Below are 55,923 nucleotides of genomic sequence, written 5' to 3'. Positions count from 1 at the left end.
CCGTTCACTTACTCGATCGCCAACGGCATCGCGTTCGGTTTCATCGCCTGGACGGCGATCAAACTGATGTCCGGTCGTGGTCGTGAATTGAACCCGGCGCTGGTGATTCTTTCCATTCTGTTCGTGATCAAGTTGGGTTGGTTCAACGCATGACATTCGATTCCCAGGCTTACGCCGTTCAGCTCGAAGACAAGGTCACGCGCCTGCGCGACCTGCTGAAACCGTTCGATGCACCTGAACCGGCGGTATTCGACTCACCGCTGGCCAACTTTCGCCTGCGCGCCGAATTCCGTCTGTGGCGTGAAGCCGGCGAGCGTCACTACGCAATGTTTTCCCAGGAAGACAAGCGCACGCCGATCCTGATCGAAGCATTCCCGATTGCCAGCCTGCGCATCAACCAACTGATGCCGCAGCTCAAGGCCGCCTGGCAGGCCAGCGCGGCCCTGAGCCACAAGCTGTTCCAGGTGGAGTTCCTGACCACCCTGGCCGGCGATGCGATGATTACCCTGTGCTATCACCGGCCACTGGACGAACACTGGCACGCGGCGGCGACCCAACTGGCCGCCGAGCTGAATGTCAGCGTGATCGGCCGCTCCAAGGGCAAGCGCGAGGTGATTGGCCAGGATTACGTGGTCGAGAAGCTGGAAGTCGGCGGTCGTACCTTCAGCTATCGCCAACCCGAAGGCGCGTTCACCCAGCCCAACGGTACGGTGAACCAGAAGATGCTCAACTGGGCCTACGACGCCCTGGGCGAGCGCAGCGATGATCTGCTGGAGCTGTATTGCGGCAACGGCAACTTCACCCTGCCCCTGGCGACCCGCGTGCGTAAAGTGCTGGCCACCGAAATCAGCAAGACCTCGGTGAATGCGGCCCTGAGCAACCTCAGCGAAAACGCTGTGGATAACGTCACCCTGGTGCGCCTGTCCGCCGAAGAGTTGACCGAAGCGCTGAACGAAGTGCGTCCGTTCCGTCGCCTGCAGGGTATCGACCTGAAGAGCTACGAATTCGGCAGCGTGTTCGTCGACCCGCCACGCGCTGGCATGGACCCGGACACTTGCGAACTGACCCGGCGTTTCGACAACATCCTGTATATCTCGTGCAACCCCGAAACGCTGGCAGCCAACATTGCCCAATTGCATGACACGCACCGCATCACCCGCTGCGCGATGTTCGATCAGTTCCCGTGGACTCACCACATGGAATCCGGGGTCATGCTGACCCGCCGCTGATGGTTCAAGCAGGTAACAAGACAGCCGTCGTGAAGACGGCTTTTTTGTGCGTGCCTAAAGAGGGTTGTCGACCTTGCGCGGACGCCCACCCTTGCGCCCATTGGCGCGAGCTGCCTGGGCCTTGGCGAGACTGCTCTGGCGGCCATTGCGGCTGGCAATAACCGAGGCCGCCAGGTCCATCAGCGGTTTACTGGCCTGGATCATCCCGGCGATGGACAGGTGCAGGTCCTTGCCTTCGTGACACAGCGCGGTACCGGCAAAACCAACCTGCAAATCCTCGAAATCCGCCTCGGCGAAATCGCCGAACTCCGGGTAATGCTTCAGTGGCAGCAGCACGGCACTGCCATCCTCGAATCCAATTGCCAGATGCTGCCCTTCGACGCTGACGCGACGGGCATTCACCCCACTGCGATTGGCCCGCCCCCGCTCGATGGCCGCGTCCAGCGCTGCCGCAGTCAACGGACGATCCACTGGATCCTTTGCTTGTATCGTCTTCATAAGCTGATCTCCACGCCTTGCGGTGCGCCCTCCAGATCCATCAGGGTTGAATTGCTCCAGATGTCATATCGAGCCGAGGCAATCCGGTAGATCGGCCTGTCATCCAGGTTGATCAGCACCACTTCGTTGATTTTCCCATCCCACAATTGATTGCCCAGACAGGTCGTTCGCAGCTTTGTCCACCAGATACGCCGTGCGCGGCGCAAGTGGACGGCCTGCCTGAGGATTTGCCGCAGCCCTTCGAGAACCGCCAGAGGCGGGCGACGCGACAGCGGGACGACATCCCAGAGTTCGACAGCGTTGTGCCAAAAGCTGAAAACGAATCGCGCGCCCCATGTGCCGGCATCGACATGTACATGGGGCGGGCAGTGCTCGTCACGCAACATGATCACCAGGGACAGTCCCTTGTAGCTGCATATTTTCATGCTAACCCATCCGTTAGGTTTTTGAGTGGAACTCCGACGACTGGCACCCCAACGCCAGCCGGCAATGCCTCGCTCAGGCTAGTCCCGGCTACCCGGCAGCAGCGGAAGAAACGGTAAGCAGTTTTTTCCCCGCGCACGGCCGTCCGATCATCGAACACTCTTTGCAGGCCCGCCTGGCATCTCGAAGGGCGACCCATTGAAAAAAGTAACCATTCGGTACATTTTGTTCTCACAGCCGATCCTCATTCGGCCCATACCAAGAACAACAATGGAGAACGCCCTCGATGGCCCCGATTATCCTGGTGCTGAACGGCCCCAACCTGAACCTGTTGGGCACCCGCGAGCCTGCCACCTATGGCCACGAAACCCTGGCCGACATCTCGGCACTCTGCGGCCAGGCTGGCGAGGAGTTCGGGCTCAAGGTCGAATTCCGCCAGACCAACCACGAAGGCGAGTTGCTGGACTGGATTCATGGTGCTCGGGGCCGCTGTGCCGGGATCATCATCAACCCGGCAGCCTGGACCCACACCTCGGTGGCGATCCGCGATGGGTTGGTTGCAAGCGAATTGCCAGTCATCGAGGTTCACCTGTCCAACGTCCATGCCCGTGAACCCTTCCGCCATCATTCCTTCGTTTCCGCCATCGCCACCGCGGTGCTGTGCGGGTTTGGCAGCCATGGATATCGCCTGGCGCTCGCCCACTTCAGCCAGCGCTTGCAGGGATGAACACCATGTCGCAGACCACAACAGTGCTCGCCGGCCTGATTGGCGCCGGCATCCAGGCCTCACGCACGCCAGCGCTGCATGAGCATGAAGGCGATGCCCAGGGCATGCGCTATCTCTACCGGTTGATCGACCTCGATCAGTTGCAGCTCGACAGCAGCGCCCTCGGCGATTTGCTCAAGGCCGCCGAGCGCACGAACTTCACCGGCCTGAACATCACCTTCCCGTGCAAGCAGGCCATCCTGCCGTTGCTCGATGAACTCTCGGCGGAAGCCCAAGGCATCGGCGCGGTGAACACCGTGGTGCTCAAGGACGGCAAACGCATCGGCCACAACACCGATTGCCTGGGGTTTGCCGAAGGCTTTCGGCGCGGTCTGGACGGCGTCGCCCGCGAACGTGTAGTGCAGATGGGCGCCGGCGGCGCGGGAGCGGCAGTGGCCCACGCACTCCTGGGCGAGGGCGTACAGACACTGAGTATTTTTGATGTGGACAACAGCCGCGCGCAAAGCCTGGCGGATAACCTCAATCAGCGTTTCGGCAGCGGCCGGGCCTGCGCCGGCCATGACCTGCAGGGCGCCATGGCGCGCGCCGACGGCCTGGTCAATACCACACCCATGGGCATGGCCAAGCTACCGGGCATGCCGGTGCCGGCCGAGTGGCTGCGCAGCGAATTGTGGGTGGCAGAAATCGTCTACTTTCCGCTGGAAACCGAACTGCTGCGCGTCGCCCGAAGCCTCGGCTGTCGCACCCTGGATGGCGGCAACATGGCGGTGTTCCAGGCGGTCAAGGCGTTCGAACTGTTCAGCGGCGTCGCGCCGGATGCGCGGCGCATGCTGGAGCACTTTCACCAGATGAATCAGTGAACTCGATCGTGGGGCGCGTGCGGTGCCCCACTCGCGCTCACGCTTGCAGATAACGCAGGACCGACTCGCAGATCATCTCGCGATGGCGTTGCTTGATCGCTTCATTGGGCAGATCGATCTGGAAGATCTCACCAATGGTGTGGCGGTTCGATACCCGGTAAAAACAGAACGAACTGATCAGCAAGTGCACGTCCAGCGCGATCAGGCCCTGGCGAAAAATCCCCTCCTCGGCCCCCCGCTGCAGGATTACGCCCAGTGAATCGAGGATGGTGTTGTTCATCGCCTTGATCGGCTGCGACTGCTTGACGAATTCGGCGTTGTGAATGTTCTCGATGCTGACGATGCGCACGAAATCCACATTGCGGTCGTGGTGATCGAACGTGAATTCCACCAGGCGCCGAATGGCCTCCTGCGGTGCCAACTCGGCAAGGTGCAGGCGGTTTTCGGTGCTGCGGATATCACCATAGAGTTTTTCCAGGACCTCGACGTACAACTGCTCCTTACTGCCGAAGTAGTAATAGATCATACGTTTGGAAGTATGGATTCGCTCAGCGATGGCATCCACACGCGCGCCGGACAAGCCCTGCTGGACAAACTCGACGATGGCTTCCTGAAGGATATTCTCGCGAGTCTTTTCCGGGTTGTTCTTGCGACTCTTGCGCGGCTCGAGCGCGGACGCCTCGGGCGCTACGGTAAGGTCTGTGGTCATTCTCATTCCGGGCTCAAGGCCATCACTGAACAGCTGGCGATTATGAGCCCGCGAGGGGCAGCGAAGGAAGTATCAGCCACCGCTTAGGCCCCTGAACTTACCAAATTCCTACAACTTGGGCTGACGCACCGCACCACTGCGCGACTTGGCCATCGCGGCCAGGCGCACGGCGACGTTCGCCGCGCCATAACCGGCATAGCCGCCCTTGCGCTGGATGATCTCGAAGAAGAACCGCCCTTCGAACGGCTCGGTATACACGTGGAACAGCTCTCCACCCTGGGCATCGCGGTCATACAACACGTTGTAGTAAGCCAGTTCACTGAGGAACTCATCGTCGAAATCAAACCGTGCGGCGAGATCGTCGTAATAGTTGAGCGGAATATCCAGCAGCGGCACCCCGGCCTCCTTGGCCCGACTGACCTCGGCAAAGATGTCATCGCAATCGAAGGCAATGTGGTGCACACCGGAGCCACGATAACTGGACAGGGCATGGGAGATGGCCGTATTGCGGTTCTCGGAAATGTTCAGCGGCAAGCGAATCGAGCTGCAGCGACTGCGCAGCGCACGGCTCTTCACCAGGCCATAAGGATCGGGGAGGACCACCTCATCATCGGCCTCGAAATCCAGCAGGCTTTTGTAGAACAACACCCAGCTGTCGAGACTGTCGGCTGGCAGTGCCATGGCCATGTGATCGATACGCTTGAGCCCCCCACCCGCATGGGATACGGGCGGCAGCACGAAGTCGGTGCCATAGACGTCGGCACGCTCATCCACCAGGTAGATCAAACTGCCATCCGGCGCCCGCACGGCGGCCAGTTCCAGTTCATTCGGGCCGACCAGCCCGCGATAGGGTTGTCCCTTGTAGGCCACTGCACGCGCCAGGGCACTGACGCTGTCCTTGACCCGCACGGCCGTTGCGCACAACGACGGGCCGTGGGCCTCGAAAAAGTTGTGGGCGAAGGAATAGGGCTCGGAGTTGAGGATCAGATTGATATCGCCCTGGCGCAGCAAGCTGACGTTCTTCGAGCGATGCTGCCCGGCCTTGACGAACCCCAGGCGCTCCAGCCAAAGCGCGAGCTTCGCACCCAGACTTTCATCGACGGCAAACTCCAGGAATTCGATGCCGTCGTAGGCGCTGGCCGCCGGCGTATCGAACAGAATCTCGGGCTGCGGTGCCGGGTTGGCTTGCTGCGCCAGACGCTCGCGGGTTTTTTCCTCGAGGTACAACAGCGAGCGCAGACCATCAGCGGCATTGGCCCTGGGCGGGGCAGCACGAAAGCCATCGTTGAAGATTTCCAGCGACAGGGGGCCGTTGTAGCCACTCTGGATAATCGGCGCGAGGAAGCCCGGCAAGTCGAATTCGCCCTGGCCGGGGAAGCAGCGGAAATGCCGGCTCCACTCCAGTACGTCCATGGCCAGGATCGGTGCGTCGGCCATCTGCACGAAGAAAATCTTGTCGCCCGGGATATCGGCGATCGCGCGCGGATCCCCCTTGAGCGACAGCGTATGGAAACTGTCGAGCAACACCCCCAGGGCGGGATGGTCGGCCTGGCGCACGATGTTCCACACTTGTTGATAAGTGTTCACATGACGGCCCCAGGCCAGCGCCTCGTAACCAATGCGCAGGCCCCTGGCGCCAGCACGCTCGGCAAGCAGGTGCAGGTCATCGACGAGAATCTGCTGATCGCCGGTGCTGTCGGCCGAGGCGTTGCTGCACACCAGCACCAGGTCGGTACCCAGTTCCTGCATCAGGTCGAACTTGCGCTCCGCGCGCTCCAGATTGCGCGGCAGGCGCTCGCGGCGACAGCCTTCAAAGTCACGAAACGGCTGGAACAGGGTGATGGCGATGCCCAGGTCAGCGCACAGCTGCCGGATTTCCCGTGGGCTGCCATCGTAGTACAGCAGGTCATTCTCAAAGATTTCCACCCCGTCGAAACCAGCGGCAGCGATGGCTTCGAGCTTCTCCGGCAGGGTACCGCTCAAGGAAACGGTGGCAATGGAACGCTGCATGTCTGAACTCCCGACGCTGGGCGGTTGTTATTGGAGGGATCGCGGGCTGGCGCGTTTGGCATGGCGTAAATTATTGGCCTGGCGCATCATTACAGCAATTCAAAGTGTACCAACCAGTTAGTTTACTGTGCGATTATCGAACAAAATGGCCGTTGGCGAATTGACGATTTTTTGCTCGCTGCGCACCATCGACAGCACATTGAAGCCGCGCCTAAACCATCGACCTCAATGGCCAAAGACCCAGAACACACCATAAAAATGTCAAAAATCGGGTACACGCTCATGCTTTCATTCAACGCCTTGCCCCGCACCGCCGCCCATCCGTATCAGCGCCCGGACACCCCTCGCCGACCCGGCTTCATTGACTGAACCCGGCCCACAACGCCGGCGAACACTCTCGACCGATCCCTCTGGCTGCGCGCCCACCTGCGCCTGCCGAAGATCGATCACGCGCCCTTGAAGCCCCGACAAGCCCTGCTTGTCAGTCATTGAACGGATGGCACACATGATTCCTTCACAAAGTTCGCGCATGGCTCCCAGCCTGAACGCCACACACGCCGGCATCGGCGACAAGATCCGCGGTGCCATGGCCGTGGGCAAAACCCGCTGGGGCATGCTCGCCCTGGTGTTTTTCGCCACCACCCTGAACTACATCGACCGCGCCGCACTGGGCGTCATGCAGCCAATCCTGGCCAAGGAAATGAGCTGGACGGCGATGGACTACGCCAACATCAACTTCTGGTTCCAGGTCGGCTATGCGATCGGTTTTGTCCTGCAGGGTCGATTGATCGACCGGGTGGGCGTCAAGCGCGTGTTCTTCTGCGCCGTGCTGCTCTGGAGCCTGGCCACCGGTGCCCACGGTCTTGCGACCTCGGCGGTAGGCTTCATGGTTTGCCGCTTCATCCTCGGCCTGACCGAGGCCGCCAACTACCCCGCCTGCGTGAAAACCACACGCTTGTGGTTTCCCGCCGGCGAACGGGCAGTGGCTACGGGCATCTTCAACGCCGGGACCAACGTCGGCGCGATGTTCACCCCGATGCTGCTGCCGTTGATCCTGCATGTCTGGGGCTGGCAGGCAGCCTTCCTGTGCATGTCGGCACTGGGTGGGATCTGGTTGCTGTTCTGGGGCCTGAAGTACTTCAACCCGGAAGATCACCCGAGCGTCAAACAATCGGAACTGGACTACATCCAGGACCAGGTCGAACCCGAGCAAACCCGTGTGCCGTTCTCGCGCATCTTGCGCATGCGTGGCACCTGGGCCTTCGCCCTCGCCTATTCGATGACCGCCCCGGTGTTCTGGTTCTACCTGTACTGGCTGCCGCCGTTCCTCAACCAGCAATACAACCTGGGGATCAACGTGACCCAGATGGGTATCCCGCTGATCATCATTTACCTGACCGCCGATTTCGGCAGCGTCGGCGGCGGCATCCTCTCGTCCTTCCTGATTGGCCGCGGCATCAACCCGATCAAGGCGCGGCTGATGTCGATGCTGCTGTTTGCCTGCTGCATCATCGGTGTGATCATTGCCGCCGGCTCGAGCAACCTGTGGGTAGCGGTGTTCGCCATCTCCCTGGCCATCGGTGCGCACCAGGCCTGGACGGCGAACATCTGGAGCCTGGTGATGGACTACACCCCCAAGCACATGATGAGCACGGTGTTCGGCTTCGGCGGCATGTGCGCGGCGATCGGCGGGATGTTCATGACCCAACTGGTGGGGCACATTCTTACGGTCACAAACAACAATTACACCGTGCTGTTCACCATGATTCCGGCGATGTACTTCATCGCGCTGACCTGGATGTACTTCATGGCCCCGCGCAAGATCCCCGACCTGCAAGACTGACCCGCCCTTCGCGCAGGCCCGCCCGGGCCTGCGCAACATGCCTGGTCAACGACGGCGCTGTTGCCAGGCCGCCGCCAGGCCACTCAAGCAGATAATGACGATGCCCAGAATGGTGGTCAGGCTCGGCGTGTGGGAAAACAACAACCAGCCCAGCAGACCGGCAAACACGATCTGACAGTAGCCAAAGGGCGCCAGCAGCGCAGGCGCCGCGTGACGGAACGCCTGGGTCAGAAACAGGTGCGCAGTCATGCCGCAGGTCCCGAGCGCCAGCATCATCAACCCGTGACCGATACTCGGCACCTGCCAGAACATCGGCACCAGCGCACTCATGATCAAGGTGTTGCACAAGCCCGCGAAAAAGTTGCTGGTGGTCGGGCTGTCGATCTCGGCGAGCTTGCGCGTCAGCAGTTGATAAAAGCAGAAGCACAAGGCCGAGCAGAATGGCAGCAAGACCGCCGGGGTGAACAGTTCACCGCCGGGGTGCACGATGATCAGCACCCCGACAAATCCGCAAATCACTGCCAGCCACTGCCCCCGCGTGACCCGCTCGCCGAGCAGCGGCACCGACAATGCCGTCACCAGCACCGGCGCAAGGAAGTTGACCGCCGTGGCTTCCGCCAGCGGGATGTACAACAGCCCGGTGGTGAATAGCAGGCTGGTACCCAACAGGCACAAGGCCCGCAGCAACTGCAGCAGCGGTCGTCGGGTACGCAGCACACGCAGCCCGGACTGGGGCAGGAATATCCCGGCCATCAGCAAGGTATGCACCAGATAGCGGGCCCACACGACCATTATCACCGGGTAAAAGCCCGAGAGGTATTTGGACAAGGCGTCGTGGGTGGAAAACAACAGGGTGGCGCCAATGACCAGCACGATGCCTTTGAAGGGTTGGTTGATACCAGACAGTGGCGTACTCACCGTGCACTCCTGTTGTGGGGCTGTCATAGCGCCCTACAATTTAGAACTCAATTCCACTTTTTAACATAGGCACGCCGATAAAGCGTTCGATCCGCGCACATATTTTCCCGACACTCAACGGCTGAACAACGCCGAAGCCTGACTGGCGGCTGACAGTTCCTCGGTGTACTGCAACAAGACCGCCGCCAATTCGTGCAGGCGCTCCTGCGGCAATCGTGCACTGGGGCCGGCGACACTGAGCACTCCGACCGCCCGTCCATCGAGAGGGTCGCGCACCACCGCGGCAATGGCCGAGGTGCCCACTGCCGAACTTTCCTCGACCCAGGCATACCCATGTTCACGGGCCAGGCGCAGGCGCTCGAGCAGTTCGATATTGGAGCGCGGTGCATTCGGCCCGATCTCCAGCGGCTCGTCGCTGGCCTGGCGCTCAACCAGTGCCAAGGCCTCGGCATCGCTCATGCAGGCCAGCCAGGCGTGGCCGGAGGCGGTGTAGAACAGCGGCGCCTCACGCCCCATGTCGGGGTCGTAGCGCAAGCCCGAACGCGCGCCCTGGGACTTGGCGATCCAGGTCTGGCGCTCACCTTCGATCACCCCCAGGCGCACCAGTTCACCGGTTTCCTGGGCCAACCGGTCGAGCACCGGCTGGACAATGTCTGCCCCGCTGCCGGACAGGTAGCGAAACCCCATGGCGACCAGTTTGGTCGACAGGTGATAGCGCAGGTTATCCGGGTTCTGTCGCACATAACCCAGGCGGATCAGCTCGGCGAGTAGCCGATGGGTGGCACTCTTGGGAATCTGCAGTTGCTCGGCCAGTACCTGCATCGGCAGACCTCGCGGGTCGCGGGTGAGGCTTTCCAGCACACTGAAAACGCGTTCGATTTGACTGCCGGCCATGGTGATTTTCCAGAGTGGGATGGCCAATTCTAAAAGATAAACAAGTCAGCGCAAAATCTGGAACCGAGCACGTGCGCGTTGACTTATTTACCGTCTCCAACGCCCTCGTAACTGTTATCCACATGTCAGGCAATGAAGCCGCTCACCGTACAAGGAAGATCAACATGTTATGGAAAAAAGCCCGTCCCAGTGACAACGTCAAGGACACTCGCCAAACCGGATTCAGCATCGGCCAGAAGGTCGGTATGTGGCTGGGTGCAGTCGCCGTGCCCGGCCTCTTTGTCGTCCTGGACAACTTGCCAGCGAACAAAGAGCAACCCCGGATCGATCCACAGGTGGAGTTCATCCGCGCCGTCCTGGGTGACACTGAAGACACCTGGAAGCCGTTGTTCAAGCCCTATGATCAAACCTACCCGGAGCCTGAACTGACCTTGTTCGACAATAGCGTCACGTCGGCATGCGGTTACGCGACGTCGGCCGTCGGGCCGTTCTACTGCCCGCAGAGCCAGTCGGTTTACCTGGACCTGGATTTCTTCCGCAAGATGGCGGAACGGGTTGCCGACTTCGGAGAGTTTGCCCAAGCCTATGTCATTGCTCACGAAATCGGCCATCACGTGCAGGCTCGGCTGGGTCTTTCGCGCCCCTTCGACGAGGCGCAGAACGCCGGCCAGCACACAGCCGGAGATGACGGCCTGCAGGTGCGCTCGGAACTCCAGGCCGACTGCCTGGCCGGTGTCTGGGCCCACCATGCACAACAACGCCTGGACTGGCTCGAGCCGGGAGACATGCAAGCCGCACTCAATGCTGCCTCGGCGTTCGGCGACGACTATCTACGTGGGAACTCGTCCGCCAAAGTGATGCCTGAGACCTTTACTCACGGCAGGTCTGCGCAACGTGTGCGCTGGTTCGGCCAGGGTTTCGAATACGGCCAAATCGAGCAGTGCGATACCTTTTCGGCAGACCCCTTGTAGTCCGGCAGCCCAGGCCGGCGACTGCCATACTCTCGACCGTCCGATAAAGTCAGACGGTCGGGCTGGCGCCTATCCCGCACAGCAGCAACACTCATCACCACGCGTAAGTAGAGGATTCCCACATGTTATGGAAAAAAGGTCGGCGCAGTGACAACGTGGTGGATGCCCGTGGTGAGGGTATGGGTGGCGGGGGCGGCATGCGCTTCGGCGGGGGCAAGGGCTTGAGCCTGACGGCGATTGTGCTGATTGTCGGCATTGGCTGGATCACCGGCCAGGACCCGATGCAGATACTCGGCCAACTGGCCGGCCAGATGGACCAGCAATCAGCCCCTGCCACCACCCAGGCTCGCAAGGCGCCGCCGGCCAATGATGAGCAGGCGGAGTTCGTCGCGCGGATCCTCGGCGACACCGAGGACACCTGGGGGCAGATCTTCCAACAGGCCGGTCGCCAATATGCAGCGCCCAAGCTGATGCTGTTCAGCGGCCGGGTCAATTCGGCGTGCGGCGGGGCGACGGCGGCCACCGGCCCGTTCTACTGCCCGGCCGATCAACGGGTGTACCTGGACATGAGCTTCTTCCAGGAAATGTCCCAACGCTTCGGCGCCGCCGGCGACTTCGCCCAGGCCTACGTCATCGCCCACGAAGTCGGCCACCACGTGCAGACCTTGCTCGGCGTTTCCGCGAAAATTCAGGCCGCGCGCCAACAAGGCCAGCGCATGGAAGGTGACGGTGGCCTGCTGGTGCGCCAGGAGTTGCAGGCCGACTGTCTGGCCGGTGTGTGGGCCAACAACGCGCAAAAGCGTTTGAACTGGCTGGAGCCGGGTGATATTGAAGAGGCACTGAATGCGGCCAACGCCATCGGCGATGACCGCTTGCAGCAACAGGGCCAGGGTCGCGTGGTACCGGACTCCTTCACTCACGGCACATCGGCACAGCGGGTACGCTGGTTCAAGGCCGGGTTTGCCCAGGGCCAGATCAGTCAATGCGATACCTTTGCCTCGAAGAGTCTCTAAATGGATATACGTTGGCTCGCTGTCTGTGTTCTGTTGATCGGTGGCCCCACCGCCCACGCCGCCGACCAGGGGGTGAAAGACATCAGCCCCGGACGCCTGGATCTGGGTGTCGGTGAGTTGGCCGTGGGCGTCAGCCAGACTTCACCGCAAATCCAGCGGGTGCTGATCATCCTCCACGGCCGCCTGCGCAACGCCGAGACCTACCGGCAAAGTGCCGAAAAAGCTGCGCGCCAGGCTGGCCAAAGCGCCACGACCCTGGTGATCGCACCACAGTTTCTCAATGAAACCGATGTGGCTCGCCACCAACTACCTGACAACGTACTGCGCTGGCGCGGCAACGAATGGATGGCCGGCGACCTGTCCACCGGCCCCGAAGCCCTGAGTTCCTATGCCGTACTCGATCGATTGCTGACCCGCTTGAGCAACCGCCTGGAATACCCGACGCTCAAGGAAGTGGTGATTGCCGGTCACTCCGGCGGCGCCCAGGTCGTGCAGCGTTTCGCCATGCTGGGAGAGGACCAACCCGCCTTGCGCCAGGCCGGGGTCAAGGTGCGATACGTGATTGCCAATCCGTCGTCCTACGCCTACTTCGACAAACAGCGACCCGTTGCGCTCAACTCGACGAAATGTCCCACCTTCAATGACTGGAAGTATGGTCTGAACCATCTACCGGACTATGCCAAAGGCGAGACGGCACAGACCCTGGAGAAGCGTTACATCGAGCGCGACATCACCTACCTGCTCGGGGAACTGGACACCGATGCCGCACAACCCGCCCTGGATAAAAGCTGCGCCGCCCTGGCCCAGGGACCGTCACGCCAGGTGCGCGGGCTCAACTACTTCAAGTACCTGACGCAGCGCCACCCGCAGGGCTTGAATCAGCATCTGGTGGCAGTGCCCGGGGTCGGCCACAGCGGCGACAAGATGTTCACCTCGCCCCAGGGACAGGACGCGCTGTTTCGCTGGTAAAGCGTTGCAGGCTCAAGCCTGCAGCAGCTGGTGCAACGCCTGGCAATCGGCTGCATGCCAGTCGGTCAGTTCGGGCCAGGGATTATCCGGCAGGTTCACCAGCACGGTGCGCGTGCCCGCGGCGCGGCCACAATCCAGATCGAAGCGATAATCGCCGACCATGACCATGTCCGCCGGCGCGACCTGCCAGGCGGCGGCCAGTTTCAGCAGGCCACCGGGATGAGGTTTGGGAGGCGCATCGTCACGCCCCAGTACGTCCTCGATCGCAAAACAGTCGGCCAGGCCGATGGCTTCGAGGGTGATATGCGCCAGTTCACCGGCATTGCGCGTGAGGATGCCCAGGCGATAGCCCCGCCCTGCCAGTTCGCGCACCAACTCCACCGCGCCGGGGGCCGGTGTCGAACCCAGCGCCAGATCGCGCTCGTGCTCCAGCAACCAGGCATGTTTGGCGGCAGCTTCCTCGGCAGGCAAGGCCTCGAGATGGGTCAGGATGTCGTGCTCGGCAGGAATGCACAGCGCCTGGCGGATCGCCGCAAAATCATGCACGGCGACGGTCAGCGTGCCGTCCATGTCGAACACCCAATGTCGAACCTGGGACAGGCTCATGCCCAATCCTTGCGATGGCGAATCAAGCCTTCCTGCGTGACCGAGGCCACCAGTTTGCCGGCGCGGTTGTACACGCTGCCCCGGGAGAAACCGCGCGAATTGCCGGCCCACGGGCTGTCCATGGCGTAGAGCAGCCAGTCATCGGCACGCAGGTCGGCGTGGAACCACAGCGCATGATCAAGGCTGGCGACCTGCATGTCTTTCTGCCAGACCGATTTGCCGTGGGGCAGCATCGAGGTGGTCAGCAAACCGAAGTCCGAGGCGTAGGCCAGCAGGTACTTATGCAGGGCGGGGATGTCTGCCAGGGCACCGTCGGCGCGAAACCAGACGTACTTGATCGGATCCCCGGGCTGCGGGTTGTAAGGGTCCTTCTCGGTGACCGGGCGCACTTCGATCGGCTTCGGGCACAGCAATTTCTCGCGCATGTGCTCCGGGATCAGATGGGCCAACTGCTGGGTAATTTCCAGTTCGGTCGGCAGGTTCTCCGGACCGACCACAACCGGCATTTCAGTCTGGTGAAAGAAGCCTTCTTCGTCGTACTGGAACGAGGCGCTGCAGGTGAAGATCGGGTTGCCCTTCTGGATCGCAGTCACCCGACGGGTGCTGAAACTGCCGCCATCGCGGACCCGGTCAACCTGGTAAACCACCGGCAAACCGGCGTCTCCCGGACGCAGGAAATAACCATGCATCGAATGCACATGCCGTGCTTCTTCGACGGTCTGGCTGGCAGCAGACAACGACTGGCCCAGTACCTGGCCGCCGAACAACTGGCGAAACCCGAGGTCCTGGCTGCGACCACGGAACAGGTTTTCTTCGATGGGTTCCAGGGTCAGCAAGTCGACCAGATCATCCAGCACATGACTCATTCAGACTCTCCTACAGAGCAATGCCGCGCAGTCGTGGCTGCGGCGGTCGATTCGAATGTTGGCCGGAGCCAACCAATACACGCATTGTAAACATCCAGGCCGGCTTAGCCATGCATGGTTTTCAACCATTGCTCGCGGGAAATGCGGTACAGCAGGTGGCGACTCAGCGGATGATCGGCTGGCAGTTTGGGGTGATCGAAATCCCCTGCCGGATCATGCTGCATGCCAATCGCCTGCATGACTTTCTCCGACGGCGAGTTATCCACCGCGGTAAATGCCACCACCTGATCCAGGGACAACCGATCAAAGCCGCAGCGCAGAGCGGTCCACGCTGCTTCGCTGGCGTAACCCAGCCCCCAGTGTTCACGCGCCAGGCGCCAGCCGATTTCGATGGCCGGGGTGAACGCCGCCTCGAACCCGACCAGACCCAGACCGGTAAAACCGATGAACGCGCCGCTGTCCTTGCGCTCCAGCGCCCACGCACCGAAACCATGCTCGGCGAAATGTCCACGGATTCGCCCGATCAATTCGGCACTTTCCAAGCGACTCAAGGGCGCTGGAAAGTAGCGCATGACCTGAGGGTCGGCGCACATCGCGGCAAACGCCGGCAAATCTTCATCACGCCACTGTCGCAGCAGCAGGCGCGCACTCTCCAGTTGCAGTATCGGCTCCATCGTTCCCCCTCCGTTGCCCTGCCAACCAGTCTATATCGCTGGTAGGATCCTTCACTCATTCACGCCACGTTATCCACATGTCCCTGCCACTGATCTACCACGAAGACTACAGCCCCGAGTTCCCCGCGGAGCATCGCTTCCCCATGGATAAATTCCGCCTGCTGCGCGATCACCTGGTGGACAGTGGCCTGACCCAGGACCAGTTCCTGCTGCGTCCGGACATCTGCCCGCCGGACGTTCTCGCCCTGGCCCACGATCGCGCCTATATCGACCGCTACATGAACGGTGAGTTGTCCCGTGAAGACCAGCGGCGCCTCGGCCTGCCCTGGAGCGAAGCCCTGGCCCGGCGCACCGTACGCGCTGTCGGCGGTTCGCTGCTGGCGGCCGAGCAGGCACTGCAGCACGGTATGGCCTGCCACCTGGCGGGCGGCACCCACCATGCCCACTATGATCATCCCGCCGGCTTCTGCATCTTCAACGACCTGGCGGTGATCAGCCACTACCTGCTGGAAAGTGGCCGGGTCGGGCGGGTGCTGATCTTCGACTGTGACGTGCATCAGGGTGATGGCACCGCCCGGATACTCGAACATACCCCGGACGCAGTGACGGTTTCCCTGCACTGCGAAAAGAATTTTCCTGCGCGCAAGGCCAAGAGTGACTGGGATATCCCCTTGCCCATGGGCATGGGCGACGCGGACTACCTGAAGGTGGTCGATGACGCGCTCAACTACCTGCTGCCGCTCTACCGACCCGACCTGGTGCTGTACGACGCCGGCGTCGATGTGCACAAGGACGACGCCCTCGGTTACCTGAAGCTGACAGACGCCGGTCTCGCTGCACGTGACGAAAGCGTCATGCGCCATTGCCTGGGTCGCGACATTCCCGTGGTTGGGGTGATTGGCGGCGGCTACAGCAAGGACCGCCAGGCCCTGGCACGGCGCCACGGCATCCTGCATCACAGCGCGCAACGAGTGTGGCAGTCATCAGGCTGTCATTGAACGGTGGATGCGTTACTCACAATGGCTGTGGAGTGGCCTGTGGATAACCTGAGCGAAAGGATCTGCAGGCCACGCTGCACATAGCTTGCCGAGCACTGATTGTTTTTTGATCAACCGAAATCAAACGCAGGACTCGTCCGATTCCGCGAGCTGGGTCACCTGCTGCTAGAATGCGCCGCTTATTCCGCCGAACCGCAGCGCACGCCATGACCCAGTCCTCCGCCCCCTCCCCTCGCCACGTTGCCATTATTGGCGGCGGCCCCGCCGGTCTGATGGCGGCCGAAGTGTTGAGCCAGGCCGGGATCAAGGTTGACCTCTACGACGGCATGCCCTCGGTCGGACGCAAGTTCCTGCTGGCCGGGGTGGGCGGCATGAACATCACCCATTCCGAAGCCTACCCGGCGTTTCTTTCGCGCTACGCCGAGCGTGCGCCGCATATTGCCCCGCTGCTGCGCGAATTCGGCGCGCAGGCGCTGTGCGAATGGATTCACGACCTGGGGATCGACACCTTTGTCGGCAGCTCCGGACGAGTGTTTCCTACCGACATGAAAGCAGCCCCGCTGCTGCGTGCCTGGCTCAAGCGTCTGCGCGACAGCGGTGTAGTTATCCACACCCGCCACCGCTGGCTGGGTTGGAACGCCGACGGCAGCGTACGCATCGCCAGCGCCGACGGTGAGAAAGCGCTCAAGCCCGACGCCTTGATGCTGGCCTTGGGCGGCGGCAGCTGGTCACGCCTGGGCTCCGACGGCGCCTGGATGCTGCCCCTGGAACAACAGGGAGTCGATCTTGCCCCACTAGCGCCGAGCAACTGCGGGTTTGAAGTGACGGCCTGGAGCGAATTGATGGTGAGCAAATTCGCCGGGGCGCCGCTGAAAAATATCGCCATCGGCTTGAATGACGACACGCCACGCCTGGGTGAGTGCGTGATCACTGCCACTGGCATTGAAGGCAGCCTGATCTACGCGCTATCGGCGCCGATTCGCGATGCCATTCAACTGCACGGCTCGGCAACGGTGCACATCGACCTGCTGCCCGGCCGCCCTGTGGATAAAATTCTCGCAGCCCTGAACAAACCTCGCGGTTCACGCTCCATGGCCAAGCACCTGCACAGCCAGCTGGGCCTGGACGGCGTCAAGGCCGCCCTGCTACGCGAACTGACCAGCGCCGCAACCTTTACCGACCCGCTTGGCCTGGCCCAGGCCATCAAGGCCCTGCCGCTGACACTGGTCAAGACCCGCCCCTTGGACGAAGCCATCAGCAGTGCCGGCGGGGTGAAGTTCGAGGCGATGAATCAGAACCTGATGCTCAACGCCCTTCCAGGCGTGTTTTGCGCAGGGGAAATGCTCGACTGGGAAGCACCCACTGGCGGCTATCTGCTGACGGCCTGTTTTGCCAGTGGGCGTGCGGCGGGATTGGGGGTCAGAGATTGGCTCAGCGGTAAGATGTAAGTTGTCAGCTGCAAGCCTCAAGCTGCAAGATTAAAGCGGTGCACGACCTGCTTCTAACTTGCAGCTTGAAGCTGCCCAACTTCCTACTTCTTCTTCCTCGGCCCGGTATTGAACACCGGCACTTTGCGCACCGGCTTCACCGGCACATCAGCCACGGTCTCGCCACTGTCGACCCACTTGCCCAGGTTGCGTTTGCCGCCGCCAGAGGCCTTGGGCTTCTTCGGCTTTTTCGGCTTTTTCGGCTTCTTGACCACCTGGCCACTGGCGTCGGTATCCGGCACCCGATGCTCGGGCTCGAAGTCCTGCTCCTGATGCCGGGTCAGGGTCTGACGGGTCAGCATCTCGATGGCTGACAGCAGATTCACCTCATCGGCGCACACCAGCGAAATCGCCTCGCCGGTCGAACCTGCACGTCCGGTACGGCCGATACGGTGGATGTAGTCCTCGGCCACGATCGGCAGGTCGAAGTTGACCACCAGCGGCAGGTCTTCGATATCCAGCCCACGAGCCGCCACGTCGGTGGCCACCAGAATCTGGATTTCGCTGGCCTTGAAGCGGTCCAGCGCACGCTGGCGAGTGGCCTGCGGTTTATCACCGTGGATACCGTCGGCGTTCACGCCCAGGCCCTGCAACTTGTCCACCAGCGCGTCGACGCCGTTGCGGGTCTTGGCAAACACCAGCACTTGCTTCCACTTGCCCTTGCGCATCAGGTGCACAAACAACTCCGGCTTGCGCTTCTTGTCGACCGTGTACAGCCATTGCTTGACGGTGTTGGCCGCGACATTGCGCGGGCTGACTTCGATGCTCAGCGGATCGTTGAGCATCTGCCCGGCCAGCAGGCGGATCTGCTCGGAGAACGTCGCGGAGAACAACAGCGTCTGGCGCTTTTTCGGCAGCGCCTTGTAGATGTTCGCCAGCTCTTCAGAAAAGCCCAGGTCGAGCATGCGGTCCGCTTCGTCGAGCACCAGGGTCTGCAGCTGATTGAACTTCAGCGCATTCTGGCGGAACAGGTCCAGCAGGCGACCGGGAGTGGCCACCAGCAGATCGACGCCCTTGCGCAGTTTCATCATCTGCGGGTTGATGCTGACGCCGCCGTACACCGCGTAAGTGCTCAGCGGCAAGTGCTCGGCGTACTGACGCACACTTTCATGCACCTGCTCGGCCAGCTCGCGGGTCGGCACCAGAATCAACGCTCGCACCGAGTTGCTGGTGACTTTCGGACCTTCCATGGCCAGCAGTTGCAGGAGCGGCACGGCAAAACCGGCAGTCTTGCCGGTACCGGTCTGGGCCGCGGCCATCAGGTCGCGACCGGCCAGCACTGCCGGAATGGCTTGCGCCTGCACCGGGGTCGGGGTCTGGTAGCCGAGCGTCTCGAGGGCGCGCAGCAAGGGTTCGATCAGGCCAAGAGTGGCGAAAGTCATGGGGGTACCGTAGGAAAGAGTCAGCGCATCTGTGCAATGCGCGGCAGTTTACCTCAATTCACACGGGTTTCTGCTTACGCCACTGCGGCAAGCCGATCAACACCACGGCACTGATGATCACCGTCATCGCCAGCGCCTCCTCGAGGCCGATGCTCTCGCCGGCAAAGACGATCCCCAGCAGCACCGCGACCGCTGGATTGACGTAGGCATAACTGGTGGCCGCCGCCGGGCGCACGTGCTTGAGCAGGTACATGTAGGCGTTGAACGCAACGATGGACCCGAACACCACCAAGTACATCAACGCGATCCAGCCTTCGATCGGCGGCAACGCCTGCAGATACTCACCGGACAACAGGCTGCCGATCATCAGCACCACGCCGCCGATCAGCATCTCGGCGGCACTGGCCATGGCCCCTTGGGGCAGCGGCAGATGTTTGCTCAATACCGAACCGAAGGCCCAGGCAGCCGCGGCAAAAATCAGCAGCGCCGCGCCGAACGGGCTCGATTGCAGGTTGGAACCCAGGTTGAGCATGGCGATGCCAATCAGGCCGAGGGCAATCCCCGCCCATTCCAGGCGCGTATTACGCGTTCCCCAGAAGTAGCCGAACAACAGAGTGAACAGCGGCACGGTCGCCACCGCCAATGCAGCCACACCCGAAGCCACCCCGGCATGCTCGGCCACGGTCACCGCGCCGTTGCCACACGTGAGCAGCAATACGCCAATCAGCGCTGCCGCCTTCCACTGCGGCCAGGTCGGTGCCGGCACTCCGCGCCAACGCAGGAAACCGTAAAGCAAGGCCCCAGCCAGGATAAACCGCACGCCGCCCAGCATCAGTGGCGGCCAGTATTCGACGCCGATGCGGATCACCAGGTAGGTCGACCCCCAGATCACGTACAGCGCAAAAAAAGCACTAATCAGCGGTAACGGAAAACGGCGAAGACCAGGCATGGGCGGCTCTGAGGCAGGGCAAGTGGAGCGTTATTCTAGAAACCCGACAGACGGAACTTAAGTTACAAAACCTTTTTATAAGGCCAGTACACTTTTCAAAACACGGAGTTCGCCGCTATAAACCGTGCTTTCGAAAGCCAGCTGTTTCTGGAGCCTGTTTATGGACAAGTACGACCGAATGCTGCTCAGCGCCCTGATGGAAAACGGCCGCGCTTCCTACGCCGAGCTGGCGCGCAAAGTGAACCTGTCGGCTCCGGCCGTCGCCGAGCGAGTCGCCAAGCTGGAGTCCAACGGGGTGATCACTGGCTACCAGGCGAATGTCGACTTGGCCAAGGTCGGCCTCCCCATCCAGTGCCTGATCGAGCTGCGCCTGACCCAGCATGGCAACCAGAAAGCCTACGACGAGTTGCTCAGCATCCCACAGCTCACCGAGTGCTATCGGGTGACGGGGGATGCCTGCGTGATCATGCGTGGCGCGGTGGCGTCGATGATCGAGCTTGAGGCTTTGATCAATCGAGTCGCCCGCTTCGGCTCCAGCAAGACCTCGATTGTGCTGTCCAGCGCCTTCGACAAACGTGTGCCGCTGGCGCAACTGGAAAGCCCGGGCAAGTGAGGTGCGTCAGAGTCCGCGATGGCGCTTGAGATGGTCGTTGATTTTCGCCGCCGGGACTTTCTGCAGGCGGCACAGAAAATCATGGGACAGCTCACCCAAGCCGTGGGTCTGCTGCAACTCCTGCATCAGGTGCGCGGTCAGGTTGGCCGCCATCTCGGCGTCGGCCATGGCCCGGTGCGCCTGGCCGGTATGGGGCAATTGAGCAAAGGAGGTGAGCGTGCCGAGCTTGTGGTTGGGTGCGGCCGGCATCAGGCGGCGAGCCAGGAGCAGCGAACAGGCAAAGTTCTGCAGGCGGGTACGCTTGATTCGCCCCAGTTCAAAGTCCCAGAACTTCTGGTCGAAGGCCGCATTGTGGGCCAGCAGTGGCGTGGTGCCGACGAACTCGTTGACCTCGTTCATCACCCGCTCGGCGCTCGGCGCGGTGCGCAACATGGCATTGCTGATGCCGGTCAGTTGTTCGATAAAGGCCGGCACTCGCACGCCCGCATTCATCAGGCTCTGGTAGCGGTCGACGATGCGCCCCTGCTCCAGCATGACCACGGCGATTTCCGTGGCCCGGCAACTGCTGCTGGGGGAGATTCCGGTGGTTTCAAAGTCGATGACAGCGATGCGTTCCAAACCTGTTCCTTGCGTTCAATAATCAGTTTTTAAGCAGCAGCGCGCCTTCGATCGGCACATAGCGGGTGGCTGCACGAATCAGCGAGTTGGCGGTCAAGCCGGGAACACCATACGCCACCGCCTCGACCCCATGCTTGGCGATGATGCGCTCCAGCAACATGTCGAAGTCGCCGTCACCGGAAGCCAGCACCACTTCGTCGACATGGTCGGCGGCGTCCATGATATCGAGGGTGATGCCCACGTCCCAATCGCCCTTGGCCGAGCCATCGCTGCGTTGAATGTAGGGTTTGAGCTTCACGGTGAAGCCGAGGTTGCGCAGGATCTGCTGGAACTGCTGCTGCTTGCTGTCACCGCGATCGATGGCGTAGGCGTAAGCCTCGACAATCTGCCCGCGCTGGCTGATGTCCGCCCACAGGGCGGCATAGTTGAAGTGGCAACCATAGGCCTGGCGTACGGTGTAATAGAGGTTCTGGACATCGGCGAACACTGCGATCTTCTTCACCGCACATCCTCTTGGCGCACGCAGGCGATTGCTCGGACTCAAGGCCCGAAAAGTCGCCCAGTATGCCAGTCATGGAGAAGATTCCGCGAATAAACAGTCCGGAACGCCACAGCGTCCCGGACGAATGGCGGGTCAGACGAAGGAATCGTCATCGCCAAACAGCGACGAGCTGTCGTCGCTGTAGTCGGTGTTGGCGAATCCGCCCTGGTCGTTGCCGTAGCTGTCGTTACCGGCCATGCGTGGCTCGTCGCCCCAGCCGTTGTCGTTGACCTGGGCGGGCTCTTCCTTGATGACCTCGACAATCTCTTGCGGATTCTGATTGCTGTGAAACAGGCTGCTGATGCCTTGTGCCAGCATCACGCCACCGGCGACGCCTGCCGCGGTTTTCAAAGCGCCACCGAGGAAGCCACTGCCAGCGGCGGGCGCCTGCTGTGGCGGTGCGGCATAGTTCTGAGGCGATCCACTGAAGCCTGGTCGCGAGGATTGCGCAATGCCAGCAGGACTTCCGGACTCACGCCAGCCATTGCTACTGAAGGCTGCCGGAGCCTGGGCGGCTGGCGGCGCCTCACGGTTACCACCAAAAATACTCGACAGGAATCCGCCGCTGCTGGCTGCCGCCGCGGGCGCCTGGGCCTTGGCTCGCTGCAGTTCATCCTGGGCTTGCTGCAACTGTTGCGCGAGTTGCTGGTTGTGTTCGTCGAGACGCTTGATCGCCGCCTCCTGCACCAGAATCGCCTGCGTCATGAAGTAACCCGCGGCAGGCTGGCGGCTCAGGTGCTCCTTGATTCGCGCCTCGGCCTGAGCGTCACGCGGCTCGGCCTGGGTTTCGGCCTGCTGCAGACGGGAAAACAGTCCATCGATCAGGGTTTGCTCTTCGCTGTTCATGACTACCTCGTGAATTACCGGAAATCGCTGCCCTCGTCCCTTATGGTCAAGGTGCCTGGCAGTAATGGGGCCGACACAGCCTGTTTCAATGAGCTTTACCGAACGTTTACCTTTGTTCAGGAAGCGCGCGCATCGGTTACAGTGTCGCCATACCTTGCTACCTGCGAAAGCGACCGATGAATCCGTTAGACGTACTCCGCGACTCCCTGTATTTCTTCAAGCGCAACCTGGGCGGCATCGTGCCACTGTGCCTGCCGCTGGTGGTGATCGAAGCCCTGCTGCAACAGCTGGTCGATCACACCCAGGGACCGGAAGCCTTTCCCGGGTACAGCGTGATTGTCGGTCTGCTGGTCTACCCGCTGTACACCGCGGCCTTGATCCTCTTTCTCGATGCCCGCAGCCGCGGCGAGTCGCCGCGCACCCGTGATCTGCTCGCGGCCTCGGCCAGCCTGTGGCCACGCTTCGCCCTGCTGACCGCGGTCAACACCCTGATGATTCTGGTGGGCCTGTCGCTGTACTTCCTGCCGGGCATCTGGCTGATGGTGATGCTGGCCTTTGCCGAATACCTGCTGGTGCTGCGCAACATGCAGCCACTGGCCGCCATCCGCGAAAGCATGCGCATGGCGCGGGGCAATTTCCTGCGTATTCTGGTGTGTATTCTCTGCGTGATGGCACCGCTCTGGTTGCTCAAGGGCGTGAGCGTGTCGGTGTATCCGGAGCCGAATCCAGTCCTTTCGGTGATCATCGAAAGTGGCCACAGCTTCCTGCAACTGTTCACCAGCGTAGTGCTGTTCCGCCTGTTCATGCTGATCAGCGATGCCGCTGACAACAACCCGGGCAATGCCTGACAGCGCCACCCTTGGGCTGCAACCTCGCTCTCGGTTATGCTCGGCCAAACCTTTTGTAACGCCATAAGCCGAGCCCATGACCCGACTACTGCGCTACACCCTGCTGGGCCTGCTGATCGTCGCAGGCCTGTTGCTGACCCTGACCTTCAGCCTGACCTGGCGCCCCGACGCCAAAGAAACCCTGGCGGTTCGCTGCAGCGCCGACGCCCCGCCCCTGGTGCCTGGCCAGGCGCTGAAAGTCATGACCTGGAACGTGCAATACCTCGCCGGCAAGCGCTATGTATTCTGGAACGACCTGGCCCAAGGCAGCGACGAAGCACCGACGCCGGAAGACATGGCCTTCAGCCTGGATGAAGTGGCACGGGTAATCCGCGACGAACAACCGGATGTGGTGCTGCTGCAGGAATTGGATGACGGGGCCAAGGCCAGTGATTATCAGGACCAGCTCAAGCTGCTGCGCGACCGCGTCGCGGATATCTACCCTTGCACCACCTCGGCCTTCGACTGGAAGGCCGACTTTGTCCCGGACCTGCACATTTTCGGCAGCGTCGGTCGGCAACTGGCGACCCTCAGCCGCTACAAGATCGAAAGCGCCGAACGCCTGCAATTGCCGGAACAACCGGGCAATGTCATCAGCCGCCAGTTCCTGCCGAAAAACGCGCTGCTGGTGAGTTATCTGGCGCAAAGCGATGGCGGGCAAATCGCCGTGCTCAACACCCATCTCGATCGGGCGGTGCAGCCGGACGACACCTTGCAGCACCAGGTCGCGGCCGTGGCCAAGGTGCTGGATAAATACGAAGCGCGCGGCACACCCTGGCTGATCGGCGGCGACTTCAACCTGCTGCCGCTGGGACAATTCCAGCGTCTGCCCGCCGAGCAGCGCACACCCTACTCCGCCGACAGCGCGCTGCATCTGCTGTGGGACAAGTACCCGATGATTCCCACCAACAACGAAGCCAGTGGGATCAATCGCGAGCGCTGGCTGACCCATTACCCCAACGACCCCGGCCTCAATGGCCCGGATCGCACCGTCGACTACCTGTTCTACAGCTCGCGAATCAAGCGCGTGGAAGCCGAAGTGCGGCAGGACGACACGCTGCGCATCTCCGATCACCTGCCAGTGATCGCGCGGTTTCTGTTGCCGGCAGCCCCCTAGATGCCGACCCGTTCAGGACTTGCGCGGCTTGGCCCGCGCCGTGGCTTCGGCCACCAGCGGGTCGTCCGGCCAGTAGTGCTTGGGATAGCGCCCCTTCAAGTCCTTCTTCACCTCGGCATAGGTACTGCGCCAGAAATTCGCCAGGTCCTGGGTGACCTGCACCGGGCGCCGCGCGGGTGATAGCAGGTGCAGCTTGACCACCTGCCGGCCGCCGGCGATGCGCGGGGTTTCGGCCAGGCCGAACAGTTCCTGCAGGCGCACCGCGAGAATCGGCGGCTGTTCGCTGTAGTCCAGCCGAATCGACGACCCTGATGGCACGCTCAAGGATTGCGGCGCCTGCTCATCGAGACGTTGCGGCAGGGGCCACGGCAGCAAGTTATGAACAATGCTCGACAGGTCCAGGCTGGCAAAGTGACTGAGCCGCGAGACTCGGCCCAGGTACGGCATCAACCAGTGTTCGAGACCTTTGAGCAAGGCTCCGTCGCTGACATCCGGCCAGTCGCTGGCACCGTGCTGGTCGAGATCAAGCTGGCGTAGCATTGCCACCCGCGCTTGCCATTGCCGCAGCGCCGGCGTCCAGGGCAACAACTCCATGCCCTTGCGTCGCACCAGATTGACCAACGCCTGGCTGCGAGCGCTTTCATCCAGCCCGGTCAAGGGCTCGCGGCTCAGCACCAACTCACCGACCTTGCGCTGGCGTTCGGCCCGCAGCACGCCTTCGCGCTCGTCCCAATCCAGCTGATCGACGCAACGCACCTGCTCGGCCAGCACCGAGTCAAACAGTGCCGGATCAAAATCCGCTGCCAGGTAAATCCGCTCTTCGCGCTGCCCTTGACGACTGCCCAAGTCAGCGACCACCAGCCACGGCTGTTTCATCAAACTGTCGGCTTCGGCGAACAACGCGGCGCGACCATTGGCCAGCCGATACTCGGCACCGCCAGCGCGCCGTTGCTGGGCCACCCGATCGGGATAGGCCAGCGCCAGCAAGGCACCGAGCCAACGCGGATGCTCGGGATCCGCCACCGCTTGCTCAGCGGTTCCCCGCAGGTAACCACGGTATTGCCGCGCCAGTTGCCGCGCCCGCTGCACGCCGCCTTGCGCCCCGCGAGCGGCACGCGCTTCACCGGACAACAACACCAGGCGACTGTGCAAGTCCGCACCCGCGCCACGCAGGATATCCCGCTCGCCGAGCAGCGCCGCAACGTCGCACGCCATGTTCGCCAAGCCCAGCGCCTGGCCGCGCAGTAACAAATGAGCGATGCGCGGATGGGCTGGTAATTCGGCCATCGCCTGGCCGTGACGGGTCAATGACGAACCTTCCAGGGCGCCCAGCCGATCGAGCAAATCCTGGGCTTGCGCATAGGCCGCGCTCGGCGGCACGTCGAGCCAGATCAACTGCCCGGGCGTCACGCCCCAACGACCCAACTGCAACGCCAGGCCGGCGAGATCCGCCGAGAGAATTTCCGCGCTGGCATAGGCCGCCAGTTGCTCGTGCTGGTCCTGCGACCACAAGCGATAACACACACCCGGCTCCAGGCGTCCGGCCCGACCGGCACGCTGGGTGGCGCTGGCGCGGGAAATGCGCTGGGTGTCGAGGCGGGTCATGCCGCTGCCCGGGTCAAAGCGTGGGACCCGCGCCAGGCCGGCATCGATCACCACCCGCACGCCGTCGATGGTCAGGCTGGTCTCGGCAATATTGGTGGCCAGCACCACTTTGCGTTGCCCCACGGGCGCCGGGTCGATCGCCGCGCGTTGGGCCGCGAGGTCGAGTTCGCCATGCAATGGGCACAACAGCACATCGCTCTGCTCGCCCAGGGCGTCAACCAATTGCTGATGCACACGACGGATTTCTGCCTGGCCGGGGAGGAACACCAGCAGGCTGCCCGTTTCATCGTGCAAGGCTTCGAGCACCGTCTGCACCAGCCGTGGCTCGATGAATTCGCCGGGTTGAAACGGCCGTCCCCAGCGCATCGTCACCGGGTACATGCGCCCTTCGCTGCGCAGGATCGGTGCGTCGTTGAGCAAGCCGGCCAGGCGCTCGCCTTCCAGGGTCGCCGACATCAGCAGGATCTTCAGCGGCTGCTCATCACGAAACAGTTCGCGGCCATTCAGGCTCAGTGCCAGCGCCAGGTCGGCGTCGAGGCTACGCTCGTGGTATTCGTCGAAGATCAGCAGACCCACGCCTTCCAGCGCCGGATCTTCCTGCAGGCGCCGAGTGAGGATGCCTTCGGTGACGACTTCGATGCGGGTAGTGGGGCCGACCTTGCTGTCCAGGCGAATCCGGTAGCCGACGGTTTGCCCGACTTTCTCCCCCAGCTCACTGGCCAGGCGCTCGGCGGCGGCGCGCGCAGCAAGGCGGCGCGGCTCGAGCATGAGGATGGTCTGCCCGGCCAACCAGGGCTCGTTCAACATCGCCAAGGGCACGCGGGTGGTCTTGCCGGCGCCGGGGGGTGCTTCGAGCACCGCCTCGTGGCGCTCCGCCAAGGCTGCACGCAATGCGGGTAAAACTTCATCAATCGGCAACGAGATCATGCTGGCTCCAAAACAGAGCGGCGAGTATAACGGCGAACTGCCTGACGTTTATCACGGTCCTATGGTTGACCGACGACGTTTCGTTCCAAGTATTCCCGGGAGATTTCTTATGCGTGTTCCGTTTCGCCTGATTGGCGGTGTACTGGTCGCGAGCCTGCTGACCCAACTGACTGCGTGCGGGTCGATTTTCTATCCTGATCGGCGTGGCCAGATCGAAGGCAAGATCGACCCGGCGATTGCCGTGCTGGATGCCGTGGGCCTGCTGTTTTATGTGATCCCCGGGCTGATCGCTTTCGCCGTCGACTTCGCCACCGGCGCCATTTACTTCGAGCCGGGCAAGACCGCACAGATCGCCCCGGAAAAACTGCAGCAGGCCATCGGCGCCGACGGCCAGGTCGACAACGCCAAGCTGCAGAGCATCCTGGAGCACGAACTGGGCCGTAGCTTTCCGCTGGACGACCCACGCCTGATCCAGCACAAGGGCAGTGCCCAGCAACTGGCTTCCCTGGGCCTGCAACCCGCAGCCTGATCCCCGGCACCGAAGGAACGATGCACCCATGACCAACAGCCAGGAACATGCTCGCCTGTTACGCCTGGCCACCCGCGCTTCGGTGGCGGTGGCCTGTACGCTGGTGATCGCCAAGGCCATTGCCTGGTGGTTGAGCGGTTCGGTAAGCATGCTCGCCGGCCTGACCGACTCGGCGCTCGACGGCGTGACTTCGCTGCTCAATCTGCTGGCGGTGCATTACGCGCTGCGCCCGGCGGACGACGATCACCGCTACGGCCATGGCAAGGCCGAATCCTTGGCGGGCATGGCCCAGGCGCTGTTCATCGGTGGCAGCGCCGTGCTGATTGCCCTGCAGGCGTTTGAGCGGATCAAGCATCCAGAGCCGATCGGTGCGCCCTGGCTGAGCATCGGCGTGATCGTGTTTTCCCTGGCCCTGACCGTGGCCCTGCTGATCCTGCAGCATCGAGTGATTCGCGCCACCGGCTCCAACGCGGTGCGGGCCGACTCCCTGCACTACCGCTCCGACCTGTTGCTCAACGGCAGCATCCTGATTGCGCTGGTGCTGGCCGGGTTCGGCTGGCACCAGTTGGACGCCTGGTTCGGCCTGGGGATTGCTGTCTACATTCTGTGGAGTGCGATCCAGATCGCTCGGGAAAGCTTCACCGTCTTGATGGATGAAGAACTGCCGACTGACGTCAGCCAACACATGCTGGAACTGGCCTGTGGCGTGCCCGGCGTGCTCGGCGCGCATGACTTGCGCACCCGGGTGTCCGGCAACCAATGGTTCGTGCAGTTGCACCTGGAATTGCCCGGAGAACTGACCCTGTCAGTCGCCCACGCCATCAGCGACCAGGCCGCCGCCGCCATCCACAGCGCCTACCCGCGCGCCGAAGTGCTGGTGCACGCCGACCCGCAGGAAGTGGTCAAGGCTGCGCGCGATCAGTAATTGACCTGATAGCCCCGCGAGGCCAGGCAGTTGCCCTGGGCCTGGCGATAGGCTTGCACCACTTCGGGCGCCGGCTGATAGGTCATCGCCCGTGGGTCGAAGCCCGACTGTTCCACCGCCCAGCGATAGCACTCGTAACCGTCCTGGTCGATCTGTTGCTGCGACTGGCCGTTGCTCGGGTAGGCCAGCACGTCGTAGCCACTGCTGGCCGGTGGCGGTTGCTGATCGGAGACACCCAGCGGTTGCGGCACCACCACGTACTCCCGAGTCGTCGATTCATAGCTGTAATAGGCGCCCGCGGCGAGGAAAAACAGCGAGCCGCCGACCCACATCTCACGCGCGTAGTCCGGCAGATAGCTGACCCGAATTCCATACGGTGGACGCACTACGACATAGTGCGGCCCTCGTGGCCGATACCAGTAACCGCCCGAGTAGAAGTAGTCATCGCCGCGATACGGCACGCGATAGTTGCGCTCGGGAAAGCGATCGATGACATAGCCGGGTCGGTATTGCGGCCCGGGGCCCCAGCCATTGCCATGCCCGTCGGGTCGCCCCAGCCAGTGCGTGTCATAGGCAGGACGCGGGCCTTGGCCGTTCGATTGCCAGTGCGGGGCGTCGTTGTAGCGGCGCGGCACATCCTGGTAATAGCCGCGTTGGGGTTCCTGGGTCTGGCGCACGCTGTCGGGCCGCGGCTGGATCGGCAGATCCGTGGCTGGCGCTTGCGGAATGGGCAGCGAGTTGTATCGCGCATTGGGGTCCCAGGCCGGTTTCTCCTGGCGCTGGCCTCCCTGATGCCCCTGGCCATTGTGCTCGAACTGACGGCTGTTATCGCCACGGATAACCTCGTTGTTCGGCGGCCGAGGCTGATTTTGTGGCGGCGGGTTCTGCGGGTGTGGTTGATTGCCGTCTTGATGGCCCTTGCCACCCTGCGGGTGCTGGCCGCCTCCGTTGCCATCGTGGCTGTTCTGTTGAAGGCGCTGCTCCTGGCCCTGGTTTTCGGCCAGCGTCGGCACGCTGACACTCACACACATCACACCAACACCCGCCAACTGCCAGAGGCGCGACTTCATGCTATTCCTCACAACGCTCAAGACCTGTACATAAGACTGGAAAAGCCCAGGCCGGTTCGTGGAAAGGTTATCAGTCGCGCGACTTATTTCGCAGGCAAATAAAAAGGGGAGACCCGTCGGCCTCCCCTTGAAAACTTCGTCCGTGCTCGACGCTTATGACGCCGGCTCACCTCACGCCGTCTTGTGGACAGTGTGTAGCCCGGGGGCCAACTCTCCTCCTGTTGGAGGGGTGGCCGCGGCTGGCCTGATTCGGCGGGCCGCTGTGGACTGTGTGTCCGGGCAGTGATTCTGGTGATAATAATAGGCTTGGGGTGGCGACAGATGATTGCGAAGATTGCTCAAATAAACATGACTTGCGCAATTTTTAACCCCTGATGGATAATCTGCCGCAATTGATATGAAAAAGGCCTGTTTCATGAGCAAACTCGACCGATACGACCTGAGCATTTTGGCGGAATTGCAACGCGACGCGCGCATCTCCAATCAGGAACTGGCCGAGCGCATCGGCCTGTCACCCTCGCCGTGTTCGCGGCGGGTCAAACAACTCGAAGACGACGGTTTCATCTCGCGCCAGGTCGCCCTGCTCGACCGCAAGATGCTTGGCCTGAGCCTGACCGCCTACGTGCTGATCGGCATGGACCGCCACACCCCGGAGCGTTTCGAAAACTTCGAAGCGGCGATCCGTACCTTGCCCCAGGTCCTGGAATGCAGCCTGGTCACCGGGATGGATGCGGACTACCAGCTCAAGGTTGTCGTTCCGGACATGGACCACTACCAGAAACTGCTGCTCGGGCACCTGACCCGCATCGATGGCGTGACCAGCGTGCGCTCAAGCTTCGTGCTGAACCAGGTACTCAACAGCACCGAGTTGCCGCTGACCCACCTGCGCAGCTGACACTCCGCCACCGGCCAGACCTGCGGCACACCGCCGCAGGTCAATGCCCGCCCCCTGCCCCGTCGCGTATACTCCCCCGGCCTTTTTGCCATGCCCGCGCTGGAGATGTTCGATGGATCCTGCACTGTTCGAAGAGTGGATGATGACCGGCCTGGTCAGCATCCTGATCATTTTCATGGGTTTCATCGTCTGGGACCTGGCCAAGAAGTCCAAAGCCGGACGCTTTGGCTCGTTCATCCTGTTCTTCGTCCTGGGCCTGGGCGTGGCGGCCTTCATCATCAAGAGCGTGGTGATCGGCCTGATCGAGTCCGGCGCTTTATAAGCGCGCCGGCACTTCCTTCCACTGGCCCTGATCGAGGCCATCGATCGTCCAGTCACCGATACGCACCCGCACCAGGCGCAAGGTCGGCAACCCGACCGCCGCCGTCATGCGCCGCACCTGCCGATTGCGTCCCTCACGAATCACCAGCTCCAGCCAATGGGTCGGCACGCTTTTGCGAAAGCGCACCGGCGGATTGCGCGGCCACAGCTCAGGCTCATCCAACTGCCGCGCCTCGGCCGGCAGGGTCATGCCGTCGTTCAGCTCGACGCCGTCACGCAGACGCTGCAATTGCTCAGCCGTAGGCTCGCCCTCAACCTGGACCCAGTAGGTCTTGGCCAGCTTGTGCTTGGGATCGGCAATCCGCGCCTGCAATTGACCGTCGTTGGTCAGCAACAGTAAACCTTCACTGTCGCGATCCAGCCGACCGGCGGGATAGACCCCGGGCACGTCGATGAAGTCCTTGAGCGTCGAGCGGCCGTCGCCGTCACTGAACTGGGTCAGCACATCGAAGGGTTTGTTGAACAGAATCAGCTTCGGATCGGCCGGCGGCACCTTGGCGACACGGCGCGCTGCAGCAGAAGGTTGGGCGGGCTTCGCACCTGGGCGGCGGGAAACGGGACGAGGGGGACGGGACATGGCAATTACGGCATCTAACGGTCAGGGCAGACAATGCTAGTGCCCCGACCGTCAAATGACCACGACAACCGTTAGCGGAACGGCGGCTCGTCGAAGCTGCGCAGTTTGCGTGAGTGCAGCGAGTTGAGCTCAGTACGCAGCAGATCCACGGCCGCGATGCCGATCTTCAAGTGCTGGCTGACCGCGCGCTCGTAAAAGGCGTTGGCCGAACCCGGCAGCTTGATTTCGCTGTGCAGGGGTTTGTCGGAGACGCACAGCAACGTACCGTACGGCACCCGCAAACGGTAACCCTGGGCGGCGATGGTGCCGCTTTCCATGTCCACCGCCACGGCCCGCGACAGGTTGATCAGCGGCCGTTCCTGGGCCCAACGCAGCTCCCAGTTGCGGTCGTCGTAGGTCAGCACGGTACCGGTGCGCAGGCGTTTTTTCAGGTCATCGCCCTTCTCGCCGGTAACGTTGGCCGCCGCCTGTTGCAGCGCCAGTTGCACCTCGGCCAGGGCCGGGATCGGGATGTTCGGCGGCACCACCCGGTCGAGAATCCCGTCGCGGCGCATGTAGGCGTGAGCCAGCACGTAGTCGCCGATGGTCTGCGACTGACGCAGGCCACCGCAGTGACCGATCATCAGCCAGCAGTGCGGGCGCAGGACTGCCAGGTGGTCGGTGATGTTTTTTGCGTTGGACGGACCGACGCCAATGTTCACCAGGGTCACGCCATGACCGTCGGAGGCCAGCAAGTGATAGGCCGGCATCTGGTAGCGGTGCCAGACCACGCCGGCGGCAATCGCCGAGGCTTCGCCGTGATCCATGCTCTTTTCGATGATCACGTTGCCCGGCAACACCATGCGCACGAAGCGCGGGTCGTTACGCAGTTGCTCCAGGCCATGGACGATGAACTGGTCGACATAACGGTGATAGTTGGTCAGCAGGATCCACGGCTGCACATGGCGCCAGTCGCTGCCGGTGTAGTGCACCAGGCGGCGCAGGGAGAAGTCGACGCGCGCCGCGTCGAACAGCGCCAGTGGCAGCGGATCGGTGTTTTCCCAGTCGTACAGGCCATCGGCAATACCGTCGGTGGCCGCCGACAGGTCGGTACTCGGGAACACCCGCGCGAGCACCGCCGCCGTGACGCCAGAGCCGGCCAATTCATCGCCCTGCTCAACCACATAGGGATAGGGAATGTTCTGCTCGCTGACGCCCACTTCCACAGTCACGGTGAAGTCGTGCATCAGCGGAACCAATTGCTCCAGCAAATACTTACGAAAAGCCGCCGGATGAGTGACGGTGACGCTGTAGGTGCCGGGCAGTTGCACCTTGGCGTAAGCGCGGGTGGTCTGTGGGACTTCGCCCTGGCACAGGTAGGTCAGGCGCAGTTCAGGGTAGCGAAACATCGCACGCTGTTCGGCATCGGGTTCGATACGGTCTTTCAGATAACGCTTGAGCGCCTGGCTCAGCGCGGTGGTGGCCCGCTCGTGCAGAGCGGCAAGCCGGTCCACGGCTTGTTCAGCGGTTTGAACGACAACAAAGGCTTCGGTCACGATCAGCTTCCTGTGTTCTGACTTGCAGGCCTTTATCTTGCCTGCAACAGGGCGTCACGGAAACAGTGGCGACCGAGCAATGCTGGAATATCTTCGACCAGCGCGATCAGAACCCTTGCACCGCCGAGCGCACGACGATGGCCTCGACGTCCAGTCCGCGCGGCAACGCACCATAGACTCGCCCGGCACCGCCCAGCCGACTGGCAATAAACCCATCGCTGACACTCGCATTGCCCGCCTCGAGCAACAACTTGGCCTGCAGGCCCAGGGCGATGTCTTCGGTCAGTTGCCGGGCGCGATACTGGATATCGCTGGTGTCCTTGAACGCAGCATGCAGTTGGTTGAGGTGGGCCGCCAGGCGCTTGTCGCCATGCCCGTCACCCAGTTCGTTGAACAAGGCGTCGAGCACGCCGGGCTCTTTCGAGAGGGCGCGCAACACGTCCAGACACTGCACGTTGCCGGAGCCTTCCCAGGTCGAGTTCACCGGGGCCTCGCGGTATAACCGCGGCAGGATGCTGTCCTCGACATAACCGGCACCGCCCATGCACTCGGCGGCTTCGTTGATCATTGCCGGCGCACGTTTGCAGATCCAGTACTTGCCCACCGCCGTCACCAGTCGGGCGAACTTGCCTTCCTGGCCATCATCCAGATGGTCCAGCGCCCGCCCCATGCGCAGGCTCAGCGCCAGCGCGGCTTCGCTTTCCAGGGCCAGGTCGGCCAAGACGTTTTGCATCAAGGGCTGCTCGCTGAGCAGCTTGCCGCCGACCCGGCGGTGGGCGCAGTGATGACTGGCCTGGGTCAGGGCCTGGCGCATCAACGCGCTGGAGCCGACCATGCAATCGAAGCGGGTCATGGCCACCATCTCGATAATGGTCGGCACGCCGCGGCCCTCCTCACCGACCATCCACGCCAGGGCGCCCCGGAATTCGACTTCACTCGAGGCATTGGAGCAGTTGCCCAGTTTGTTTTTCAGGCGCTGGATATAGAACTGGTTGCGGCTGTCATCCGGACGGTGGCGTGGCAGCAGGAAACAGGTGAGGCCCTTGTCGGTCTGCGCCAGCGTCAGGAAGGCATCGCACATCGGCGCCGAGCAGAACCATTTGTGCCCCACCAGTTCGTAAGCCTGCCCCGGCCCAGCGGCGCCGATCGGATAGGCCTTGGTGGTGTTGGCCCGAACGTCGGTGCCGCCCTGTTTCTCGGTCATCGCCATACCAATGGTGACGCCCGCCTTGTGTGCCATGCCGACGTTGCGCGGATCGTATTCAGTGGCCAGGACTTTCGGCAGCCACTGCCGGGCGATGTCCGGTTGCAGGCGCAAGGCCGGTACGCTGGCGAAGGTCATGGTCAGCGGACAGCCGCTGCCGGCTTCGGCCTGGCTGTGCAGGTAGGTCATGGAGGCGCGGGCGACATGGGCGCCGGCTTGCGGATCGGTCCAGGGCAAGGAGGTCAGGCCATGCTCGACCGCGGTGCGCATCAATTCGTGATAGGCCGGATGAAACTCCACCAGGTCGATGCGGTGGCCGTAGCGATCATGACTGGAAAATACCGGTTTGTTCTGATTGGCCAGGAATCCCGCCGCCATCAACGGCCCACCGGCCAAGGCACCATAGGCATCGATCCGCGCCCCGGCCCAACCGGCCCCGTAGCGTCGCGACCACTCCTGCAGAGGCAGGTCGATGCGATACAGATTGGCACCGTCCAGCGACGGTGGCTGATTGGTGACGTCGTGGGTTTCGGCGAACTGATGCAGGTTCATGGCGGGCCTCCTTGGGTCAGCTGAGACCTTCAGTTAAGCACTCGCCCATCGGCCAAAAAAGTGGCATAAGCGCCTAAATGCCGGCGCTTTCACCTTGTTGCAGAGACAGCACATGACGACAGAGTGCCGCCTGCAGGTCTTCGAATTTCACTGGTTTTGTCAGGACATCAGTCCATCCTGCCTCCAGATCGACACCACTGAGCGACGTCAGCGCAGCCAGCACCGGCAGTCCGGCGTAACCCGGCAAACCCTGCATCTGTCCGGCGAGAGAGGGCGACGGACTGTCGAGCAGCACTGCGTCGAACCGCTCACGACGCAAGCATTCCAGGGCGGCTGGGCCGGTGTCGACGCTGCGCACCCGATAACCCAGCTTGAGCAGCATGGCGCGTACCACCAACTGATTGATGCTGTTGTCATCCACCAGCATCACCAGGCAGTCCTGGGGCATACGCTCCTTCTGCACCTGCGGACATTCGCGCACGCCACCGGCCACTGGCACCGCCACCAGCACATCGAATTCGACGTCCAACTGGAAGCGACTGCCCCGCCCGGGCTCGGAGCGATGGGTCAGGCGCCCGCCTATCAGCCCCACCACCTGCCGGCAGATCGCCAGGCCCACGCCCAGACCTCCGTATTCGCGGGTCATCGAGCCGTCGAGCTGGAAGAACCGCTGGTACATGGTCGCCTCACCCAGATCGGTGAAGCCGATGCCGGTATCGATCACGGCAAAGGACAGCTTCTGCCGCCCCGCCTCGCCGGGTTTGCCACTGACCCGCAACGCCAGGCCGCCGACATGGGTGAATTTGATCGCGTTGTCCAGCAGGCACTCCAGGCACTGCACCAGCTTGCCACTGTCACCCGACAGCCGATCCGCCAGGCCCTGGGCCAACTCCACCTTGAAGTCCAGGCCCTTGGCCGCGGCACTGGCAGCGAATTGCTGCTGCAAGGCGTCGACCACCGTGCGCAGGCTGAAGGGTTCGGGGTAAGCCTTGAGGCGTCCGGCCTGGAGCTCGGTCAGGGTCAGGATGCCGTTGACCATGCGCATCATTTCTCGCGCCGAACCGGCTGCGGTCTGCTGATACTGCTCCAGCTCCGGGTCGAGCTCGACGGTCTGCATCAACTCCAGCGAACCGATCACGCCATTCATCGGCGTGCGCAGCTCATGGGTCAGGGTTGCGAGGAATTCGTCCTTGAGCTGGTTACTGTGGGCCAGTTGCTGGTTCAGCACCTCGAGCTTCTGTCCGGCGTCGAGCAAGGTCTGGGCCTGCTGCTCGCGCATGGTATTGATGCGGTCGGCCAGGGCCAGCGACAGCAAGGCCACTTCGATCGCCGAGCCGATCTGGCTGGCATACATGGTCAGGAACACGTTCGGCAGGTAGCCGAGCACCATCAACGTATTGACGATGCCGCCGAGCAAAAACGCCGACCAGGCAATGATGAAATAACGCGCCACCCGCAAGCCGCGCCACCAGGCGAAAATCCCCGCCGAGAAAATCACCACGGTGAAGATCAATGCCAGCGCGGTGGCCAGGCGCAGCGCCAGGGCGTAACTGGTCATCAACGAGAGACCGACCACCACCGCGCTGCAGGTCACCAGGGTCAACAGCAGGCGATCGAGCCAGCGACTGTGGCTGGAGGTCTGCAGGAAACTGCGGGCGAACTGGCTGCCGAACAGCGCCGCGCAGCCGATGAAAAACGGCGTCGAGGCGTTCGCCCACCAGGGATTGTTCGGCCAGAAATACTCCACCGCGGCGCCATTGACCGACAGTTGGTAGAGGCCGAACGAGGCAATATAGAAGATGTAATAGAGGTAGCTGGTGTCGCGCACGCTCAGGTAGATGAACAGGTTGTACACCAGCATCCCGAGCAATACCCCATAGATCAACCCCAGCACATAGAGGCGCACGGGCTGGTCTTCGAGGTAGGCGGTGCTCGACCACAGAGTCAACGGCGCCTGGATCGAGCCCTGGCTTTGCAGGCGCAAAAAGACGGATTTCTGCTCGTTCGGGGTAAATGGCAGATCGAACAGGTAGTTGTTCTGGCGGATTTCCCGGCTGGCGAATGGCAAGGCATCGCCGGTGCGCCGCTGCAATTGGTAGCGGCCAGTGGCGTCAGGCAGGTACAGGTCGATATGGTCGAGGGGCGGATACGCCAGCTCCAGCAGCCAGGTGCGGCGGACCTCGGGATTGTTCGGACGGTAATGCAGGTCGACCTTCAACCAGAACACCGAACGCGAATACCCGGCATTCAAGGTGGCTTTGTGGTGGGCTTTGAACTGACCGGCCGCGGCTTGCGCCAGAACGTCATCGACAGTGGCCGTGCCGGTGACGTCTTCGTACACCTGCATGATCCGACCCAGGGGGAGGGTTTGGGTCAACTCGTCAAAATCCGCTGCGGTCGCCAGAAGGGGCAAGCTCAACAGCAACATCAGCAAATAGCGCATAAAGCCCCAGCATGGCCTGTCCGGTACGTCAGCAAGCCCCCCATTTCCTTTTGAGCAGACGTCGACCCGGTAAACCTGTTATTGGTTTGGATCCACTCTAGCATAGCCGTTGGTGGCGTTTGAACACCATTGAAATTTATAGTTTGAATGCTCTAGGACGGGCCTTTCAGACATGTACAAAGTCAAAAAACTGTAGAGCCAGTCAGATTATGACAACCATCTGATAACACCGGCCCCAGCCGAAGAGGCAGTTGTATACAAAATCACCGACAACACGCCGCAACACACCGATAAAACCGGTTTGGTGGTAAGCTCGCGCACCATGAATATCTACAGCTCTCGCCCCGTTGTCCTCTGTCTCTCCGGCCACGACCCAAGTGGTGGCGCCGGCTTGCAGGCAGATATCGAAGCCCTGCTCGCTCAGGGATGTCATGCGGCCCCGGCCGTCACTGCCCTGACCGTGCAAGACACGGTCAACGTCAGTGATTTCCGCGTTCTCGACCGTGAGTGGGTGTTGGCTCAAGCCAACGCCGTGCTCAACGACTCGCAGGTCGCGGCGGTCAAGCTGGGCATGCTCGGTTCCCTGGAGATGGTCGACACCGTGGTCGAACTGCTCCAGGCGCACCCGCACCTGCCGATGGTCTGCGACCCGGTGCTGCGCGCCGGCGGCGGCGGACGCCTGGGCAAGGACGAAGTCGGCTATGCCATGCGCGAGCGCCTGTTGCCATTGGCGATCATCGCCACCCCCAACCTCCCTGAAGCGCGCATCCTCGCCGAACTGCCCGAAGGCACGGCCGACCAATGCGCAGAAAAACTCCTGCCGTTCGTCAAACATCTGCTGATCACCGGTGGTCACGGCGACGAACATGAAGTCCACAATCGCCTGTACAGCCGCGACGGTCATCGCGAAACCTTTACCTGCCAGCGCCTGCCGGGCAGCTACCACGGTTCCGGCTGCACCCTGGCCAGCGCCCTCGCCGGTCGCCTGGCCCAGGGCGAACACCTGGCCAGCGCCGTACAGTCGGCACTCAACTACACCTGGCGCACCCTGCGGGACGCCGAGCAGTTGGGTCGGGGTCAGTTCGTGCCACGCCGCTTGCCGCTGGATTTCTGCTCGTAATAGATGAGGCTTGCCCGATGAAACTACGTGGTCTGTACGCCATTACCGACAGTCAGTTACTGGCCGGCAAGTTCCTGCCTTATGTGGAGGCGGCGCTGGAAGGCGGCGTCACCCTGCTGCAGTACCGCGACAAAAGCACTGATGAGTCAAAGCGCTTGCGCGAGGCCGAGGCATTGCACGACCTGTGCGGGCGCTACAAGACCCAGTTGATCATCAACGACGACGCCGAACTGGCGGCGCGCCTGGGGGTTGGCGTCCACCTCGGCCAGACCGACGGCCCCTTGACCCCGGCCCGCTCGTTGCTGGGCCGTCAGGCCATCATCGGCTCGACCTGCCACGCGCAGCTCGCACTGGCCGAACAAGCGGCAAAGGAAGGCGCCAGCTACGTCGCCTTCGGTCGCTTCTTCAATTCCACCACCAAGCCCGGCGCACCGACCTGCAGCCTCGAACTGCTCAGCCAGGCTCGCAGCGCCCTGCACCTGCCGATCTGCGCGATTGGCGGCATCACCCTCGACAACGCCGCCCCGCTGGTGGCCCATGGAGTCGACCTGCTGGCAGTCGTCCACGGTCTGTTCGGCGCCGAGAACACCGGTGAAGTCACCCGTCGCGCCCGCGCCTTCAATCAATTGTTCACTTGCTGATTTCCGAGAGCCCAATCATGTCGCGTTCCGAAACCCTGTTTGCCAACGCCCAGAAACACATTCCCGGCGGCGTCAACTCGCCCGTTCGTGCGTTCAAGAGCGTGGGCGGCACACCGCTGTTCTTCAAGCATGCCGAAGGTGCCTACGTCACCGATGAAGACGACAAGCGCTACGTCGATTACGTCGGCTCCTGGGGCCCGATGATTCTCGGCCACAGCCACCCGGACGTGCTGGATGCTGTGCGCAAACAATTGGAACACGGTCTGTCCTACGGTGCGCCGACCGCGATGGAAACCGAGATGGCCGACCTGGTCTGCTCGATCGTGCCGTCGATGGAAATGGTGCGCATGGTCAGCTCCGGCACCGAAGCCACCATGAGCGCCATTCGCCTGGCCCGTGGGTTCACCGGTCGCGACAGCATCATCAAGTTCGAAGGCTGCTACCACGGTCACTCCGACAGCCTGCTGGTCAAGGCCGGCTCGGGCCTGCTGACTCAAGGCGTGCCGAGTTCCGCCGGGGTCCCTGCGGATTTCGCCAAACACACCCTGACCCTGCCCTTCAACGACATCGCCGCCGTGGAAAAAATGCTCGGTGAAGTAGGCGCTGACGTTGCCTGCATCATCGTTGAGCCGGTCGCCGGCAACATGAACTGCGTGCCGCCAGCCCCGGGTTTCCTCGAAGGCTTGCGCAGCCTGTGCGACAAACACGGCGTTGTGCTGATTTTCGACGAAGTGATGACCGGTTTCCGCGTCGCCCTCGGTGGCGCCCAGGCGCATTATGGCGTGACGCCGGACCTGAGCACCTTCGGCAAGATCATCGGCGGCGGCATGCCGGTGGGCTGCTTCGGCGGCAAACGCGAAATCATGTCGCACATCGCGCCGCTGGGTCCGGTCTACCAGGCAGGCACGCTGTCGGGCAACCCGCTGGCCATGGCCGCCGGCCTGACCACCCTGCGCCTGATCAGCCGCCCGGGCTTCCACGCCGAGCTCAGCGACTACACCAGCCGCCTGCTCGATGGCCTGCAACAACGCGCCGATGCCGCCGGCATCCCGTTTGTCACCACCCAGGCGGGCGGCATGTTCGGCCTGTATTTCAGCGGCGCCGACGACATCGTGACCTTCGATGACGTGATGGCCAGCGATGCCAACCTGTTCAAACGCTTCTTCCACCTGATGCTCGAAGGTGGCGTGTACCTGGCGCCAAGCGCCTTCGAAGCGGGCTTCACCTCGATTGCCCACGGCGAAAAGGAATTGCAACTGACCCTGGACGCTGCCGAGCGCGCCTTCGCTGCCCTGAAGTAAGCAAGACCGCTGACGTCGACCATTGCCGGCGTCAGCGTTCTCCTACATTGCGCACTTTTCGCCCCTCCGACTACCCAAGTGCCCGCAAAAGCGCTAGATATAGTTCCCGCGCAGCAGAAAAACGAGTAAAGACTTTGTAAGGAAGGTCCTGCTTATTTCATAATGCGCGCTTATTGGATCCCTCGCTGGGTCCGCGCGCCCTTCAGAGGTAAGTCGATTCCCATGAACCGCACCGGCCGCACCCTTGCACTGGGCTGCCTGTTGCTCCTTCAGCCGCTGCTGGCGCACGCACAAGCAGGCGGCAACTCGCTGTTGGTGCCGGCAATGGGCCGTTGCAGCCTCGACACCCAGCCTGAGGACTTGCAGGAGGCGCTCACCGCCTGCCAGAAAGCCTCGGACGAAGGGGATGCGGAAGCGCAATACGAGTTGGGCGAGTTCTACTACGACGGTAAAAACACCCCGCGCGACCTCAATCAAGCCCTGAGCTACTTCGAAAAGGCCTCCCTGCAAGGCCATGCCCAGGCGCAGTTCAAACTCGGCACCATGTTTTTCCACGGCGAAGGCGTGCAGGCCAATAACATCCAGGCCTATATCGTGCTGAAAATGGCTGCGGTCAATGGTGCAGAGGATGCATTGGACACCGCCGACGAAGTCGCCGAGCAGATGCAGCGTGATGAGCTGGAAGTGGCCACCCAGGTACTGGGACAGATTTTCCGCAAATACCTGATGGAACTGCAAAGTGCGGATGGGCGAACGCCGTTCTCACCACTGCCCTGAATTCGACAACCCCATCGCGGGCAAGCCCGCGATCGGGTCAACCCGATCTTGAACCTTACTTCTCGGGCATCGGCATCGGGAACGGCATCACATTGCCGACCGTGCCACGGGCTTCGCTGATTTTCGGCGTACCCAGCCGCTCGACTTCGTCGATGCGCACAATCGAATGCATGGGCACAAAACTGCGCACCACGCCCTCGAACTGCGCCTTGAGCTTTTCTTCGCTCGGATCGACGACCACCTGCGTGCGCTCGCCAAAGACGAACTCTTCCACTTCCAGGAAACCCCACAGATCACTCTGGTAGATCTGCTTGGCGTACATCTCGAACACCTGGCCCTGGCTGAGGAAAATCACCTTGTAGATTGGAGCTTCGCGTTTGGTCATGGCGGGCGGAAACACATCGAGGGATAAAAAAAGAGGGGGCAAACTATAGCATAGCCGCCGGACGCAGGACGGTAGGAACCTGGAGACTTGTTCCCTATAATGCGCGGTTCTTTGAATCACGTGAGACCGAGGTCCATGGCCAAGAAGCTTTACATCGAAACCCACGGCTGCCAGATGAACGAGTACGACAGCTCGCGCATGGTCGACCTGCTGGGTGAACACCAGGCCCTGGAAGTCACGGCACGCGCCGAAGATGCCGACGTGATTCTGCTCAATACCTGCTCGATCCGCGAACGCGCCCAGGACCGGGTGTACTCCCAGCTAGGCCGCTGGCGCGAACTGAAACTGGCCAACCCGGACATGGTGATCGCCGTCGGCGGCTGCGTGGCCAGCCAGGAAGGCGCGGCGATTCGCGATCGCGCGCCCTATGTAGATGTGGTGTTCGGCCCGCAAACCCTGCACCGCCTGCCGGAAATGATCGACGCGGCGCGCATCAGCAAGTTGCCGCAGGTCGACGTCTCGTTCCCGGAAATCGAAAAATTCGACCACCTGCCCGAGCCGCGCATCGACGGCCCCAGCGCCTATGTGTCGGTGATGGAAGGTTGCAGCAAATACTGCACTTTCTGCGTGGTGCCCTACACCCGTGGCGAAGAAGTCAGCCGGCCCTTCGATGACGTGATCGCCGAGATCATTCACCTGGCGGAAAACGGCGTGCGCGAAGTCACCCTGCTCGGGCAAAACGTCAACGGCTATCGCGGCACCACCCACGATGGCCGCCTGGCAGACCTCGCCGAGCTGATTCGGGTGGTGGCTGCGGTCGACGGTATCGAGCGCATTCGCTATACCACCTCGCACCCGCTGGAGTTTTCCGACAGCCTGATCCAGGCCCACGCCGAAGTGCCGGAGCTGGTCAAACACCTGCACTTGCCGGTGCAGTCGGGCTCGGACCGGATTCTCTCGGCGATGAAACGCAACCACACCGCCCTCGAATACAAGTCCAAACTGCGCAAGCTGCGAGCCGCCGTGCCGGGCATCTGCATCAGTTCGGACTTCATCGTCGGCTTCCCCGGCGAGACCGAAAAAGATTTCGAACAGACCATGAAACTGATCGAGGACGTCGGCTTCGACTTCTCCTATTCCTTTGTCTACAGCCAGCGCCCGGGCACGCCGGCCGCCGATCTCGTCGACGACACGCCGGAAGAGCTGAAGAAGGAACGCCTGAACGCCCTCCAGCACCGCCTGAATCAGCAAGGCTTCGAGATCAGCCGACAAATGGTCGGCTCGATCCAGCGGATCCTGGTCACCGACTACTCGAAAAAAGACCCGGGCGAACTGCAAGGCCGGACCGAGAATAATCGAATCGTCAACTTCCGCTGCGATACTCCGACCCTGATCGGCCAGTTCGCCGACGTGCACATCGACGCGGCACAACCGCACTCGCTGCGCGGTTCGCTGGTTCAGTAACACGCAGAATCAATGTTGGAAAACCTTGTGGGAGCGAGCCTGCTCGCGAAGACGGTGTGTCAGCGACATAAATATCGGCTGATGAACCCTATTCACGAGCAGGCTCGCTCCCACAAGAAGCATGAATCGCCCTATACAATTTAAGAGCTTTCGCACCCAGCCCACTGGCGTTATCCTTGATTTCACCTTCATTGCCCAAGGGCGGCTGAATACAACCTTGAACGCACCCATAGAACCCCATCGTTTTATTCTCGAGCCCTTTGAGGCTCAGCGCTTCGCCAATCTGTGCGGGCAATTCGACGAGCATCTGCGCTTGATCGAACAGCGCCTGGCGATCGTGATCCGCAATCGCGGCAATCAGTTCGAACTGATCGGCGAGAGCAAACACACCACCTCCGCGGAAAACCTCCTGCGCCGTCTCTACCGGGAAACCAAGGGTAGCGAGCTGTCGCCGGACATGGTTCACCTGTTCCTGCAGGAATCGGCCGTGGAAGAGCTGGACAACCACGCCCCCGCCGAAGCCTCCGTCGCCCTGCGCACCAAGAAAGGCATGATTCGCCCACGCGGCTTGAATCAGCAGCGCTACGTGAAGGAAATCCTCGCCAACGACATCAACTTCGGCATCGGTCCGGCCGGTACCGGCAAGACCTACCTGGCGGTTGCCTGTGCAGTAGACGCCCTGGAACGCGAGCAGATCCGTCGCATCCTGCTGGTGCGCCCAGCGGTCGAGGCCGGCGAAAAACTCGGCTTCCTGCCCGGCGACCTGTCACAGAAGATCGACCCGTACCTGCGCCCGCTGTACGACGCGCTATATGAAATGCTCGGCTTCGAATACGTCGCCAAGTTGATCGAGCGCCAGGTCATCGAAGTCGCTCCGCTGGCCTACATGCGCGGTCGTACCCTGAACAACAGCTTCATCATTCTCGACGAAAGCCAGAACACCACCGTCGAGCAGATGAAAATGTTCCTGACCCGGATCGGCTTCGGCTCGACCGCCGTCATCACCGGCGACATCACCCAGATCGACCTGCCCAAGGGCACCAAATCCGGGCTGATCCATGTCACCGAAGTTCTCAAGGACATCCCGGGCATCAGCTTCAGCCACTTCAAGCCTAAAGACGTGGTCCGCCACCCACTGGTGCAGCGCATTGTCGAAGCCTATGAACGCTTCGAAAGCCATGCCAGCGAAGTGACACCGAAGGACAACCGCCGCGATGCTTGAGCTTGATCTGCAACTGGCCACCGAGGCCGCGACCCCAAGCGAAGCCCAGTTCCGCCAATGGTGCGAGCTGGCGCTGCGCCAGCGTAGCGCTGACTCGGAAATGACCATTCGCCTGGTCGACGAAGCCGAAGGTCGTGAGCTCAATCACACCTGGCGGCAAAAGGATTACGCCACCAACGTCCTGTCCTTTCCAGCCGACGTGCCTGACGAATTTCTCGACATTCCGCTGCTCGGTGACCTGGTGATCTGCGTCGCCGTGGTCGAGCGCGAAGCCGCCGAGCAAGGCAAGGCGCTGGAGGCTCACTGGGCCCATCTGGTGATTCACGGCTGCTTGCATCTGCTGGGTTACGACCATATAGATGACGACGAAGCCGAAGAAATGGAAGCACTGGAACGAACGTTGCTTGCCGAACTGGGTCATCCGGACCCTTATGCGGATGACGAAACCGACATCATGACAACAAAGGATTCAGAGTAATCGCTATGAGCGAAGATCGATCGAGCAACGGGCAGAAGTCCTGGCTGGGTAAACTGACCCAGGCTTTTGCCCACGAGCCGAAGAACCGCCAGGAGCTGCTTGAGCTGCTGCGCGATGCACACCAGAACAAACTGTTGGACAGCGAAGCGCTGGCCATCGTCGAGGGCGCCATTCAGGTGGCTGACCTGCAAGTGCGCGACATCATGGTGCCGCGCTCGCAGATGGTCAGCATCAAGGCGACCCAGACGCCCCGTGAATTCCTTCCGGCGGTGGTCGACTCGGCCCACTCGCGCTACCCGGTGATCGGCGAAAGCCACGATGACGTGATGGGTGTGCTGCTGGCCAAGGACTTGCTGCCGCTGATCCTCAAGGAAAACGGTGACAGCTTCAACATCAAGGACCTGCTGCGCCCGGCCACCTTCGTGCCCGAGTCCAAGCGCCTGAACGTGCTGCTGCGCGAATTTCGCGCCAACCATAACCACATGGCCATCGTCATCGACGAATACGGCGGAGTGGCGGGCCTGGTGACCATCGAAGACGTCCTCGAACAGATCGTCGGCGACATCGAAGACGAGCACGACGTCGAGGAAGACAGCTACATCAAGCCGCTGCCCAGCGGTGACTTCCTGATCAAGGCCCTGACCCCAATCGAAAACTTCAACGAGTTCTTCGACAGCGAATTCTCCGACGACGAGTTCGACACCGTCGGCGGCCTGGTGATGAGCGCGTTCGGGCACCTGCCAAAACGCAACGAGATCACCGAAATCGGCGCCTATCGCTTTCGCATCCTCAATGCCGACAGCCGCCGCATCCACCTGTTGCGCCTGACTCCCATCGCCCGGTAACCCCTAAGGATTGAAATGCGCTGGATAACCCGCCCCGGCTGGCCCGGTAACCTGCTGGCCGTGGCGGCCGGTGCACTCACCACCCTGGCGCTGGCGCCGTTCGACATCTGGCCGCTGGCGCTGCTCGCGGTCGGTTTCTTCTATGCCGGCCTGCGTGAGCTGAGCCCACGCCAGGCGCTCGGCCGGGGTTGGTGTTTCGGGTTCGGCCTGTTCGGCGCGGGCACCAGCTGGATCTACTACAGCATCCACCACTTCGGCGGCGCTTCGGTGCTGCTGGCGGGGTTCCTGATGCTGCTGTTCACCGCCGCGATTGCCTGGTTCTTCGCCCTGCCCGCCTGGGTCTGGGCGCGCTGGCTGCGCCGCAATGAGGCGCCACTGGCCGATGCCCTGGCTTTCGCCGCCCTATGGGTGGGCCAGGAAGCCTTTCGCGGCTGGTTCCTCACCGGCTTCCCCTGGCTCTACTCCGGCTACAGCCAACTCGATGGCCCGCTGACCGGCCTGGCTCCGCTGGGTGGGATCTGGCTGATTTCCTTCTGTATCGCCTTGAGCGCAGCCCTGCTGTACAACCTGCCACGCCTGCTCCGGGCGCCGCGCAAGAGCTTTCTGGTGGCTGGCTTGTTGCTGCTGGCTGCTCCATGGGCAGTCGGCCTGGCACTCAAGGGCCATGCCTGGACCAGCCCTTCGGGCGACCCCCTGAGCGTCGCGGCGATTCAGGGCAACATCGAACAAAGCATGAAGTGGGACCCGGCACAGCTCAACGCGCAACTGGCGCTGTACCGCGACATGAGCCTGAGTTCCAAGCGCGTCGACCTGCTGATCTGGCCGGAAACTGCAGTACCGGTACTCAAGGAGTCTGCCGAAGGTTATCTGGACATGATGGGCAAGTTCGCCGCCGATCGTGATTCAGCGTTGATCACCGGCGTACCGATTCGCCAGATGGTGCATCAGGAGCGGCGCTTTTATAACGGCATTACCGTGGTCGGTGAAGGCGATGGCACTTACCTCAAGCAAAAACTGGTGCCGTTCGGCGAGTACGTGCCGTTGCAGGAGATCTTGCGTGGGCTGATCGCCTTCTTTGACCTGCCGATGTCGGACTTCGCCCGTGGCCCGGCCGACCAGCCAATGCTGCAGGCCAAGGGCTACCAGATTGCGCCGTTCATCTGCTACGAAGTGGTCTATCCGGAATTCGCCGCTGGCCTGTCGGCGCGCAGCGATCTGCTGCTGACCATCAGCAATGACACCTGGTTCGGCACCTCGATCGGCCCGCTGCAGCACCTGCAGATGGCCCAGATGCGCGCCCTGGAAGCCGGTCGCTGGATGATTCGGGCGACCAACAACGGCGTGACCGGGCTGATCGACCCGTTCGGCAAGATCACAGCGCAGATCCCGCAGTTCGAGCGCGGCATCCTCTACGGCGACGTCGTGCCCATGCACAACCTGACGCCGTACCTGCAATGGCGTTCCTGGCCGCTGATCATCCTCTGCGTGCTGCTGTTCGGCTGGGCGCTGATCGCCAGCCGGATGGCCAAGACGGTCTAGGACTGCATGACCGGCACTGGGGTTATCGATAGAAGATCGAATACCCCAGTTGCCCAACCGCCTCATTGAGCAACTGCCCCGAGCGCCAGATCGACTTGAACGTCGGCATCCAGCCGCCCAGCGGCTCGGCGTTGTCGGTGCCGAGGAAGCCCACCGGGGCCGGCACCACCTGCAGGCCTGCTGCCTCGAAGCTCCACACGGCGCGCGGCATATGCCAGGCCTGGGTGACCACCACGACCCTTTTCAGAGCCAGCGGCTGCAGCAACTCGGCACTGAACTGGGCGTTTTCCCAGGTGGTGCGGCTACGCCCTTCCTGCCAGCGCACCGTCACCCCGAAATCCTCCTGCATCGAATCGGCCATCAGCTTGGCTTCCGTCGGCGGCGTGCCGTAATGCAGGCCGCCACTGGTCAGCACCGGCAAGCCAGAGGCCTTGGCCAGGCGCGCCGCGTAGCGTTCGCGCTCCAGGGCGACGCCCGTGGGCTGGTCGGCCTCCCAGGCCAGGTCGCCCCGCTCGCGGCCGGCGCCCAGCACCACAATCACATCCGCACGTTCGGCCAGGCTCGCCCACTCGCTGCGCGCCAGTGGCGGTTCGCGCTCCAGGGCCTTGGCGCCCCACTGCACCACCACCGGCAGGCTCATCAGCCAGAAGCCGCCGGCTCCCAGCACAAAACAGCAGGCCGCCAGGCGCGGCCTGGAGCGGCGCAACCACCAGGCAAGCACCAGCAGCAGCAATAGAAGGCCGGGCGGCAAGAGCAGTTGTTTGACGAAATAACGAAAAGGCATCGAGCATCTCCAGAGATGCCCGAAGCCTAAGTGGGTTGAAGCAAGGCGACAACTGACGTGACTGGCCTTTCCATCAAAAAGCCGTCACCGGTGACTGCACACGTACGAGCCTGATCACTTACTTGGCTCGCAGGGACCGGACCTTTACCGCGTCCCCGCCAGGTACCTTATCCTTCAACCAGATGATTTTGGCCGAACGAGGGGTGTCCTGATGCATCATTGCCTGCGACAAGCCTGCCTGCACCGCGTGTTCACTTCGGTCCAGATACGCCTTGATCAAGTCGAACTCTGCGCGGCTCAATCCGCGAAGCTCCAGCTCCTGCGGACGCTCATCGCGCAGCCGCCCGGCTGTCTTTGCCGCGTCCAGGGCCATCCCCAGACGGTCTATCAGTTTTTCGTACAACTCGGGTTGCGTTACTGTTGCGTGCGGCTCCACCATCCCTCACCTCATTGAAGATAAGACTCACTCCCCAACTAGAGCTTAGCTTCGCCGGCAAAACAGGCTGCACGCCGCGACCAACGGCCCCAACAGTGGGTCACCCGGCAATCAGGGTTTCCCTAGGCCGAGCGCGGTCATGTATGCTACGGCGCTTCCTGTAAATCCGCTTTCAGCGCGGCTGGACACCGAAAACGCCCGATTTGGCGTGATCAACCTCCAGCGTTGCCTTGAAGAGGATGAGGCCACCCCTATTCAGTTCAAAAGTAGCCATGCACGAACAATATCAGCCCCGTGAAATAGAAGCCGCCGCCCAATCCTTCTGGGACGAGCAGAAGTCCTTTGAAGTCAGTGAACAGCCAGGCAAGGAGACTTACTACTGCCTATCGATGTTCCCTTACCCCAGCGGCAAGCTACACATGGGGCACGTGCGCAACTACACCATCGGCGACGTGATCTCCCGCTACCAGCGCATGCTCGGCAAAAACGTCCTGCAGCCCATGGGTTGGGACGCCTTCGGCATGCCGGCGGAAAACGCCGCGATGAAGAACAACGTCGCGCCGGCCAAGTGGACCTACGAAAACATCGCCTACATGAAATCCCAGCTGCGCAGCCTGGGCCTGGCGGTGGACTGGTCGCGCGAAGTCACCACCTGCAAGCCGGATTACTACCGCTGGGAACAATGGCTGTTCACTCGCCTGTTCGAAAAAGGCGTGATCTACCGCAAGAACGGCACAGTGAACTGGGACCCGGTCGACCAGACCGTACTGGCCAACGAGCAGGTGATCGACGGTCGCGGCTGGCGTTCCGGCGCGCTGATCGAAAAGCGCGAAATCCCGATGTACTACTTCAAGATCACCGCCTACGCGGATGAACTGCTGGAGAGCCTCGACGAGCTGACCGGCTGGCCTGAACAGGTCAAGACCATGCAGCGCAACTGGATCGGCAAATCCCGCGGCATGGAAGTGCAGTTTCCGTACAACGTCGACTCGATCGGCGAAAGCGGCACCCTGAAAGTCTTCACCACCCGTCCGGACACCCTGATGGGCGCCACCTACGTGGCCGTGGCCGCCGAGCACCACCTGGCGACCCTGGCGGCGCAGAACAACCCTGAGCTGCAAGCGTTCATCGCCGAATGCAAGGGCGGCAGCGTGGCCGAGGCCGACATGGCCACCCAGGAGAAGAAGGGCCTGCCAACCGGCCTGTTCGTCGAGCACCCGCTGACCGGCGAGAAACTCCCGGTGTGGGTCGCCAACTACGTGCTGATGCACTACGGCGACGGCGCGGTCATGGCTGTGCCGGCCCACGACGAGCGCGATTTCGAATTCGCCCACAAGTACAACCTGCCGGTCAAATCGGTGGTGCGCACCAGCTCCGGCGATACCAACCCGGCCCCCTGGCAGGACGCCTACGGCGAACACGGCACCCTGATCAACTCCGGCGAGTTCGATGGCCTGGACTTCGTCGGCGCGTTCGACGCGATGGAAGTCGCCCTGATCAAGAAACAACTCGGCGCCTCGCGCACCCAGTTCCGCCTGCGCGACTGGGGTATCAGCCGTCAGCGCTACTGGGGCTGCCCGATCCCGATCATCCACTGCGCAGCCTGCGGTGATGTGCCGGTGCCGGAAGACCAGTTGCCTGTGGTCCTGCCGGAAGACGTGGTACCGGATGGCTCCGGCTCGCCGCTGGCACGCATGCCCGAATTCTACGAATGCAGCTGCCCGAAATGCGGTCAGCCGGCCAAGCGTGAAACCGACACCATGGACACCTTCGTCGAGTCCTCGTGGTACTACGCCCGCTACGCCTCGCCACATTTCGAAGGCGGCCTGGTCGAAAAATCCGCGGCGGACCACTGGCTGCCGGTCGACCAGTACATCGGCGGCATCGAACACGCGATCCTGCACCTGCTGTACGCGCGCTTCTTCCACAAACTGATGCGTGACGAAGGCCTGGTCAGCTCCAACGAGCCGTTCAAGAACCTGCTGACCCAGGGCATGGTGATCGCCGAGACCTACTACCGTCGCGAAGCCAACGGCGCCTACACCTGGTTCAACCCGGCTGACGTCGAGCTCGAGCGTGACAGCAAGGCCAAAGTGATCAGCGCCAAGCTGAAATCCGATGGTCTGCCGGTGGAAATCGGCGGCACCGAGAAGATGGCCAAGTCGAAGAACAACGGCGTCGACCCGCAGTCGATGATCGATCAGTTCGGCGCCGATACCTGCCGCCTGTTCATGATGTTCGCCTCGCCACCTGACATGAGCGCCGAATGGTCCGACTCCGGCGTCGAAGGCTCGCACCGTTTCCTCAAGCGCGTCTGGCGCCTGGCTCAGGCCCACGTCACCCAGGGCCTGCCGGGCAAACTGGACCTCGCTGCGTTGAGCGATGAGCAGAAAGCCATTCGCCGTTCGATCCACCTGGCCATCAAGCAGGCCAGCCAGGACGTGGGCCAGAACCACAAGTTCAACACCGCCATCGCCCAGGTGATGACCCTGATGAACGTGCTGGAGAAAGCCCCGCAAGGCACCGAGCAGGACCGTGCACTGATCCAGGAAGGCCTGGAAACCGTGACCCTGCTGCTGGCCCCGATCACGCCGCACATCAGCCATGAGCTGTGGCAGCGCCTGGGTCACGCCAACGCGGTAATCGACGCCGCCTGGCCGGTGCTGGACGACAGCGCCCTGGTGCAGGACAGCCTGCAACTGGTAATTCAGGTCAACGGCAAGCTGCGTGGCCAGATCGAAATGCCGGCAAGCGCCACTCGCGAAGAAGTCGAAGCCGCCGCACGCGCCAACGAAAACGTACTGCGTTTCGTCGACGGCCTGACCATTCGCAAAGTGATCGTGGTACCCGGGAAACTGGTCAACATCGTCGCCAGCTAATTGGAGCAGGTGCCAGGCCCGGCCTGGCACCGAACAAACCTTTCGGGCTGCAGCGCGGCCCACACGGTTTCAAGGGGAGCAACAAGATGATCAAACGCAATCTTCTGGTGATGGGCCTCGCGGTCCTGCTGAGCGCCTGCGGTTTTCAACTGCGCGGCACCGGCACCAGCGAACTGGCGTTCAAGGAACTCGACCTCAGTGCACGCAACGCCTACGGCGAAACCGTGATGATGATGCGCCAGGTCCTGCAAAGCAGCGGCGTCAACGTAACGGCTGCCGCGCCTTACAAGCTGGTATTCACCAACGAACAGACCTCTCAGCGCAGCCTCAGCTACTCCGGTGCGGGCCGCACGGCCGAGAACGAACTGACCACCGTGCTGGATTACCAGATCGTTGGCCAGAACAACCTCACGCTGATCAGCGACAAGCTGCAAGTGCAGAAAGTCGTGATGCATGACGGCAGCAACATCACCGGCTCGGTTCAGGAACAGGACGAAGCCCGCAAGGAAATCCATCGCGAGCTGGTCCAGCGCATGATGTTGCGCCTGCAGCAGATGACCCCGGCCCAACTGGATCAACTGCAACAGACCGCCAACGCCCGCGCCAAGGCTGAAGCCGAGGCACTGGACGCCGCACAGAAGGCTGAAGCGAATACCCCGCGTCAGTCACCGCTGCAAATTCCTGCCGAGTAAGTCTGACGGGGCGCCTTGGCGCCCCGTTGGCCCCGCCTTATGAAACTCGCCCCCGCCCAACTCGCCAAACACCTGCAAGGCACCCTCGCACCGGTGTACGTCATCAGTGGCGACGACCCGTTGCTGTGCCAGGAAGCGGCTGACGCCATCCGCACCGCCGCCCGTCAACAGGGCTTCGACGAGCGCCAGGTATTCGCCGCCGACGCCAATTTTGACTGGGGCAGCCTGCTGCTGGCCGGCGCCAGCATGTCGCTGTTCGCCGAAAAACGCCTGCTGGAACTGCGCCTGCCCTCGGGCAAACCCGGGGACAAGGGCGCTGCGGCCCTGATCGAGTACTGCTCGCGCCCGGCTGAAGACACCTTGCTGTTGATCAGCCTGCCCAAGCTCGATGGCAGCGCGCAGAAAACCAAATGGGGCAAGGCCCTGGTCGAAGGTGCGCAAACCCAGTTCGTGCAGATCTGGCCGGTGGACGTGCACCAGTTGCCGCAATGGATTCGCCAGCGCCTGTCGCAAGCCGGGCTCAGCGCCAGCCAGGACGCGGTCGAGCTGATCGCCGCGCGAGTGGAAGGCAACCTGCTGGCCGCCGCCCAGGAAATCGAAAAGCTCAAGCTGATGGCCGAGGGCGGGCAGATTACCGTGGAAACCGTGCAGGCGGCAGTGGCCGACAGTGCGCGTTTTGATGTGTTCGGCCTCACCGATGCCATTCTCAACGGCGAAGCCGCCCATGCCCTGCGCATGCTCGAAGGTTTGCGCGGCGAAGGCGTCGAGCCGCCGGTGATTCTCTGGGCGCTGTCCCGTGAACTGCGGCTGCTGGCCAACCTGTCACTGCAATACAGCCAGGGTGTGCCGCTGGACAAGGCATTCAGCCAGGCCCGGCCGCCGATCTGGGACAAGCGTAAACCACTGATGAGCAAGGCCCTGCAACGCCACTCCGCGTCGCGCTGGGCGCAGTTGCTGCTGGAAGCCCAGCGCATCGATGCGCAGATCAAGGGCCAGGCCGCTGGCTCGCCGTGGATGAGCCTGAGCCGCCTGTCACTGCTGATGGCTGGCCAGCGCCTGGCACTGCCGGCCGAGTAAAAAACCGCTCAGCTCCTGACATACAACGACACTGGACAGAGGCCGAACTTGGGCAGATGATGCGAGCCGCACCATCCACCCCCAGGGAGCCCACTGCCCATGCGCAAGCAAAAACGGCCGAACAAGGCCAAGTCCATCGTCGCCCAACCACTGTTCCGCAGCCGTCAGGAACAGCCCGCCAAGGGCAAAGGCAGCTACCGCCGCGAAGCCTTCCAGTCTAAAAGCTGGGAGGCTTCTTACTTTCTGGCCGCTTGAAGCGCAGCACCCCCTCTCCATGTTAAGGTCGGCACTTGATTCGTATTCCCTGGACCTGTGCATGCCCTTTTGTATTTCCCGTCACTGGCAGCTGCGCCCACTGATTGCCGCCACCAGCTTCGTCTTGCTGGTTGCCTGCGCGGAAAAGCCCACCGCCGCCGACGCGCAAACGCTGCTGACCGTTCCTGTCACCACCGCTCCAGCCGTGGTTGCCCCCGTGGTTCCTACCGGCGACAACCTCGAGATCCAGCCGACCCAAACCTTTGAACAATGGCAAGCGGCCTTCCGCCAGGACGCCCTCGCGGCCGGCATCAGCCCGAGCCTGTTCGACCGCGCCTTTGCCGGGGTCAGCCCGGACATGAGCGTGATCCGCGCCGACCGCAGCCAACCGGAATTCTCCCGGCCGGTATGGGAATACCTCGATGGCGCGCTGTCAGCCGTGCGCGTACGCCGCGGCCAGGCGCTGCTGGTGCAATACGCCGACACCCTGAACGCCATCGAGCAACGCTACGGCGTCGACCGTCAGGCACTGGTGGCGGTGTGGGGCATGGAAAGCAACTTCGGCAGTTTCCAGGGCGACAAGTCGGTGATCCGCTCGCTCGCCACACTGGCCTATGAAGGCCGCCGCCCGGGCTTTGCCCACGCGCAATTGCTGGCAGCGCTGCAGATCCTGCAGCAAGGTGATATCGCCCCCGAGAAGATGCTCGGTTCCTGGGCCGGCGCCATGGGCCAGACCCAGTTCATCCCGACCACCTACAACACCCACGCCGTGGATTTCGATGGCGATGGCCGACGCGACATCTGGGGCAGCCCGGCCGACGCCCTCGCCTCCACCGCGCATTACCTGCAAAGCTCCGGCTGGCAGAAGGGTCAGCCCTGGGGCTTTGAAGTGACGGTGCCGAGCACTTTCAATTACTCCCTGGCCGACGGCGCGATCCGCAAGAGCGTTGCCGAATGGACCCAGCTCGGCGTGAAGCTGCCCAATGGGGCCAGCGTGCCGCCCGGTTCCGAGCAATTGTCTGCCGCCCTGCTGCTGCCGGCCGGCTATCGGGGCCCGGCGTTCCTGATCCTCGACAACTTCCGCGCGGTGCTCAAGTACAACAACTCGTCGTCCTACGCCCTGGCGGTCAACCTGTTGTCCGAGCGTTTCAGCGGTGCTGGCCAGATCAGCGGCCCATGGCCCAAGGATGACCTGCCGCTGAGCCGCTCCGAGCGTATCGAGTTGCAGAACCTGCTCAGCGCCAACAACTACGACGCCGGCAATCCTGACGGCATCATCGGCGCCAACACCCGCAAGGCGATTCGGGCGGCGCAGCAGTCGTTCGGCTGGCCAGCGGATGGCTACCCGACGCACAAGTTGCTCGAGGCACTGCGCAAGCGCTAAAAGCATCGCGTAAAGCCAGACAGCTCGCGTCATCGTTGACGACCTTCGCCAGCAAGCTGGCTCCTATAGTGGTTGTGAGTCGATCGCAAGATCTGCGATCACCGCAAATCCCTTGTAGGAGCGAGCCTGCTCGCGAAAAACCTTAGAGCGCCGAGCACATCCAGACAGCTCGCGTCATCGTTGACGACCTTCGCCAGCAAGCTGGCTCCTACAGGGGTTGTGGTCGATCACACGATCTGCGATCACAGCACATGTCGAACCGTCGCACCGCCGCGAAGACTGACTACCAGGCGATACTTGCCTAAGCCCTGACCACCACATCCTGCTCCAGCACCAACTCCTGCCTCCCCGCATCCAGCCGCACCAGCGCCCCCAGCGGCAACGTCAGGTTGGGATCACAATGGCCGCTACGCCAGCCCGCCAGCACCGGAATCCGCAACGGTTCGAAGGTCTGCTTGAGCAAGCGGTTCAGCGCCTGCTGATCGACCCCGGCGACATCCCCGGCCAACACCCCGCGCAATTTGTGCAAGTGCCCGGCCAGGCGCATCTGAGTCAGCAAACGGTCGATGCGGTACAGCGGCTCGTTGACGTCTTCAATCAACAGAATCCCCCCTTCGGCATCGATCTCGTACGGCGTGCCCAGTGTCGCCGCGATCATCGCCAGATTGCCGCCCAGCAACCGTCCGTGGGCGATACCCGGCTCGACCGTGGTCAGTGGATACGCCACCGGGTGAGTCAACACACTGCCGGCCTCCAACTGGCCGCGCAGCATGGCGAAAAACGAAGTGACCGTCGGCGGCTCCTTGTCCCCCAACAGATCTGCGTTGAGCAGTGGCCCGTGAAAGGTCACGAATCCGGCATAACGGCTGATTGCCAGATGCAGCGCGGTGATATCGCTGTAGCCGACGAACGGCTTGGCCTGGCGGCGCAGCAGGTCGAAATCGATGCGATCCAGCAGCCGCGGCGTACCGTAGCCACCCCGCAGGCAGATGATTGCGTCAACCTCATCATCGGCGAACGCGGCGTGCAGATCATTGAGGCGTACGTCGTCACTCCCCGCCAGATACCCGTCCTTCTCGTAGACACCGGGAAACACCTTCAGCCCATAACCCCGGGCGCGCATCCATTGCACCGCCTTGTCTGTATCCAGCGCTCCCGGGCCGGCGGGCGCTATGACACCGATAACACCCTCGGCAGGCAGCGCCGGCACCGGTGTGTGTGGATTGAGGTGAACAGTCATCCATGGATCTCCCTGCGTGTAGTCGTGCACACACAGTAGTCAGGAACGGAGGCAAACAAAAGGCTCCGTTGGCAGGCTAAGGGGTTGTCGTGCGGTGGACAAAAAAATACCCG

55 protein-coding genes (1 of these 55 running past the window's edge) are annotated in these 55,923 nt (G+C 62.3%); 31 read left to right on the top strand and 24 right to left on the bottom strand.

The window, feature by feature from the left end:
- On the top strand, positions 1-153 hold the final stretch of the coding sequence (locus tag ACZYR5_RS26440; protein ID WP_489092317.1) for an NCS2 family permease. It extends 1,143 nt beyond the left edge of the window; the window shows 153 of its 1,296 coding nt (coding positions 1,144-1,296); its start codon lies beyond the left edge, outside the window; it ends in the stop codon at positions 151-153.
- Positions 150-1,229, top strand: coding sequence for a tRNA (uridine(54)-C5)-methyltransferase TrmA (gene trmA / locus ACZYR5_RS26435; protein WP_489092316.1), 1,080 nt, complete (start codon positions 150-152; stop codon positions 1,227-1,229). The genes ACZYR5_RS26440 and trmA overlap by 4 nt, the downstream gene beginning before the upstream one ends.
- Before the next feature lie 54 nt (positions 1,230-1,283).
- On the opposite strand, the gene ACZYR5_RS26430 is transcribed toward trmA, so the two are convergent.
- Together ACZYR5_RS26430 and ACZYR5_RS26425 are read right to left on the bottom strand one after the other, a co-directional pair.
- Positions 1,284-1,727 carry a DUF2442 domain-containing protein gene (locus ACZYR5_RS26430; RefSeq protein ID WP_489092315.1) on the bottom strand — a complete coding sequence of 148 codons (444 nt, stop codon included), beginning with the start codon at positions 1,725-1,727 and terminating at the stop codon, positions 1,284-1,286.
- Positions 1,724-2,152, bottom strand: a complete 429-nt coding sequence (locus tag ACZYR5_RS26425; protein WP_489092314.1) for a DUF4160 domain-containing protein — start codon at positions 2,150-2,152, stop codon at positions 1,724-1,726. The genes ACZYR5_RS26430 and ACZYR5_RS26425 overlap by 4 nt, the downstream gene beginning before the upstream one ends.
- Positions 2,153-2,436: 284 nt before the next feature.
- On the opposite strand from ACZYR5_RS26425, the gene aroQ reads away from it, so the two are divergent.
- Positions 2,437-2,877, top strand: a complete 441-nt coding sequence (gene aroQ, locus ACZYR5_RS26420) for a type II 3-dehydroquinate dehydratase (RefSeq protein WP_489092313.1) — start codon at positions 2,437-2,439, stop codon at positions 2,875-2,877.
- Between the two features lie 5 nt (positions 2,878-2,882).
- Complete coding sequence (locus ACZYR5_RS26415; protein WP_489092312.1) at positions 2,883-3,737, top strand: shikimate dehydrogenase; 855 nt, start codon at positions 2,883-2,885, stop codon at positions 3,735-3,737.
- 37 nt (positions 3,738-3,774) lie between these two features.
- On the opposite strand, the gene ACZYR5_RS26410 is transcribed toward ACZYR5_RS26415, so the two are convergent.
- Positions 3,775-4,452, bottom strand: coding sequence for a TetR/AcrR family transcriptional regulator (locus ACZYR5_RS26410; RefSeq protein ID WP_489092311.1), 678 nt, complete (start codon positions 4,450-4,452; stop codon positions 3,775-3,777).
- A 102-nt stretch (positions 4,453-4,554) separates the two neighbouring features.
- On the bottom strand, positions 4,555-6,456 hold the full coding sequence (gene quiC / locus ACZYR5_RS26405) for a 3-dehydroshikimate dehydratase QuiC (protein ID WP_489092310.1): 1,902 nt from the start codon (positions 6,454-6,456) through the stop codon (positions 4,555-4,557).
- A 505-nt stretch (positions 6,457-6,961) separates the two neighbouring features.
- Between quiC and ACZYR5_RS26400 the strand changes: the two genes are divergently transcribed.
- The gene (locus ACZYR5_RS26400) at positions 6,962-8,299 is read left to right on the top strand and encodes an MFS transporter (RefSeq protein ID WP_489092309.1); all 1,338 of its coding nucleotides are present in this window, start codon (positions 6,962-6,964) and stop codon (positions 8,297-8,299) included.
- 45 nt (positions 8,300-8,344) lie between these two features.
- Here the strand turns inward: ACZYR5_RS26400 and ACZYR5_RS26395 are convergent, their stop codons facing one another.
- Positions 8,345-9,244 carry a DMT family transporter gene (locus ACZYR5_RS26395; RefSeq protein WP_489092308.1) on the bottom strand — a complete coding sequence of 300 codons (900 nt, stop codon included), beginning with the start codon at positions 9,242-9,244 and terminating at the stop codon, positions 8,345-8,347.
- 87 nt (positions 9,245-9,331) lie between these two features.
- Positions 9,332-10,111, bottom strand: a complete 780-nt coding sequence (locus ACZYR5_RS26390) for an IclR family transcriptional regulator (protein ID WP_489092307.1) — start codon at positions 10,109-10,111, stop codon at positions 9,332-9,334.
- A 164-nt stretch (positions 10,112-10,275) separates the two neighbouring features.
- On the opposite strand from ACZYR5_RS26390, the gene ypfJ (ACZYR5_RS26385) reads away from it, so the two are divergent.
- The 3 genes from ypfJ (ACZYR5_RS26385) to ACZYR5_RS26375 all read left to right on the top strand — a co-directional run bounded on the left by ypfJ (ACZYR5_RS26385) (position 10,276) and on the right by ACZYR5_RS26375 (position 13,064).
- Complete coding sequence (ypfJ, locus tag ACZYR5_RS26385) at positions 10,276-11,082, top strand: KPN_02809 family neutral zinc metallopeptidase (protein WP_489092306.1); 807 nt, start codon at positions 10,276-10,278, stop codon at positions 11,080-11,082.
- 122 nt (positions 11,083-11,204) lie between these two features.
- Positions 11,205-12,095 (top strand): KPN_02809 family neutral zinc metallopeptidase, encoded by an 891-nt coding sequence (gene ypfJ, locus ACZYR5_RS26380; RefSeq protein ID WP_489092305.1) that lies wholly within the window; start codon positions 11,205-11,207, stop codon positions 12,093-12,095.
- Positions 12,096-13,064 carry an alpha/beta hydrolase gene (locus ACZYR5_RS26375; RefSeq protein WP_489092304.1) on the top strand — a complete coding sequence of 323 codons (969 nt, stop codon included), beginning with the start codon at positions 12,096-12,098 and terminating at the stop codon, positions 13,062-13,064.
- Positions 13,065-13,076: 12 nt separating this feature from the next.
- Here ACZYR5_RS26375 and ACZYR5_RS26370 read toward each other — a convergent pair whose 3' ends face one another.
- The 3 genes from ACZYR5_RS26370 to ACZYR5_RS26360 all read right to left on the bottom strand — a co-directional run bounded on the left by ACZYR5_RS26370 (position 13,077) and on the right by ACZYR5_RS26360 (position 15,210).
- The gene (locus ACZYR5_RS26370; protein WP_489092303.1) at positions 13,077-13,670 is read right to left on the bottom strand and encodes an HAD family hydrolase; all 594 of its coding nucleotides are present in this window, start codon (positions 13,668-13,670) and stop codon (positions 13,077-13,079) included.
- Entirely contained in the window at positions 13,667-14,536 is an 870-nt protein-coding gene (gene tesB / locus ACZYR5_RS26365; protein ID WP_027617801.1) for an acyl-CoA thioesterase II, read from the bottom strand. Before tesB ends, ACZYR5_RS26370 begins: the two co-directional genes overlap by 4 nt.
- Positions 14,537-14,640: 104 nt before the next feature.
- Entirely contained in the window at positions 14,641-15,210 is a 570-nt protein-coding gene (locus ACZYR5_RS26360; RefSeq protein WP_489092302.1) for a GNAT family N-acetyltransferase, read from the bottom strand.
- Positions 15,211-15,287: 77 nt separating this feature from the next.
- On the opposite strand from ACZYR5_RS26360, the gene ACZYR5_RS26355 reads away from it, so the two are divergent.
- Together ACZYR5_RS26355 and ACZYR5_RS26350 are read left to right on the top strand one after the other, a co-directional pair.
- Positions 15,288-16,208 carry a histone deacetylase family protein gene (locus ACZYR5_RS26355; protein WP_489092301.1) on the top strand — a complete coding sequence of 307 codons (921 nt, stop codon included), beginning with the start codon at positions 15,288-15,290 and terminating at the stop codon, positions 16,206-16,208.
- A gap of 206 nt (positions 16,209-16,414) precedes the next feature.
- The gene (locus tag ACZYR5_RS26350) at positions 16,415-17,656 is read left to right on the top strand and encodes a TIGR03862 family flavoprotein (protein WP_489092300.1); all 1,242 of its coding nucleotides are present in this window, start codon (positions 16,415-16,417) and stop codon (positions 17,654-17,656) included.
- 83 nt (positions 17,657-17,739) lie between these two features.
- Here ACZYR5_RS26350 and rhlE1 read toward each other — a convergent pair whose 3' ends face one another.
- Positions 17,740-19,077, bottom strand: coding sequence for an RNA helicase RhlE1 (gene rhlE1, locus ACZYR5_RS26345; protein WP_489092299.1), 1,338 nt, complete (start codon positions 19,075-19,077; stop codon positions 17,740-17,742).
- 58 nt (positions 19,078-19,135) lie between these two features.
- A complete protein-coding gene (gene yedA / locus ACZYR5_RS26340; protein ID WP_489092298.1) occupies positions 19,136-20,026 on the bottom strand; it encodes a drug/metabolite exporter YedA in 891 nt (296 codons plus the stop codon).
- 160 nt (positions 20,027-20,186) lie between these two features.
- Here yedA and ACZYR5_RS26335 point away from each other — a divergent pair, with 160 nt between their 5' ends.
- Positions 20,187-20,639 (top strand): Lrp/AsnC family transcriptional regulator, encoded by a 453-nt coding sequence (locus tag ACZYR5_RS26335; RefSeq protein WP_489092297.1) that lies wholly within the window; start codon positions 20,187-20,189, stop codon positions 20,637-20,639.
- Between the two features lie 6 nt (positions 20,640-20,645).
- Here the strand turns inward: ACZYR5_RS26335 and ACZYR5_RS26330 are convergent, their stop codons facing one another.
- From ACZYR5_RS26330 to ACZYR5_RS26320, 3 genes are all read right to left on the bottom strand, one after another.
- Entirely contained in the window at positions 20,646-21,257 is a 612-nt protein-coding gene (locus ACZYR5_RS26330) for a 3'-5' exonuclease (RefSeq protein ID WP_489092296.1), read from the bottom strand.
- Positions 21,258-21,279: 22 nt separating this feature from the next.
- On the bottom strand, positions 21,280-21,759 hold the full coding sequence (locus ACZYR5_RS26325) for a LabA-like NYN domain-containing protein (RefSeq protein WP_489092295.1): 480 nt from the start codon (positions 21,757-21,759) through the stop codon (positions 21,280-21,282).
- A gap of 132 nt (positions 21,760-21,891) precedes the next feature.
- On the bottom strand, positions 21,892-22,644 hold the full coding sequence (locus ACZYR5_RS26320) for a DUF2076 domain-containing protein (RefSeq protein ID WP_489092294.1): 753 nt from the start codon (positions 22,642-22,644) through the stop codon (positions 21,892-21,894).
- A 176-nt stretch (positions 22,645-22,820) separates the two neighbouring features.
- Between ACZYR5_RS26320 and ACZYR5_RS26315 the strand changes: the two genes are divergently transcribed.
- Together ACZYR5_RS26315 and ACZYR5_RS26310 are read left to right on the top strand one after the other, a co-directional pair.
- Positions 22,821-23,492: a YciC family protein gene (locus tag ACZYR5_RS26315; RefSeq protein WP_489092293.1), complete on the top strand. Its 672-nt coding sequence runs from the start codon at positions 22,821-22,823 to the stop codon at positions 23,490-23,492.
- Between the two features lie 76 nt (positions 23,493-23,568).
- Positions 23,569-24,648: an endonuclease/exonuclease/phosphatase family protein gene (locus ACZYR5_RS26310; protein WP_489092292.1), complete on the top strand. Its 1,080-nt coding sequence runs from the start codon at positions 23,569-23,571 to the stop codon at positions 24,646-24,648.
- A 12-nt stretch (positions 24,649-24,660) separates the two neighbouring features.
- On the opposite strand, the gene hrpB is transcribed toward ACZYR5_RS26310, so the two are convergent.
- Complete coding sequence (gene hrpB, locus ACZYR5_RS26305) at positions 24,661-27,180, bottom strand: ATP-dependent helicase HrpB (protein ID WP_489092291.1); 2,520 nt, start codon at positions 27,178-27,180, stop codon at positions 24,661-24,663.
- A gap of 109 nt (positions 27,181-27,289) precedes the next feature.
- Between hrpB and ACZYR5_RS26300 the strand changes: the two genes are divergently transcribed.
- Both ACZYR5_RS26300 and ACZYR5_RS26295 read left to right on the top strand, forming a co-directional pair.
- Positions 27,290-27,709 carry a polyribonucleotide nucleotidyltransferase gene (locus tag ACZYR5_RS26300; RefSeq protein WP_489092290.1) on the top strand — a complete coding sequence of 140 codons (420 nt, stop codon included), beginning with the start codon at positions 27,290-27,292 and terminating at the stop codon, positions 27,707-27,709.
- A 28-nt stretch (positions 27,710-27,737) separates the two neighbouring features.
- Entirely contained in the window at positions 27,738-28,634 is an 897-nt protein-coding gene (locus ACZYR5_RS26295) for a cation diffusion facilitator family transporter (RefSeq protein WP_489092289.1), read from the top strand.
- Here the strand turns inward: ACZYR5_RS26295 and ACZYR5_RS26290 are convergent.
- A complete protein-coding gene (locus ACZYR5_RS26290; protein ID WP_489092288.1) occupies positions 28,628-29,704 on the bottom strand; it encodes a DUF6515 family protein in 1,077 nt (358 codons plus the stop codon). The genes ACZYR5_RS26295 and ACZYR5_RS26290 overlap by 7 nt on opposite strands.
- A gap of 415 nt (positions 29,705-30,119) precedes the next feature.
- Here ACZYR5_RS26290 and ACZYR5_RS26285 point away from each other — a divergent pair, with 415 nt between their 5' ends.
- Together ACZYR5_RS26285 and ACZYR5_RS26280 are read left to right on the top strand one after the other, a co-directional pair.
- Positions 30,120-30,599 carry an Lrp/AsnC family transcriptional regulator gene (locus ACZYR5_RS26285; RefSeq protein ID WP_027617785.1) on the top strand — a complete coding sequence of 160 codons (480 nt, stop codon included), beginning with the start codon at positions 30,120-30,122 and terminating at the stop codon, positions 30,597-30,599.
- Positions 30,600-30,711: 112 nt separating this feature from the next.
- Entirely contained in the window at positions 30,712-30,921 is a 210-nt protein-coding gene (locus ACZYR5_RS26280; RefSeq protein WP_016773053.1) for a DUF2788 domain-containing protein, read from the top strand.
- Here ACZYR5_RS26280 and ACZYR5_RS26275 read toward each other — a convergent pair.
- The 4 genes from ACZYR5_RS26275 to ACZYR5_RS26260 form a co-directional block, all read right to left on the bottom strand.
- Positions 30,916-31,557, bottom strand: a complete 642-nt coding sequence (locus ACZYR5_RS26275; RefSeq protein WP_489092287.1) for a pseudouridine synthase — start codon at positions 31,555-31,557, stop codon at positions 30,916-30,918. The genes ACZYR5_RS26280 and ACZYR5_RS26275 overlap by 6 nt on opposite strands.
- Before the next feature lie 71 nt (positions 31,558-31,628).
- On the bottom strand, positions 31,629-33,092 hold the full coding sequence (gene amn / locus ACZYR5_RS26270) for an AMP nucleosidase (RefSeq protein WP_489092286.1): 1,464 nt from the start codon (positions 33,090-33,092) through the stop codon (positions 31,629-31,631).
- 106 nt (positions 33,093-33,198) lie between these two features.
- A complete protein-coding gene (locus ACZYR5_RS26265; RefSeq protein ID WP_489092285.1) occupies positions 33,199-34,848 on the bottom strand; it encodes an acyl-CoA dehydrogenase family protein in 1,650 nt (549 codons plus the stop codon).
- A gap of 73 nt (positions 34,849-34,921) precedes the next feature.
- Entirely contained in the window at positions 34,922-37,291 is a 2,370-nt protein-coding gene (locus ACZYR5_RS26260; protein WP_489092284.1) for a hybrid sensor histidine kinase/response regulator, read from the bottom strand.
- Between the two features lie 322 nt (positions 37,292-37,613).
- Here ACZYR5_RS26260 and ACZYR5_RS26255 point away from each other — a divergent pair, with 322 nt between their 5' ends.
- The 4 genes from ACZYR5_RS26255 (at position 37,614) to ACZYR5_RS26240 (ending at position 41,130) form a co-directional block, all read left to right on the top strand.
- Complete coding sequence (locus ACZYR5_RS26255; protein WP_489092283.1) at positions 37,614-38,411, top strand: hydroxymethylpyrimidine/phosphomethylpyrimidine kinase; 798 nt, start codon at positions 37,614-37,616, stop codon at positions 38,409-38,411.
- A 17-nt stretch (positions 38,412-38,428) separates the two neighbouring features.
- Entirely contained in the window at positions 38,429-39,052 is a 624-nt protein-coding gene (gene thiE / locus ACZYR5_RS26250; RefSeq protein ID WP_489092282.1) for a thiamine phosphate synthase, read from the top strand.
- 17 nt (positions 39,053-39,069) lie between these two features.
- Positions 39,070-40,353, top strand: coding sequence for a glutamate-1-semialdehyde 2,1-aminomutase (hemL, locus tag ACZYR5_RS26245; protein WP_489092281.1), 1,284 nt, complete (start codon positions 39,070-39,072; stop codon positions 40,351-40,353).
- 222 nt (positions 40,354-40,575) lie between these two features.
- Complete coding sequence (locus tag ACZYR5_RS26240; RefSeq protein ID WP_489092280.1) at positions 40,576-41,130, top strand: tetratricopeptide repeat protein; 555 nt, start codon at positions 40,576-40,578, stop codon at positions 41,128-41,130.
- Between the two features lie 55 nt (positions 41,131-41,185).
- Here ACZYR5_RS26240 and ACZYR5_RS26235 read toward each other — a convergent pair whose 3' ends face one another.
- Entirely contained in the window at positions 41,186-41,515 is a 330-nt protein-coding gene (locus ACZYR5_RS26235; protein ID WP_489092279.1) for a DUF1820 family protein, read from the bottom strand.
- Between the two features lie 135 nt (positions 41,516-41,650).
- On the opposite strand from ACZYR5_RS26235, the gene miaB reads away from it, so the two are divergent.
- The 5 genes from miaB to lnt all read left to right on the top strand — a co-directional run bounded on the left by miaB (position 41,651) and on the right by lnt (position 47,063).
- Positions 41,651-42,979 carry a tRNA (N6-isopentenyl adenosine(37)-C2)-methylthiotransferase MiaB gene (gene miaB / locus ACZYR5_RS26230; RefSeq protein ID WP_489092278.1) on the top strand — a complete coding sequence of 443 codons (1,329 nt, stop codon included), beginning with the start codon at positions 41,651-41,653 and terminating at the stop codon, positions 42,977-42,979.
- Positions 42,980-43,196: 217 nt separating this feature from the next.
- On the top strand, positions 43,197-44,201 hold the full coding sequence (locus ACZYR5_RS26225) for a PhoH family protein (protein ID WP_489092277.1): 1,005 nt from the start codon (positions 43,197-43,199) through the stop codon (positions 44,199-44,201).
- Complete coding sequence (gene ybeY, locus ACZYR5_RS26220; RefSeq protein ID WP_489092276.1) at positions 44,194-44,679, top strand: rRNA maturation RNase YbeY; 486 nt, start codon at positions 44,194-44,196, stop codon at positions 44,677-44,679. Before ACZYR5_RS26225 ends, ybeY begins: the two co-directional genes overlap by 8 nt.
- A 5-nt stretch (positions 44,680-44,684) precedes the next feature.
- On the top strand, positions 44,685-45,524 hold the full coding sequence (locus ACZYR5_RS26215) for a CorC family transporter (protein ID WP_016773041.1): 840 nt from the start codon (positions 44,685-44,687) through the stop codon (positions 45,522-45,524).
- A 15-nt stretch (positions 45,525-45,539) separates the two neighbouring features.
- The gene (lnt, locus tag ACZYR5_RS26210; RefSeq protein ID WP_489092275.1) at positions 45,540-47,063 is read left to right on the top strand and encodes an apolipoprotein N-acyltransferase; all 1,524 of its coding nucleotides are present in this window, start codon (positions 45,540-45,542) and stop codon (positions 47,061-47,063) included.
- A gap of 22 nt (positions 47,064-47,085) precedes the next feature.
- Here the strand turns inward: lnt and ACZYR5_RS26205 are convergent, their stop codons facing one another.
- Both ACZYR5_RS26205 and ACZYR5_RS26200 read right to left on the bottom strand, forming a co-directional pair.
- Entirely contained in the window at positions 47,086-47,847 is a 762-nt protein-coding gene (locus tag ACZYR5_RS26205; RefSeq protein WP_489092274.1) for a YdcF family protein, read from the bottom strand.
- 118 nt (positions 47,848-47,965) lie between these two features.
- Positions 47,966-48,286, bottom strand: coding sequence for a hypothetical protein (locus tag ACZYR5_RS26200; protein ID WP_489092273.1), 321 nt, complete (start codon positions 48,284-48,286; stop codon positions 47,966-47,968).
- Positions 48,287-48,555: 269 nt separating this feature from the next.
- On the opposite strand from ACZYR5_RS26200, the gene leuS reads away from it, so the two are divergent.
- The 5 genes from leuS (at position 48,556) to ACZYR5_RS26175 (ending at position 54,570) form a co-directional block, all read left to right on the top strand.
- Positions 48,556-51,162, top strand: a complete 2,607-nt coding sequence (gene leuS, locus ACZYR5_RS26195; protein ID WP_489092272.1) for a leucine--tRNA ligase — start codon at positions 48,556-48,558, stop codon at positions 51,160-51,162.
- 86 nt (positions 51,163-51,248) lie between these two features.
- Positions 51,249-51,854, top strand: coding sequence for an LPS-assembly lipoprotein LptE (locus ACZYR5_RS26190; RefSeq protein ID WP_489092271.1), 606 nt, complete (start codon positions 51,249-51,251; stop codon positions 51,852-51,854).
- A gap of 39 nt (positions 51,855-51,893) precedes the next feature.
- On the top strand, positions 51,894-52,931 hold the full coding sequence (gene holA, locus ACZYR5_RS26185; RefSeq protein WP_489092270.1) for a DNA polymerase III subunit delta: 1,038 nt from the start codon (positions 51,894-51,896) through the stop codon (positions 52,929-52,931).
- 99 nt (positions 52,932-53,030) lie between these two features.
- The gene (gene arfA / locus ACZYR5_RS26180; RefSeq protein WP_489092269.1) at positions 53,031-53,186 is read left to right on the top strand and encodes an alternative ribosome rescue factor ArfA; all 156 of its coding nucleotides are present in this window, start codon (positions 53,031-53,033) and stop codon (positions 53,184-53,186) included.
- A gap of 61 nt (positions 53,187-53,247) precedes the next feature.
- Entirely contained in the window at positions 53,248-54,570 is a 1,323-nt protein-coding gene (locus ACZYR5_RS26175; protein ID WP_489092268.1) for a lytic murein transglycosylase, read from the top strand.
- Between the two features lie 301 nt (positions 54,571-54,871).
- On the opposite strand, the gene ACZYR5_RS26170 is transcribed toward ACZYR5_RS26175, so the two are convergent.
- Complete coding sequence (locus ACZYR5_RS26170) at positions 54,872-55,810, bottom strand: S66 peptidase family protein (protein WP_489092267.1); 939 nt, start codon at positions 55,808-55,810, stop codon at positions 54,872-54,874.
- Between the last annotated feature and the right edge of the window lie 113 nt (positions 55,811-55,923).

It is taken from the genome of Pseudomonas sp. F007 (assembly GCF_057814275.1).
This window is presented reverse-complemented; position numbering and strand designations above follow the sequence as displayed.

Bases quoted from the DNA above. Each gene is read 5' to 3' on its own strand.
- trmA (WP_489092316.1), top strand. From the start codon at position 150: ATGACATTCGATTCCCAGGCTTACGCCGTTCAGCTCGAAGACAAGGTC.
- ACZYR5_RS26430 (WP_489092315.1), bottom strand. From the start codon at position 1,727: ATGAAGACGATACAAGCAAAGGATCCAGTGGATCGTCCGTTGACTGCG.
- ACZYR5_RS26425 (WP_489092314.1), bottom strand. From the start codon at position 2,152: ATGAAAATATGCAGCTACAAGGGACTGTCCCTGGTGATCATGTTGCGT.
- aroQ (WP_489092313.1), top strand. From the start codon at position 2,437: ATGGCCCCGATTATCCTGGTGCTGAACGGCCCCAACCTGAACCTGTTG.
- ACZYR5_RS26415 (WP_489092312.1), top strand. From the start codon at position 2,883: ATGTCGCAGACCACAACAGTGCTCGCCGGCCTGATTGGCGCCGGCATC.
- ACZYR5_RS26410 (WP_489092311.1), bottom strand. From the start codon at position 4,452: ATGAGAATGACCACAGACCTTACCGTAGCGCCCGAGGCGTCCGCGCTC.
- quiC (WP_489092310.1), bottom strand. From the start codon at position 6,456: ATGCAGCGTTCCATTGCCACCGTTTCCTTGAGCGGTACCCTGCCGGAG.
- ACZYR5_RS26400 (WP_489092309.1), top strand. From the start codon at position 6,962: ATGATTCCTTCACAAAGTTCGCGCATGGCTCCCAGCCTGAACGCCACA.
- ACZYR5_RS26395 (WP_489092308.1), bottom strand. From the start codon at position 9,244: ATGACAGCCCCACAACAGGAGTGCACGGTGAGTACGCCACTGTCTGGT.
- ACZYR5_RS26390 (WP_489092307.1), bottom strand. From the start codon at position 10,111: ATGGCCGGCAGTCAAATCGAACGCGTTTTCAGTGTGCTGGAAAGCCTC.
- ypfJ (WP_489092306.1), top strand. From the start codon at position 10,276: ATGTTATGGAAAAAAGCCCGTCCCAGTGACAACGTCAAGGACACTCGC.
- ypfJ (WP_489092305.1), top strand. From the start codon at position 11,205: ATGTTATGGAAAAAAGGTCGGCGCAGTGACAACGTGGTGGATGCCCGT.
- ACZYR5_RS26375 (WP_489092304.1), top strand. From the start codon at position 12,096: ATGGATATACGTTGGCTCGCTGTCTGTGTTCTGTTGATCGGTGGCCCC.
- ACZYR5_RS26370 (WP_489092303.1), bottom strand. From the start codon at position 13,670: ATGAGCCTGTCCCAGGTTCGACATTGGGTGTTCGACATGGACGGCACG.
- tesB (WP_027617801.1), bottom strand. From the start codon at position 14,536: ATGAGTCATGTGCTGGATGATCTGGTCGACTTGCTGACCCTGGAACCC.
- ACZYR5_RS26360 (WP_489092302.1), bottom strand. From the start codon at position 15,210: ATGGAGCCGATACTGCAACTGGAGAGTGCGCGCCTGCTGCTGCGACAG.
- ACZYR5_RS26355 (WP_489092301.1), top strand. From the start codon at position 15,288: ATGTCCCTGCCACTGATCTACCACGAAGACTACAGCCCCGAGTTCCCC.
- ACZYR5_RS26350 (WP_489092300.1), top strand. From the start codon at position 16,415: ATGACCCAGTCCTCCGCCCCCTCCCCTCGCCACGTTGCCATTATTGGC.
- rhlE1 (WP_489092299.1), bottom strand. From the start codon at position 19,077: ATGACTTTCGCCACTCTTGGCCTGATCGAACCCTTGCTGCGCGCCCTC.
- yedA (WP_489092298.1), bottom strand. From the start codon at position 20,026: ATGCCTGGTCTTCGCCGTTTTCCGTTACCGCTGATTAGTGCTTTTTTT.
- ACZYR5_RS26335 (WP_489092297.1), top strand. From the start codon at position 20,187: ATGGACAAGTACGACCGAATGCTGCTCAGCGCCCTGATGGAAAACGGC.
- ACZYR5_RS26320 (WP_489092294.1), bottom strand. From the start codon at position 22,644: ATGAACAGCGAAGAGCAAACCCTGATCGATGGACTGTTTTCCCGTCTG.
- ACZYR5_RS26315 (WP_489092293.1), top strand. From the start codon at position 22,821: ATGAATCCGTTAGACGTACTCCGCGACTCCCTGTATTTCTTCAAGCGC.
- ACZYR5_RS26310 (WP_489092292.1), top strand. From the start codon at position 23,569: ATGACCCGACTACTGCGCTACACCCTGCTGGGCCTGCTGATCGTCGCA.
- hrpB (WP_489092291.1), bottom strand. From the start codon at position 27,180: ATGATCTCGTTGCCGATTGATGAAGTTTTACCCGCATTGCGTGCAGCC.
- ACZYR5_RS26300 (WP_489092290.1), top strand. From the start codon at position 27,290: ATGCGTGTTCCGTTTCGCCTGATTGGCGGTGTACTGGTCGCGAGCCTG.
- ACZYR5_RS26295 (WP_489092289.1), top strand. From the start codon at position 27,738: ATGACCAACAGCCAGGAACATGCTCGCCTGTTACGCCTGGCCACCCGC.
- ACZYR5_RS26290 (WP_489092288.1), bottom strand. From the start codon at position 29,704: ATGAAGTCGCGCCTCTGGCAGTTGGCGGGTGTTGGTGTGATGTGTGTG.
- ACZYR5_RS26285 (WP_027617785.1), top strand. From the start codon at position 30,120: ATGAGCAAACTCGACCGATACGACCTGAGCATTTTGGCGGAATTGCAA.
- ACZYR5_RS26280 (WP_016773053.1), top strand. From the start codon at position 30,712: ATGGATCCTGCACTGTTCGAAGAGTGGATGATGACCGGCCTGGTCAGC.
- ACZYR5_RS26275 (WP_489092287.1), bottom strand. From the start codon at position 31,557: ATGTCCCGTCCCCCTCGTCCCGTTTCCCGCCGCCCAGGTGCGAAGCCC.
- ACZYR5_RS26265 (WP_489092285.1), bottom strand. From the start codon at position 34,848: ATGAACCTGCATCAGTTCGCCGAAACCCACGACGTCACCAATCAGCCA.
- ACZYR5_RS26260 (WP_489092284.1), bottom strand. From the start codon at position 37,291: ATGCGCTATTTGCTGATGTTGCTGTTGAGCTTGCCCCTTCTGGCGACC.
- ACZYR5_RS26255 (WP_489092283.1), top strand. From the start codon at position 37,614: ATGAATATCTACAGCTCTCGCCCCGTTGTCCTCTGTCTCTCCGGCCAC.
- thiE (WP_489092282.1), top strand. From the start codon at position 38,429: ATGAAACTACGTGGTCTGTACGCCATTACCGACAGTCAGTTACTGGCC.
- hemL (WP_489092281.1), top strand. From the start codon at position 39,070: ATGTCGCGTTCCGAAACCCTGTTTGCCAACGCCCAGAAACACATTCCC.
- ACZYR5_RS26240 (WP_489092280.1), top strand. From the start codon at position 40,576: ATGAACCGCACCGGCCGCACCCTTGCACTGGGCTGCCTGTTGCTCCTT.
- ACZYR5_RS26235 (WP_489092279.1), bottom strand. From the start codon at position 41,515: ATGACCAAACGCGAAGCTCCAATCTACAAGGTGATTTTCCTCAGCCAG.
- miaB (WP_489092278.1), top strand. From the start codon at position 41,651: ATGGCCAAGAAGCTTTACATCGAAACCCACGGCTGCCAGATGAACGAG.
- ybeY (WP_489092276.1), top strand. From the start codon at position 44,194: ATGCTTGAGCTTGATCTGCAACTGGCCACCGAGGCCGCGACCCCAAGC.
- ACZYR5_RS26215 (WP_016773041.1), top strand. From the start codon at position 44,685: ATGAGCGAAGATCGATCGAGCAACGGGCAGAAGTCCTGGCTGGGTAAA.
- lnt (WP_489092275.1), top strand. From the start codon at position 45,540: ATGCGCTGGATAACCCGCCCCGGCTGGCCCGGTAACCTGCTGGCCGTG.
- ACZYR5_RS26205 (WP_489092274.1), bottom strand. From the start codon at position 47,847: ATGCCTTTTCGTTATTTCGTCAAACAACTGCTCTTGCCGCCCGGCCTT.
- ACZYR5_RS26200 (WP_489092273.1), bottom strand. From the start codon at position 48,286: ATGGTGGAGCCGCACGCAACAGTAACGCAACCCGAGTTGTACGAAAAA.
- leuS (WP_489092272.1), top strand. From the start codon at position 48,556: ATGCACGAACAATATCAGCCCCGTGAAATAGAAGCCGCCGCCCAATCC.
- ACZYR5_RS26190 (WP_489092271.1), top strand. From the start codon at position 51,249: ATGATCAAACGCAATCTTCTGGTGATGGGCCTCGCGGTCCTGCTGAGC.
- holA (WP_489092270.1), top strand. From the start codon at position 51,894: ATGAAACTCGCCCCCGCCCAACTCGCCAAACACCTGCAAGGCACCCTC.
- arfA (WP_489092269.1), top strand. From the start codon at position 53,031: ATGCGCAAGCAAAAACGGCCGAACAAGGCCAAGTCCATCGTCGCCCAA.
- ACZYR5_RS26175 (WP_489092268.1), top strand. From the start codon at position 53,248: ATGCCCTTTTGTATTTCCCGTCACTGGCAGCTGCGCCCACTGATTGCC.
- ACZYR5_RS26170 (WP_489092267.1), bottom strand. From the start codon at position 55,810: ATGACTGTTCACCTCAATCCACACACACCGGTGCCGGCGCTGCCTGCC.